Source organism: Capnocytophaga sp. oral taxon 326 str. F0382 (assembly GCF_000318295.1).
Classification (GTDB): Bacteria; Bacteroidota; Bacteroidia; order Flavobacteriales; family Flavobacteriaceae; genus Capnocytophaga; species Capnocytophaga periodontitidis.
In genome coordinates, this window is the sequence record NZ_KB291433.1 from 56,885 (window position 1) to 104,172 (window position 47,288).

A 47,288-nucleotide genomic window follows, 5' to 3' on the forward strand; every position below is an offset into this window, starting at 1 on the left:
CCTTTTTGTCCAGTGGCACCAGTATCACCTTTTTCTCCCTTATCTCCTTGTATACCTTTTAGGCTGATAGGATTTCCCCAACCTTGTGCAGTTTTAGCTCCATAGAGATTGCTATTAGAAAGGTCTAGATAGTAATCACCTACATTTCCAAGAGTTTCTGTAGGCGCTCCTATTCCAGAAAGGATTTGATTGCCTTTTTGAACCTCTACTCTTTCGATAATTGTTTCAGTTTCTTTTCTACAACTGTTTATAGCTAATGCTCCCAGCACTGCTACTGCCATTAAAATTATTTTCTTCATTTGTTTTGATAAAAATTATTGATTGTTATTTACATTGCAAAAATACTATGAGTAGAGGACAAAGTGTGTCCTATTACAAGAAAAATTTATACTATTTTTTCTGGGGACAAAGTAACTATATTTTTTGCAAATATTTAGTATACTTTTCTTCTATGTTAGAAATATTTCGTACATTTGCAGAAAAAATATTTCTATATGTATAATTATCACGATAAAATAAGAAGAATTAGAGAAGCTAAAGACTACAAGCAAGAGTTTATGGCAATGAAACTAAATATTTCTCAGCGCGCTTATAGTAGTATTGAGAATGGACAAACACAACTTACTGTAGAACGTTTGTTTGAAATTATAAAGATATTAGACACTTCTTTACCTGAAATTTTTGAATATGAAGGAGGTAGTGTACTTCATAATAACTTTAATGATACAGCTACAAAGAATAAGGGAGGAAATCTCATTTGTAATAACAAAGGATTTGAAGAAGAGAGGAAGTTGTATGAGCGTATTATCGCTATGAAAGAAGAGGAGATTGCTTTTTTGAGGAGTCAGCTTGCTAAATAAAAAAAGTCGTTACTTCCCAGCAACGACTTTTCCTCATTAAAACAAAAAATTATGAAAAAAACTAAATTACTTCTATTTTTCCATCTTGTCTTTCAACTCTTGTAATACTTCAAGGTCTCCAAGGGTTGATTTTTCAACAGTAGATGAATTGGTGCTTACAGCAGCTTCTTTAGCTATTTTTTCTTCTTCTTCTTTGAAGATAGCGGTGTGAGAAGCTACTACACGTTTAAATTCTTTGTTGAACTCAATTACTTTGAACTCAGCAGTATCTCCTTTGCCTAATTTTTTTCCGTCTTCTTTTTCTAAGTGACGTGAAGGAACAAAGGCTAAAATATCGTCGTTGAAAGGAACGGTAGCACCTTTATCTACCATTTTAGAAATGGTACCAGTGTGTATAGTACCTACGGCAAATTCAGCTTCGTATTTGTCCCAAGGGTTAGGAGTGGTTTGTTTGTGGCCTAATGACAATTTGTGACCTTCAGCATCCAATTCGAGTACTACTACTTCAATTTTATCACCAGAGTTTACAAATTCTGATGGGTGCTTGATTTTCTTAGTCCAAGAAAGGTCGGTGATGTGGATAAGACCATCAATACCTTCTTCGAGTTCTACGAATACACCAAAGTTAGTGAAGTTACGAACAGTACCTGTGTGTTTAGAACCTACTGGATATTTTTCAGTGATGTTGATCCAAGGGTCTGGGGTAAGTTGTTTGATACCCAAAGACATTTTGCGCTCGTTGCGGTCGAGAGTTAAGATAACAGCCTCTACTTCGTCACCGAGTTTTACGAAATCTTGAGCAGAACGCAAGTGAGTACTCCAAGACATTTCAGAAACGTGGATAAGACCTTCAACGCCATCAGCGATTTCTACAAAAGCACCATAATCGGCAATAACAACAACTTTACCTTTTACTTTATCACCCACTTTAAGATCGTCGGCTAAAGCATCCCAAGGATGTTTGCTAAGCTGTTTCAAGCCTAATTGGATACGAGATTTGTTGTCGTCGAAATCGAGGATTACTACGTTCAATTTTTGATCTACAGAAACCACTTCGCTTGGGTGGTTGATACGAGCCCAAGAAAGGTCGGTGATATGAATCAATCCATCTACGCCACCAAGGTCTACAAATACGCCATAAGAAGTGATGTTTTTCACAACACCTTCGAGTACTTGACCTTTTTCGAGTTGGCTGATGATTTCTTTCTTTTGTTCTTCGATATCTGCTTCGATGAGCGCTTTGTGAGAAACCACTACGTTTTTGAACTCGTGATTTACTTTCACAATCTTGAATTCCATTGTTTTGTTTACGAATTGCTCGTAATCGCGGATAGGTTTCACATCAATTTGTGAACCAGGGAGGAATGCCTCGATGCCAAATACATCTACAATCATACCGCCTTTGGTACGGCTTTTTACGAAACCATTTACGATTTCGCCGTTTTCGTGTGCTAAGTTGATTCTATCCCAAGCCTTAAGCGTACGTGCTTTGCGGTGTGAAAGTACTAACTGACCGTTTTTGTCCTCGCGGATATCAATAAGTACTTCTACTTTGTCACCTACTTTGAGATTAGGGTTGTAGCGAAACTCGTTGAGAGAGATAACGCCTTCAGATTTAGCGTTGATGTCGATAATTGCTTCTCTGTCGGTAATACGAGTTACAACACCTTCTACTACTTCATTGTCTTGAGTGTCAACGAAATTGTTTTTAACCAATTCTTCGAAGTTTTTTAATTGGTCTTCTTGTACGCTGTCAATACCTTCTTGGTATTTTTCCCAGTTGAAGTTTTGTAAAAATTCTTCTGGATTTTGAGTGTTTTCAGCCATTTGCTGATGATAAAATTTGTATTTCCTGATAGTAATTAGAGTATTATATAAGGGGATTACTATAGGAAAGAGTTAAACTTAATTGATAAAATAAATACTCTATTTCCCCTAAAATCGTGGCAAATGTAGTGATAATCTTCTAAATAGCCAAAAGTTTTTGTAAAAATATTTCTGTGTAACTTTTTATATATCTGATAATCAGTATGTTTTATTTTATAAGGTGTACATATTTTCTCCAATTTTCACTATTGCGATACAAACTTATATCACTTGTGGCAACATAAATAGCTTGTAGTTTTTCGTCGTTGTAGGAAAAGTCACCTTCTAATCGTGGGGGTATTTCACTTTCAATACTTATAGACTCAATACAATTTTTACCAAAGAGGAATTCACCTATAAAGCTCACACGGCTTGGGAGGCTAAGGTGGCGCAATTGGTCACAATCTTCAAAGGCGGCTTTTTGTATGGTAGTGAGCTGTCCATTGAAGTTTATTTTGCTGAGTTTGTTGCAATTGTAGAAAGCATCTCTGCCTATGGTTGTAACATTTCTCAAAATGGGATCGGCTTGCATATCTATAGCAGTAACTTGAGTATCAAACCATTTTAGTAAAGTTTTACCATCCTCACTGAGAAGATATTGTTGGGTGATTTTCTTCTCGGTATGAACAGATGGAGTTGCTTGTACAGGAGAAAATATAATGGGTGGAGGGGGAGTTGTAGAAGGATTGTTGAAAAATGTGTTATTTACACGTTTTTTAGGATCTTCACCATACACATTTTCTCCTGCACTTCCTTCTTTAAATAACAAAAGAAAAGGGTTATATAAAGGGATCAAAGATAGCCATCCACTTTCACCTATATCGTGACTACGCTTTGCTGATTGTGCAAAATAGAAGATGAAAAGAGGAATAAAAAAGATTAGCGAAAATGAACGATTAAAATTGAACACTTCATCTAAAAAATTAAAAATTATATAGAAAATGATAAGGGAGAGTCCAAATTCAGTACGCCTAATACGTCCATCGAAAGAAAAAGGGGTTTTAAACATAGGTTACAAATTACTATATGAAAAATTAAAACTTTGTCGGGGTCATTAGACTCTGACAAAGTTAGTGATTGTTATTTTTTATCTGCTGAAGGAGGATATTGTTCTAATATCTTGTTTACAAAATTTTTGATAGCCTCTTCCTTCTTATCCATCGATTGTGGCAAATAGCCTGTGCCTTTTCCTTGCCATACCAATTCACGCTTCTTCGCATCAATAATCTCAATGTAAAGAGTACCCTCAGTATTTCGGCTTACATTATAAGTGGCGCCTCCCCAAAATGGCCCCCAACCCATTCCCCAGCCCCAATAATAAGGACTGTTGTCATACACATCTACATTCTCTCGGTCACGAGTAAAGATATTTACTAAAAAATCAGGGTTCTCAGAAAGTGTTAGCCCTTTAGTAGTAAGATTTTGCTCTATAGCACGTAAAATACGTTTCTTATCCAAGTCGGATATTTGTACTTTATCAATACCTTCTTTAAAAAAAGCAAAAGATTTCATCGCTGAAAAATCGGCTTGACGATCATAATCAGTAGCTACATAAATGCTCGCACAAGAACTAAGCCCCAAAGCTACTGCTAACATTAGTAGAATAGTTATCTTTTTCATTTTGTTGTGATTTAGTGTTTCTTTCTTAACAGCAAAATCTATACCGAAATGAGGCTATCTAAAAAAGTGATGTTGTAGGAGTGATTTATAAATCCCCTCTACAACATCACTAAAAGCATCTGATTATCAGTATACCATAATCATATTTTCAAAAAGCTTTTTAGGCTACCCAAATTTTAAGGTAATCTTTCGTATAAACAGCAGTGGTGTAAGTTTTTGTACACTTCATCGTCAGCGCGTTCTTTGCCAGCATCGTGTCCTACTTTGGCAATAGCTTTCTGCACATCACTTTCATTGCATTTGCGCTCGTCAAAAATAAGGGTCATATTGCCACTCTTGATATTCCAATTAGCGCTCTTTACGCCCTTTACGCTATAAGCCGCTTTTTCTATACGCGCCTTACACTGTTCACAGTTGCCTCCTACAGCAAACTCTACTTTTTTACTTTTGTTAGGTGCTTGTTGTGCACTTGCGATAGTAAGCCCAAAAAAGCTCAAAGCTATCCATAATAAAATACGTGTTTTCATTTTATAATAATTTAAATCTTAATCCTGCATAATACATCTGTCCAAAGGCAGGAGCGTACTGCATTGTACTATCAAAATATGCGCCAAAAGGATTATTGGCTGCCAAAATACCATTCTCTTGTTTATAATTGGTGATGTTTTCCCCTCCTATATATACCTCGAATGTCTTAGAAAATACTTTGGTGATTTGAGCATTGAGTGTAGCAAATGATGGTGCATAATCGTCTAACCTATAGGCTATAGGGTTCGTAGCGGTTGTAGGCAAGCGTTGTTCTCCTAACCAGTTGAAGGTTACATCAAACTTCCATTGAGAATGCTTGTTCTCGTGGCGCTCAGGAGTCTCGTAAGCTACATTGGCAAACCAGCGATGCTTTGGGGTAAGGGTCTTCTCCATCTGTCCTTTAGTAAACTGTGTTTGCACATCATAATACTTATAGGCTGCCTTGAAGTCCAACCCTTTGGCAGGAGTAATACTAAATTCTGCTTGTAGAGAGTTCGCAAAACTATTCCCATTGAGGTTGTAAAACAAGGCTTGTTGGGCTGAGTTATCCAAATCTACTACTACTTGATTGTCAAAATTTGTGCGGTAGAAATCTACTGAAAACTCTGCACTTTTACCGAATACTTTAAACGCTTGCAAAAAGCTCACTCCGTAGTTCCAAGCAATTTCGGGATTCAAACCATAGAGCTTGCCTCCATCACCTCCTATAATGGCAAGCTGACGTGCAGATGCCAAGAGTTGTTGGTTCTCTGCTATCACATTAGCAGCGCGTTTGCCTCGCCCTGCCGATACTCTGAAAGTCGCTTGTTTCCAAGGATTATAACGCACGTGTAAACGTGGCGTAATGAAGTTTCCTAAATGATTATGACTATCAGCGCGTACTCCTGCCACAAAACTGAAGTTACTCAAATTGTCGTAAGTGTATTCAAAGAAAGCTCCTATTGAGCGATCTACACGCGAGAAATCTCCCGCAAGAGCCGAAGTAGTGAGTTCCTCATTATAGTCGTCATAAGTTCCGTTGAGTCCTGTGGCAAATTTGTGTTTGGTATTGGTGATAATGGAGTTGTATATCAAATTACCATACCAACTTTTTTGGTGTATATCATAGCGGTTCAACCCAAAATAAGAATCTTGGCGATGCGACTGAAAAGAGTTCTGCAACCCTATGCTCTTATAAGGTGTATCAGGGAATACATACCCTATTTTATTAGATGCACTAAAGCGTTCGGAGTTTACTTCACTGCCCCATGCATTGGTAGTTCCTTTGTCGGTTAGCGGATTAAAACGCAACTCTCCTGCTTGGCGCTCATCTTTCATATAGTGGAGATTCAAAAAACCTACCCAACCTTTTTCAGCATTCGCATACTGCCAACGATTCAACAAGTTGATTTGATTACCTATAGGGTTATCAATAAAACCATCGTGATTGTGGTCGGCTTTCTGTTGACGTACATTGCCGTGTGCAAAAAGGGTAGTCGCCCACTTATCAGATAATTTTTGATTGGTATGAGCATTGAGTTCATAACGATTATCTTCTGAAGCATACAAGTTTAAGAAAAAAGGACGACTACTGATAGGTTTCTCTATCTCATAGTTGATTTGCCCCGAAATACTCTCATACCCGTTAATCACACTTCCCGCTCCTTTGGTTATCTGGATGCTCTCAATCCACGTGCCAGGTACAAATGAGAGTCCGTAGGCTTGCGAAGCACCACGCATTGTAGGGATATTCTCCTCTGCCATTAGTATGTACGGACTGGTTAACCCCAGCATCTTTATCTGTTTGTTACCCGTAACAGCATCCGAGAAGTTTACATCAATTGATGGGTTGGTAGAAAAACTCTCCGATAGGTTGCAACAAGCTGCTTTCAGTAGTTCCCCACTACTCATTGTGTGCACATCAGCTACTTGCCATTGCGATTTCATCGTATTAGCACGCTTCTGGCTTACTACCACCTCTTCCAAAGTCGCTTCTGGTTCTAATTGAATATGTAAAGACGCATTACCGCTTACTTTTATAGTTTTCTTTTTATAACCAATATAGCTTACTGCCAAAGTATTAGAAGCATCTGTACGTTTCAGTGTGAAAGCTCCTTCATTATCAGTAGATACACCTATTTCAGTACCCTCCCAATTCACATCTGCCCCTATAAGAGGTGCGTTGTTTTCGTCTACCACTTTTCCTTTGCTAAAATGTTGAGCAAAGACAGACAGGGGCAACAACAGCCCTATTAAAAAAATATATTTTTTGTACATTATTTTTCTGTTTTATTCAGTTTAGAAATTAGATTTTAAGAATTAGAAAACAGAGGTGAACTCCTTTCTTATTACCTCTTATCTTTTATCTGAATAAAACACCCTCTGGCAGTACAATTCATACAGAGGAGGCGCATTCAACTGCGAAAAGAAATCTCTTGTGATGGCTTTCTTTACAGTCTGAGGAATACTTACCACTTCCAAAGTAGGAAAAACCAAAGAACTTACTACAAAAGGTTGTAGTTGCAGTTCCAACGCTTTTACTACTGAAGTACTATCAGAAATAGAAGATGATATAGCTGTATCATCACAGCATTTTTTATGTGAAGTTTCTGTTTTACTCTCATCACTATCGTCGTCCTCAGAAGCACAACAAGAGTCCATATCAGCACAATCACTTACTTCTTCATCTACAGAAGAAGTGATATATTCTAAAGAAACTGACGATAAGTGGTCTTGACAATAATGAAAAGAAATAGCCCATCCTGAATTAGAGAACAAGATGAGTACAGATAATAATATGTTGATAAATTTTCTTTTCATAGTTTGAAAACATTAACAGCAAAAACTATACCATTATATAGTTTTATATAAAAACTTTGCCAAAGATCGTAGTGCAATAGCAATAGAGAACTTTGGCAAAGTGTATTTGTTTTTTACTCGTTAATCTATTAGAGACTAACGTTTATTTTGTTGTGCTTTGCGTTGCGCTTCAGCTTGTTCCATCATCTCACGCATTTTAGCTTGGAATTTACTTTCTTTTTTAGGTTTTTTCTTGTTTTCTTGTATTTGAGCGTGAATCTTCTTCTCGTCTATAATCCAATACTTGATAGCTAACATAATGCCTATAGTCAATAAGTTAGATATAAAGTAGTATAAACTGAGTCCGCTGGCGTAGTTGTTGAAGAAGAACAACATCATTATAGGAGATAGATAGATGAGGAACTTCATATTAGGCATACCAGGTTGCTGAGGTTGTGCAGTCTGTGCCATTGTCATCATTGAGTAGATGAAAATAGCCACAGAAGCCAACAATGGAAACAAACTCACGTGACTTCCGTAGAACGGTATAGAGAAAGGAAGTTCAAAAATAGCATCGTATGACGATAGGTCGTGAGCCCATAAAAAACTCTTTTGTCTCAATCCAAATTCGGTAGGGAAGAAGTTAAAGAGCGCTAAAAACACAGGCAATTGTAGGAGAGCTGGAATACAACCACTGAGTGGGTTCACTCCTGCTTTGCTATACAGAGCCATAGTTTCTTGTTGGCGTTTCATAGGTTCGTCGTATTTTTTATTGATTTCGTCAATTTCAGGACGTAATACCTTCATTTTAGCTTGAGAAACATACGATTTATAAACGATAGGTGATAGCAATATACGCACGATAAAGGTCATCAAGATGATCACCAATCCTACGGAAAAATAATCAGCAAGGAAATTATAAAGAGGAATAAACAACCATTTGTTCAACCAACCGAAGATACCCCAACCTAACGGAATGAGCTCAGTAAGTTCGTATTTATTGTTATATTGTTTGAGTACGTTGTAATCACTGGGTCCGAAATAGAAGTGCAGTGATTCACTCAATTCTCCACTTTTAGCTTTTACAGGTAAAGAAGTAAGAAAGTTTTTAGTGTATTTCACTTCTTTTCCTTCGTTCATAGCAATATTGTGAGAAACGAAATCACCTTTCTCAAACGGATTGTCGGAGATAAGAACAGAAGTAAACAAGTGTTGTTTATAAGCCACCCAACTAACTTTTTCTTCTTTTTGTTCGTCGTTACCAGCTTGGCTCATACGATTGATACGGTCACCTTCATATTGTATAGCAACTTGAGTGTAACGGTTTTCATAGGTTACACTTTTCTCCATACGGCGAGCTTGCAATTTCCAATCGATGTTCATAGGTTTAGAAGTGTTTACAGCTCCAGCTAAACCTTGAGAACGCACTACTAAGTCGAGCATATATCCTTCTTTAGGCAAGGTGTATACGTATTCTAAATAAGTATTTTCGGAAGTTTTAAGCTTCATAGAAAGCACTTGGCTACCATTGTTTTCACTTAGGGTAGGCTCAAAATACAAATCTTTGGTGTTTAATTTTTTGTCCTGAGCAGTAGTAAAGTCAAGACTAAAAGTAGCATTCCAATCTTTTACTAAGTAAACAGGCAAAGAATCATAGGTTTTGAATTCTTTGAGCAACACCTCTTTAAGCTGTCCGCCACGGTTACTGATAGTGATTTTAAGGTCTTTATTTTCTAATACAGTTACCTCATTTTTAGCAGAAGGCAAGGTAGTTGAATAGGCAAAGTTTCCCAAATCAGTAGGTTGAACAGTAGAAGTGTTATTTTGAGTATTGGCAGCAGTTTTATTAGCTTGTTGTTCTTGTTGAGCTTTGTGCTTGGCTAATTCTTCTTGAGAAGGTTTATTATTGTTCATAAACCACATTAAGAGTACAAAGATTAAGGCAAAACCTATAATACTCTTTACATCGAATTTTCTTTCGTCCATATAATTGTTTTTATCTGTTGTTTAGTTCTTTTTAAGTTTATTGTTCAAAGCGGCTTTTACAAAAGCTACAAATAGTGGGTGAGGATTGGCAACAGTACTTTTGTATTCAGGGTGGTACTGTACCCCTACAAACCAAGGGTGATTAGGTAATTCTACTACCTCCACTAAACCTGTATCAGGATTGATACCGGTGCATTGTAAACCTGCTTTCTCAAGTTGTTCTTTGTAGTCGTTATTAAATTCATAGCGGTGACGGTGGCGTTCAGAAATATCTTTTTTACCATAGGCTTCGTATATCTTGCTACCTTTGGTAAGTTCACAATCCCAAGCGCCCAAGCGCATAGTGCCACCTTTATGAGTAATCTCCTTCTGACTTTCCATCAGACTAATCACAGGGTAAGGCGTTTGTTCGTTCATTTCGGTAGAGTTGGCGTCTTTAAGTCCTGCTACGTGGCGTGCAAATTCAATGACTGCCATTTGCATTCCAAGGCAAATACCCAAGAAAGGAATGTTATGCTTGCGTACATACTCAATAGCTTTTATTTTACCTTCAATACCACGACCGCCAAAACCGGGAGCGACGAGTACAGCATCTAAATGACCTAATTTAGCTTCAATATTCTCTTCGTTGAGATGTTCGGAATGAATACTCTCTACATCTACACGCACTTCGTTAGCAGCTCCAGCGTGTATAAAAGCTTCTAAAATAGATTTATAAGCATCTTGTAATTCTACATATTTACCTACTAACCCTACTTTTATGCGGTGTTTAGGATTCTTGTAACGTTGCAAAAAAGTGTTCCATTGGGTGAGGTCGGGTTCGTTTTTACAAGGGAGGTCTAACTTCTTGAGAGCTACTTTATCCAAGCCTTCTAAGAGCATTACATTTGGTACATCATAGATTGTAGGTACATCAATAGATTGGATTACAGCCTCACGTTTTACATTACAGAAGAGCGCTAACTTATAACGAAGGTCATCGGAGAGTTCGTGCTCAGTACGACAAACTAATATATCGGCTTGGATACCGCTTTCCATCAAGGTTTTTACACTGTGTTGCGTAGGTTTGGTTTTGAGTTCACCTGCAGCTGCGAGATAAGGTACTAAAGTGAGATGTATCACGATACCATTATGTTCTCCTAAATCCCATAAAAGTTGACGTACAGACTCTATATAAGGCAAAGATTCTATATCACCCACTGTGCCTCCAATTTCTGTAATCACAATATCATACTCACCCGTTTTGCCAAGTATCTGAATACGTTCTTTAATTTCGTTGGTAATGTGAGGAATTACTTGTACTGTTTTTCCTAAGAACTCACCACGGCGTTCTTTTTCAATTACACTTTGGTAAACGCGTCCAGTAGTTACATTGTTTGCTTGAGAAGTGTATACATTAAGGAAACGTTCGTAATGACCTAAGTCGAGGTCAGTTTCAGCTCCGTCTTCAGTCACAAAGCACTCGCCGTGTTCATAAGGGTTAAGAGTACCAGGATCGACATTGATATAAGGGTCGAACTTTTGTATGGTTACTCTATAGCCACGAGCTTGCAAGAGTTTGGCAAGTGAAGCTGCAATGATGCCTTTTCCTAAAGAAGAGGTTACCCCTCCAGTTACAAATATATATTTGGTATTTGCCATTTCTATTTAATTTGCGCGCAAAGGTACAAATTAATTAACAATTAGCAAGTAACAATGGACAAAAATTAGGGATTGGGAGATAGGGATAGGGAATAGAATAATTTACAATATTGTTAAATAATGTTAATCGGTGATTGTCAATTATTAAATTATTATTATCTTTGCCCTCAAATAAAATTTTATGAAGAAATTAATTTTAATTACATTACTTTTGATGATCTCTTCTTGTAAAACAAATCCTTTTACAGGGAAGAGTACCCTTAACTTTATGCCTAATAGCAAAGTTTTTCCAATCGCATTTAGTCAATATTCCACCTTTTTAAATTCAAATAAGGTGTTGAAAGGCACTAATGATGCTGCTATGGTAAAGCGAGTGGGGGAACGTATAGCCAAAGCAGCCAAATTATGGCTTGATACCAATGGTTATCAAGGTTATTTAGATGATTATCGCTGGGAGTACAACTTAGTAGATAGTCCTGAAGTAAACGCTTGGTGTATGCCAGGGGGCAAGATTGTAGTTTATACAGGGATTTTACCTGTAACAAAAACTGAAGCAGGTTTAGCCGTGGTTATGGGGCACGAGGTAGCACATGCTTTAGCTGATCACGGTGCACAACGTATGAGTGCCTCTACCTTGCAGCAGATAGGAGCTATAGCAGGTTCTATAGCTTTACAAAGCAGCAAATATGCCGCTTATACCGACCAGTTTATGCTGGCTTATGGCTTAGGCTCTAATTTAGGAGTGATGTTGCCTTTCAGCCGTTCCAATGAAACAGAGGCTGATGCTATAGGTATTCAAATTATGGCAATTGCGGGCTATGATCCTTCTGAAGCTCCTGAGTTATGGAAACGTATGGCAGCATTAAAAGGAGGTAAATCAACCAGTTCGTTACTTAGTACGCACCCTTCTGATGCTTCACGGATTAAAAATCTTACCGCCTTAGTGCCTAAAGCAAGAGCAGAAGCTGCTAAATTTGGTGTTACTAATTTTCAATAATTAGTAAATTTATCAATAGTTCCCATTCCTCCAAAGGCAGACAATCTACAAAATCGACAAAAAAATAAAGAAATATGCAACAAATTTACGACAAAATTAACGAGACGGCTCGCATCATACAGTCGTACATTACAGAACACACTCCAGAGTTTGCTATTATTTTAGGGTCTGGACTTCACAAATTAGAAGATGAAGTGGAAGTGATTTCGGAAATTAAATACAACAATATTCCTAACTTTCCTAAATCGACTGTAGCTGGACACAAAGGCAAACTTATCTATGGCAAAATAGAGAACCGTTATGTGTTGATGATGGCAGGGCGTGTGCACTATTACGAAGGCTATACAATGCAAGAGGTAACTTTTCCGATACGTGTGTTTGCACAATTAGGTATCAAGCGTCTCATCGTTTCTAATGCTTCAGGAGGTGTGAATCCTAATTTTTCTATAGGAGATGTAATGGTGATTCGCGATCATATCAATATGTTTCCAGAACACCCTTTACGAGGTAAGAACTTAGACCAGTTTGGGGCACGTTTTCCTGATATGAGCAAACCTTATAATCACGCTATGATAGCTGAATTAGAAAAAATAGCTAAAGAACACAATATCAAACTTCAAAAAGGTGTGTATGTAGGGTTGCAAGGACCTTCGTTTGAGACGCCAGCCGAATATGGTATGGTGCGTATTTTAGGAGGAGATGCAGTAGGGATGAGTACTGTACCTGAAGTGATTGTAGCACGTCATCAAAATATGGAGGTGTGTGCCCTTTCAGTCATCACCGATTTAGGAGGTCCAGAAATCTCACCGGATGTATCACACGAAGAAGTACTTAACGCAGCAAATATAGCTATGCCTAATGTAATTCTTTTAGTGAAAAATCTCATTAAAAACTACAGATAGTCTTTAGCTTTTTAGTCGTTAGTCGTTAGTAGTGAGATACTAATGACTAACGATTCATTATTAGCGACTAATTACTCATCTTCTCTTCAATTAATTTTAATACCTTTTCAGGACAGCGCACTGGTCTAAAAGTTTTTGCATCTACAAATACTAATATGGTGTTAGCTGTGGAAAGTAACTCTCCTCTTTCATTAAGAATCTCATAATCAAACTCAATTTTTGTAGAAGGCAATTCTTTTAGTTTGGTGCGAATGGTAATCAACTCATCATATAGGGCTGGTTTTTTATATTGAATTTGCAAAGAAACCACAGGCATCATAACCCCTTCTTCTTCCATTGCTTTATAGGTAAAACCAATAGAGCGCAACCACTCTACTCTTCCCAATTCGAGGTATTGAGGATAATTACCATAGTATACCACCCCCATTTGGTCGGTTTCTGCATAGCGAGTACGCAGTACATAATCGAAGTATAATCCTTTCATAATTAGATAGATATAAACATTAACAAAAGATTAACATCGTTCCCTTATAAAATAAATTCAGAAAAACAAATGTTAAATATTTTTTTTATTCAAAAATTATTCACAATTTTGCTGACTGAAAAAAGAACAGTTTTATCATCGGCAAAATTAGTAAAAAAATCTAATAATCAAATTTTTAGCTAAAAAGTAGCACCCTAAAAAATGAAAGAAGCAGCTGAAAAAGTTTGGAGTAAGTGTCTTGAATTTATAAAAGACAATATCACTGAGCAACAATTTAATACTTGGTTTGTTCCTATTGTCCCTGTTGAATTAGAGGGGAATGCTTTAAAAATCAAAGTTCCAAGTAGATTCTTTTATGAATGGTTAGAAGAAAATTTTATTTCTCTTCTCAAATCGGCAATGACATTTACTTTGGGAGTAAACTCCCGCCTTGTGTATATTGTTGATAATCCACTTACTAAAGAACAACTGCCAAGTACGAATCGTCCGGAATTAGCAAAACAGACTTTGACTTTAGCTACTGAGACCAAAGACCCTGGGCTTAAAAATCCTTTTGTAATACCTGGGATTCGTGAGATAACTGTTGATCCTCAACTCAATTTACATCAAAACTTCGATAATTTTGTAGAAGGTGCTTCTAATCGTTTGGCACGTTCTGCAGGTATGGCAGTAGCCAATAAACCTGGTGGAACGGCTTTTAATCCACTATTTATTTTTGGAGGAGTAGGCTTAGGAAAAACTCACTTAGCTCACGCTATAGGGGTGGATATTAAAGAAAAATACCCCAAGAAAAAAGTACTTTACGTTTCTGCTGAAAAGTTTACTCAACAGTTTATCAGTGCTTCTACAGCTAAAGACAAGGATAAAAATACCCTTAACGACTTCATTCACTTTTATCAGCTTATCGATGTACTTATCGTAGATGATATTCAATTCCTTTCGGGGAAGGTGAAAACTCAAGATGCTTTCTTTCATATCTTCAATCACCTACACCAAAACGGTAAACAGGTAATCCTCACTTCGGATAAAGCTCCTGTAGATTTATTTGATATAGAACAACGTCTTCTTTCGCGTTTTAAATGGGGGCTTTCGGCTGAATTACAAACTCCTGACTACGAAACACGTTACAAGATTTTAGAAAATAAATTCTATAATGATGGAGCCGAAATAGGAGAAGATATAATTGCTTATTTGGCTGAAAATATACGTACGAATGTACGTGAGTTAGAAGGAGTGAGCAACTCACTAATTGCACAAGCAGCGTTTAATCGCAAAGAATATTCTATAGAACTCGCACAAAGCATTATCGATAAATCGGTGAAAAATAATAAGAACGATTTGACTATTGACCACATTCAGCAAATTATAGCCGATTATTTCAATTTAGATATCGAATCACTACATTCCAAAACTCGTAAACGCAATGTAGTACAAGCCCGACAATTGGCGATGTTTTTCTCGAAGAAATACACTAAAAACTCACTTTCAACCATTGGAAGCCAGATAGGGCAACGCGATCACGCTACAGTGCTACACGCTTGCAAAACAGTGGAAAACTTAATAGAAACCGATCGCGCTTTCAAGAAATATGTGAGTGATTTAGAAACTAAATTCTCAGACTGATGCAAAACATATCTCAACTATTACCACAAGAAGAATGCTTAGCGGTGAGCAATGAGCAACAATCGTTGAAAATAGGACTTCCTAAAGAACGCACTTTTCAAGAGAAACGCATTTGCTTAACGCCTGATGAAGTGGCGGTATTAGTAACTAATGGTCACCAAATTCTCGTAGAGGCTGGGGCAGGTGAAGAAGCTCACTTTCCTGATGCTGATTACAGCGAGGCAGGTGCCGAAATTGTGTATGATACTGAAGCAGTTTTTACTTGTCCAATGGTACTGAAGGTTGAGCCTCCTACTACTGAAGAACTCGCTTACTTCAATCCTCAAACAGTATTGTTTTCAGTTTTACAACTCAATACACAAGATATATCCTATTTTGAGATGCTTACACAAAAGCAAATTACTGCTTTAGCTTTTGAATATATCAAAGATGAGGCTGAAAATTATCCCATACAACAATCGGTGGATGAGCTCACGGGTATAGCTGCTGTGCTTACCGCTTCAGAACTCATCACAGAAGAAAATCGACTTCTATTTGGGAATATTACAGGAGTACCTCCTATAGAGGTGGTACTTTTGGGAGCTAATAATATCACAGAAGCCGCTGCTAAAGCTGCCTTAGGATTAGGTGCTAATGTAAAGATATTTGCTTCCTCCCTTACCGATTTAAGGGAACTACGCACACATTTACCTTCCTCAGTATATACTGCAACCTTACAACCTCAATTACTTCGTGAATCTTTGAAGCGTTGTAACGTGCTTATAGGTGCTATGGCAGGAACTCATCGCTCACCTATAATTGTTACAGAAGATATGGTACAACAGATGCCACGAGGTGCTGTGATTGTAGATACAAGTATAGGCAATGGAGGTTGTGTGGAAACAAGCGGACTTACGACTTTAGAACAACTCACCTTTACTAAATACGAAGTTGTACATTGTGGGGTGCCTAACCTTTCTTCACGTTATGCCCGTACAGCTTCAACGTCGTTGAGTAATATTTTATTGCCTTACCTGCTGAAAATAGGGGAGGAGGGAGGAGTAGAAAACTTCTTACAAATAGATAAAGGCTTTAGAAACGGACTTTATTCTTACCACGGAATCCTTACCCATAGTACTGTTTCAGAATGGTTTGGATTGCCTTGTAAACCACTACATTTATTGTTTTTATAAGATATAAAAAAGAGGGTGTCCAAAAAGTTCTATTTATGTGGACGTTTACAAAACGCCCCATAACATACTACAAAAATTATTGATAATCAAATTAATGGGTTTTGCCAAAGGTGCGATTCGCACAGGGAATTTTAAACTTTGGCAAAGTGTAACGATAAAAAAGAGAATTAAGCATTTTTGCCTAATTCTCTTTTTTTATTTTATGTGTACTTCTGTTAATTTGCTACTTCACTGATAAACTTCAATCGGTAGATTCTTAGTTCATCATCTTCGTATTCACCGGCAAATTCTTTAGAAGCTAAAGATATTTTGTCACTTTCAGCTTCCATAAAGTATTCGTGAAGCTCTTCTTGTTGTTCTTCATCAAAGATTTCGTTTACCCAATAATCAATATTTAGCTTGGTACCGCTGTATACGATTTGCTCCATTTCTTTGAGAAATTCGTCCATCTCCAACCCTTTGGCTTGGGCGATGTCGGGCAATGGCAATTTGCGGTCTATATTCTGAATGATAAACAATTTTAAAGCTGAGTTAGACCCCGTAGTTTTTACTATTAAATCCTCAGCGCGTACAATATCATTTTCCTCTACATAACGCTCAATGAGTTTTACAAACTCACTACCATATTTCTTAGCTTTGCCTTCTCCTATTCCGTGTACATTGGTAAGTTCCTGAATGGTAATAGGATATTTGAGAGCCATATCTTCGAGTGAAGGGTCTTGGAATACCACAAACGGAGGCACCCCTTTCTGTTTGGCTACCTTTTTGCGCAAATCTTTTAGCATATCCAGCAATACAGGGTCGGCGGCTACAGCATTGGCACTGTTTATATCTTCGGGTTCCTCTTCATAACTGTGGTCTTCAGTCATCATAAATGAAGGCACTTCTTTTAAGAATTCCTTTCCTTTATCGGTGATAAACATTACTCCGTAAGTTTCTATATCCTTGCGTATGAGTCCGTTTACCATTACCTGACGAAGGAGAGCCATCCAATAAGCATCGTCTTTATCTTTACCAATGCCAAAGAAGTCTTGTTCATCAATACGATGCGCTTTGATAAGAGCGCTCACTTTACCGATAAGTGTATTTACAATTTCTTTAGCTTTGAACTTCTGTTTGGTAGCAATAATCACATTGAGCAATTTTACTACATCATCTTTGGCTTCCTTCTTCTCTTTAGGAAAACGCACATTGTCATCCATATTGGCACCTTCGCCATTTACCTCGTCAAACTCTTCGCCAAAGTAATGTAATATAAATTTACGGCGTGAACTAGAGGTTTCAGCGTAAGCTACGATGTCCTGCAAGAGTGCTTGTCCTATTTCCTGCTCGGCTATAGGCTTGCCTATCATAAATTTTTCGAGTTTTTCTACATCTTTATAAGAATAGAAAGCCAAGCAATGCCCTTCACCGCCATCACGACCAGCACGTCCTGTTTCTTGATAGTAACTTTCAATACTTTTTGGGATATCGTGGTGGATTACAAAACGTACATCGGGTTTATCGATACCCATACCAAAGGCGATGGTTGCTACCACCACATCTACCTCTTCCATCAAGAACATATCTTGGTGTTTGGCGCGTGTTTTGGCATCTAATCCCGCGTGGTAAGGTACCGCTGAAATGCCGTTTACTTGTAAGGTTTGCGCAAGGTCTTCTACCTTTTTACGGCTGAGACAGTATATAATTCCTGATTTTTTGCTGTTTTGTTTTACAAAACGGATGATATCGGCATCTACGTTTTTGGTTTTAGGGCGTACTTCATAATAGAGATTAGGACGGTTGAATGATGATTTAAATACATTGGCTTCGAGCATTCCCAAGTTTTTGAGGATATCCTCTTGCACTTTAGGGGTGGCTGTAGCTGTAAGCGCAACGATAGGGATATTGCTGCCCAGACGCTCGATAATGGTTTTGATATTGCGGTACTCAGGGCGGAAATCGTGTCCCCATTCAGAGATGCAATGCGCCTCGTCTACAGCGACAAAGGAGATAGGAACGGTTTTGAGAAAGTTAGCATATTCCTCTTTGATGAGGGACTCGGGGGCGACATATAGCAATTTGGTTTTGCCGGCACTGATATCCTCCATTACTTCGCGGATTTCGTTTTTGGTAAGAGAAGAGTTTAGTACGTGGGCAATACTATCGGTAGATGAAATACCACGCATCGCGTCTACTTGGTTTTTCATCAAGGCGATAAGGGGGGAAATCACAATAGCAGTTCCCTCCAGAACTAAGGCAGGCAATTGGTAGCACAATGATTTACCACCACCTGTGGGCATAATTACAAAGGTATTTTCTTTGTTGATCACGCTGGTAATAATTTCTTCTTGATGTCCTTTGAACGCTTCAAACCCAAAGTAGTGTTTCAGGGCATTGTGTAAATCATTTTTTGTCATTTTCATATTAAATATTCTCCTGTTTTAGTGTTGAGTTTTTCTGTTATCAGATATATTTTACAAATATACGACATTTTTCTAAACCACAAAAATTTTTAATAAAAAAAGTGTTGCCCGCCAATTTCATTGAAGGGAGACAATCTGTAAAGGAGATAACTTGTGATTTAATACAAGTTGCACGGGCAGGTGCGAGCCGAATGGGCAGGGATGGGAGGTACGAGCCGCACGGGCAGGTGATGGGAGCGGTGGGAGAAGTATAGTTTTTATCTCCCACAAAGCCAGCGAGGGCTCACAGCTGGGTATGTGAACACAAATTTGCACGAAATAAGGACTGCAAAAAACTATTTGCTTTACATTATCTCACGAATTTTTACCTGACGGTGAATTATTTTGTAAATAGATTATGTTGCAAAGCTGTAAATCAATGTTCTGTTATATCAAACTGACGTTAAATAAACTAGCTTATTGTATATAGAAAGTTGAATATTTTTGAGTTTGAGCCTCGCTAAGTTGAGTGAGTAATACTGCAAAAAGGGTAATTAAAAAGTGTTTCATATCTTTGTAAAGAGTTTAGATGAGAGTTGCAAATGTATTATAAAAAAGTCAAATGACCTAATAAAATCAGACACCATACTTACACAATCGTTCTTTTACAAAAGTACTTACTGTAAGCCTATGCACCCCAAGAATACGCCCAATAGCTGAATACGATACTTTTTTCTCTAAAAGCTCCTTAATTTTCTTTTCTTGCCCTGTGAGTTTTGTTTTAGCGGACTTACTACCTTTAGGGCGACCGAGAACTACTCCCTCTGCTTTCTTGCGTGCCAATGCCTCTTTTGTACGCTGACTGATAAGGTTACGTTCAATCTCAGCAGAAAGCCCAAAAGCAAATGCCAACACCTTACTATTAATGTCGCTCCCCAAGCGATAATTATCTTTAATTGTCCACACCTGAATATCGCGGTTCATACACTCATTGAGCACCCCCATAATCATCAAGAGGTTACGCCCCAACCGCGAGAGCTCTGAGCAAATAAGGATATCACCTTTTTTCATTCTTTTAAGGAGTTTACCGAGTTTTCTATTCTCTACTCTTGTCATACCTGAAATAGTTTCTTCTACCCAAACATCAATAGTTAGGTTGTTTTTCTCACAGAAATTACCAATTTCAAAACGTTGGTTTTCTACGGTTTGTTTATCGGAACTTACCCGAATATATCCATAAATCATTGTATAAATTAATTTGATTAAAGTAATAAATATAATCAAAAAGGATAAAACAATGATGGGCGTTTGTTTTTGACAAATCTATCAGAAGTAACTGGGAAAAGAATTGACCCTAAAGGTTATGATATTAAGACAAAATTACTAAAAAGTAGCATTGATAATATTGATTTGAAAAAGTTCATTGCACTGCCTTTGAAATCATTCATTATTCAAAGTATAACAGGTAATTGGGGAATTGATGAAAATGAAGAAGTTGAGGAGAATGAAGAGTATCAAAAGTGTTTAGTAATTAGAGCTACTGAATTTGATAATCAATACAATTTGAATTTAGATAATTCAAGAGTAAAATACCGCTTAATAAAGAAAAGTATTTTATCTAAAATAGATTTAAAAGAAAATGATTTATTAATAGAAAAATCAGGAGGAAGTCCAGACCAACCAGTGGGTAGAATAGCCATTATAACACAAAATATAATTAAAGATAATGTTTTGTGTTATAGTAATTTTATTCATAAAATAAGAGTTACTAATAAAAAAATCAATCCTGAATATTTGTTTTGCTTTTTAAAGATGATGCATAATATTAGACTCACAGAAGCAATGCAAAGCCAAACCAATGGGATTAGAAATCTCATTATGAATAGTTATCTTAATCAAAATATTGTTATTCCTGTTTCTGAAAATGGAAAAATAGATATCCAAAAGCAAACAGAAATAGCTAATAGAATAACAACAATTAGAGAAGAAGCTAAAAAACTACAATTAGAAGCAATTAATACATTAGAAACAGCAAAAAAGAATATTGAACAGATGATATTAGGGAACTAATTGCCTAATATCATTTGCTCTACTTCTTGCTTAGCTTGTTCCAAAATTTCTTTTCCTTCTTGCTTTAATGCGTTAGCTTTATTTCGTATTTGTGAGATATGGGCAGCTATTTCATTTTGTTTTTGTAAGGGAGGTAGGGGGATTTTTATACTTTCTACATCTTTGGGATAAATATGTGATGTTTGTCCTGTTTTTTCTCGATTAATTAATATTTTATAGTATTTAGTATTTAACAATGGAAACAGATAGTTTGATAATAATTTTTCTTGATTTACTCTAATACATAATAGTTCTCCAACAAAAGAAGTAGAACATTCGGGAGTTTCTTCTAAATATTTTATATGTTTTCCAACATATTCAGCTTGATGAGCTGCTGAAAGAATAAACATATCCCCTTTTAGTATACTAAAAGGTTGTTTGTTTACTGAAAAAGCAGCTTTTTCAACATCAATCTTGTAATCTGTATAACTACTTACTTTAATTATAGGATAAAGTGTGTTATCCTTAGAATATTCAGAACTTGAAGGAGTCTTACCTGAGAAAACATTTATACAATTATTACTAATTGTATCCATTGGATATTTACCTTTCTCTACCTTAGTCATTATTTTCTTATAATATATAGAATAATAATCAGGATCAATTCTTTTCCCAGTTACTTCTGATAGATTTGTCAAAAACAAACGCCCCTTTTTTACTAACGGGTTATCATTATCTAAGTTATAGCTACTGTTTTTATCAGTGTTTTGCGGTAAATACTCTTCTTCTTTGGGTAGTGTAATGCCTAACTCTCCTAAAAGATAATCATCAATACTATCCAACAACCTTTGAGCTTCAGCTTCTTTTTGTTGTTTTTTTAAGTATGCACTTTTTAGAATATTTATAATATTTTGTTGAACTTCTATTTTCAATAGAGGTATAGGTATTTTTCCTAATTGTTGATTATTTAGATATGCTTGTGTTGTAATAGTAGTATATCTTTGTATTAGCTTTTGTCCAATGTTACTATCTAAATAAATAGCTACAAATTCAGATAAGAATCTTTCATCATTAATTCTTATTCTTGCAATATTTTGATTAATATTGCCTTCTAATTCTTCTGAATAAACATATCCTACTTTTCCTAATGTTGCACCTACAACAGCAAGTAATATGTCTCCTTTCTTTATATAAGAACGAATAATTTTTGAGTTAAAAATTTCAGAAATATACTGATTTTTTGAGAAAGAATAAAGGGTAAAATCTTGTGAACGATAATAAGTTACTCCTGAATTTTCAAATTTACCATCAGAAGGAGTTGAACCATTTTTTATAGGTTCTGTAATATCAATTAATTTAAGAGCTCCTTTTGATTTAATCCTTTCAACAATTTTTCTTATTGAAAAAGAATTAAAATTAATATCTAGTCTCCCTTCCAATTCCGAACGATTAATGATAAAAACCTTATTAGGGTCTATATTTTCTGATAACTTAAATTTCTTCATTATTGATAGCATTTATAAATCGTTCTAACTCTTTCCCTATAACCTCCAATTCATTCACTGCAATTTTTTTGCCTGTAGCATCATAACCTATCTCTTCGGCAATCGCCATAAAAATAGGATAGTCTTTTAGCTTTTTCTGCTTCTCTGTTAAGAAAGCATCTTGCAATTCCTCTTTGAGGTTATTTACTTTTTCTGAAAACTCCTCTTGTATTTCTTTCTTCTCTTCAGCCATAAGAGGAGCTAATCCTTTTTTATCAAGAGAAGGGTGTTTTTCTTTATATTTTTTTCAAGGGCACTTATAGCTTGTTTTTTCTCACTTTCTAATTGTTTTACTTTTTCCTTGTACTGATATGAGGAAAGCAAACTGTGCTTTGTGTTTTGTTTTAAGTCTTTGATTTCTTTAGTTTCTGCTTCAGAATATTTTTTCAAGAACAGTACAGAGCTTTTTACTCCTGCTCCATTGGCAGCAAAAGCCGTTTGAGGCATAGAAACTACGGCAACTATTCTAAAAGTCTCTTCTATATGGTCGCGAACATATTGCAAAGAACTATTGGTTAAGATACCATCAGGAATAACAATAGCTAAATAACCTTCTGGTTTTAGGAATCTGTAACATTGCTCAATGAATAAGACTTCAGTACTTTGGTTTTCGCGTACAGTTTCAGGAGCTTGCTTTACAGCCAGCCAATCCTCTTCTTTTTTGCCCAACTTGTACTCTTTTAAATAGGCTTTTTCTGTTTGGCGCACGGTACTACCAAAAGGAGGATTGGTAATGATAAAATCGAAATGATTGTATTTAAAACCTTTGTTTTCTGTGTTTTTTTGAATTTCTTCAGCACTTAAAAGTCCGTCTGAAGTAATCACATTGGTATGCCCGTCATCGTGAATAATCATATTCATTTTGGCAGCTCTCGAAATCTGTTCATTAATTTCTATACCATATAGGTTCTTTTCAGCGAAATCGTGCCAAAAATTTAAATGTTTTTCCCATTCATCACGATCCTCTTTGTAATCAGGTATTTCTTTATTAGCAAGCTCTCTTACTTTATTCAAAGCATATAAGAGGAATCCTCCACTACCACACGAGGTATCCAAAACAAGAGATTCATTTGTAATAGGTAATACATCAACAATAAATTTTACAATTTCACGAGGAGTAAAATATTGACCAAAATTACCCCTAAAAAAAGAATTCATAAAGGTTTCAAAAGCCCGACCTTTCGCATCTAAATCTGTTTTTCCTATGTTAATACCTTGTAAATATCCTACTACAGTTCTAATTTTTTCAGGAGAGAGTCTGATATTATCGCGAAAAACTTCTGGGTCTTTCTTTCTACCTTCGTTATAAAGGTCGTTAATTCTATTTAAAAGGCGTCTGTTTTCCTCATCAGCAATAGCTTTAGGTTTTTGTTCTTTACTTAAACTGTTATAGTTTTTTATTTCAGAAGGGTCTACTTTTATAATCTGAAAATCATAAGGGTCTCCTTTTTTTCTAATTTTTCTTTCGTCCCATATTTTGCAGAAAATAAGTTTGTCCAACTCATCAAAGGCTTCTGACGGATTGAGGTGTCCTCCTCCCCAAAGAGCATCGTGTGCTTTTTTAAATCGGCTTGTTAAATCTTCTTGTTCAATAGTTTTTAAATCTTCAAACTTTTGTTCTCCTTCTTTATGAGAAATAAGTGCTGCTTTATATACAAATTTGTAATTAGCCAATTCTTTTACTCCATACGAAGGAATATCAGTTTCTTCAATTCTTGATTCTTTGGTTTTATCTACTTGAAAATAACTGTTTTTATTTGCACAAGTTACCCAAACATATTTTACATTGTTAGGCATTGCATAAGCATAACTATATGCTTGATTTACAGCTTCATTAAATGCAGGGTCTGTAATATCTGCTTTCTTACATTCTACTAAAATATGAGGTTCTGTACATTCATCATCATTATATACTACTATATCAGCCTCTTTTGTTTCTACGCCCATTTTTACAGGAACAAACATTTTAATTCGTTCAGGCTTATAATTATACTGAGTAACTAACAAAATAAAAGCCTCAGCTTGCACCTTTTCCTCTGGATTAGCAAAGTTTCTACTTTTATTTTGATGAATATATTTTATTGTTTTCTCATCTTCTGAAATAGAGATAAGACCTCTTTTTATACCTTCTTGGATAAGATTCATTATTATAATTAATTAGAAAAAATAACTCTTTATTTTATACAGTGCGGCAAATGTAGTGTAAAAAAGTTGAATAACCTAATGAAATAGGATTTTTTTAGGGAATTTTTGAAGAGGGGGAATGAGCCGCACGTGCAGGGATGGGAGCGGTGGGAGTAATGGGGTTATACTGCTTTGATGGCTTTTTCAAAGGGGATGCGATGGGAGATGCTGCGACCTAAGGTTACTTCATCGGTGTACTCGAGTTCACTGCCTACAGCTATGCCTCGTGCAATGGTGGAGATGGTGATGTGATAGGGCTCTACTTGTTTGTAGATGTAGAAATTGGTTGTATCACCTTCCATAGTGTTGCTGAGAGCTAAAATGAGTTCAGTTACTTTGCCTGCCTTTACTTTTTCTATCAGTGAGGCGATGTGTAGATTGGAGGGGGCAATCCCATCAATGGGGGATATTTTGCCTCCTAAAACGTGGTATTGTCCTTTGAATTGACCAGTGTTCTCTATTGCCATTACATCGCGGAAATCCTCTACAACACAGATGATGCCTGTGTCGCGAGTCGGGTTGGCACATATTTCACAAATATCTACATCGGAGATGTTGTGGCAGTTTTTGCAGTACTGTATGTGGGTGCGCAATGCTACAATGGCTTGTGCTAATTGCAAGGATTGTTCTTCGGGTTGTTTGAGCAAATGCAATGCTAAACGCAAGGCGGTGCGTTTGCCTATACTGGGCAATTGTGCTATTTCGTAGACAGCGTTTTCTAAGAGCTTAGATGAGAAATCCATTTTAGGAGATAGGGGTTAGGGGGTAGGGTTTAGTTTGTGAGCAACTTTGGTGCAAGCCTCGTCAATAAGTTGATAAACGTTTTCGAAATCAGCTTCTGTACCGTAATAAGGGTCGGGGATTTCACGTTGAGCCATTCCTCCTAAAGCATCGGCTAAAAAATGTACTTTAGCGCGTTCTTTTTCGTTCTTAGCCAAACGGAGCACGTTTTGGTAGTTACTTCTGTCCATTACGAAGATATAATTAAAGTGAGAGAAATCTTTGGCAGAAAATTGTCGTCCTCTAAGCATAGAGATGTCTATTCCGTGTTGTTTACCAGAAGCAATAGAACGATCATCAGGGGCATCACCAACGTGATAATTGGCAGTACCAGCTGAATCTACTTCAAAGTTATCGGAAGGGAGTTTGCTTCTCATCACACCTTCGGCTAAGGGTGAACGACAAATATTGCCTAAGCAAACCATTAGTATTTTTGTTTTTGGCATTTTGTTTTAATTTTATTGATGATCAAATTACTGAAAAATGGAGTTTTTGGAGTATCTCGGAGAGACATTGATAAATTTTTATCTGTAGAGTCCCAGTTTATCAATATACTGCCATACTTTTTCAGGGAGTAATGGACGTATATTGCGCCCTACTTTGAGTTCTTCACGTATAAAGGTGGCTGAGAGTTCAATAATAGGGGCATTTATACGAGTGATTTGTGGGTGATTGATTAAGGATCGGGGGATATCTCCCTCTGAAATACGAGGATATACATAAATAGGATAATTAGCTAAAATATGCTCGTAGTTTTTCCATTTGTGAAAGCTCTTTAGGTTGTCTTCCCCCATAATTAAGGCAAAGTTAGCTTGAGAGTGTTTTTCTTCCAAATAGGCTAAAGTGTTTACTGTATAATTGGGTTGAGGCAACTGAAATTCGATGTTTGAAGCTCTTAACTTGGGATATTCGTCTATTGCTAAATTTGTCATTTCTAACCTCAAGTGGTTGTCTAACAGTGATTGTTTTTCTTTAAATGGGTTTTGAGGAGTTACGACTAACCATAATTCGTCCATAGCACTGTGTTCTACCAGATGATTGGCAATGATGAGATGCCCTATATGGATAGGGTTGAACGATCCAAAGAATAAGCCTATTTGTTTTTTCATCGATTGATAAATTCGGTTACTATACGTTCAGCCTCTTGTAGGGCTTGTTGCAAATCATCATTTTTGATAATTACATCAAATTGATGAGCTGTAGCCATTTCTTGTTCGGCTTTGTTGAGGCGCATTTCTATTTTTTCTTCTGTTTCGGTTTTACGATTGCGCAAACGCTCTTCTAAGGCAACGAGGCTTGGTGGTTCTACAAAAATTGCCAAGGTTTGGTCAGGGTATTTTTTTTTCAAGCGAAGACCTCCAGCAACATCAAGGTCAAATACTACATTTTTACCATTTGCCCAAAGACGTTCTACTTCAGATTTTAGGGTGCCATAGTAACAGCCAGCATATACTTCTTCCCATTCCATAAAATCATCGTGCTGTATGCGATTTTTGAACTCATCGGCTGAAAGGAAATAGTATTCTTTGCCGTGTTGTTCCACACCGCGAGGTGCGCGAGAGGTAGCCGAAATAGAAAAGGCTAAGTTAAGATTTTCAAGAGATAACAAGTGTTTTACTATGGTAGTTTTGCCACTCCCTGAGGGGGCTGAGAAAATAATTAGTTTGTTCATTTTTAAGTGTCAGGTGGGTTATAATACGTTTAATACTTGTTCTTTAATTTTTTCGAGTTCATCTTTCATTTGGACAACTAACTGTTGCATAGGGGCAAAGTTAGCTTTAGATCCTAAGGTATTTACCTCTCGTCCAATTTCTTGTGCGATAAAACTCAGTTTTCGTCCGTTAGATTCTTCGCTATGGAGGGTTTCTAGAAAATAGTCTAAGTGCTTTTTGAGTCGGATTTTTTCTTCGGTAATATCCAATTTTTCTAAGTAGAAAATAAGTTCTTGTTCAAAGCGATTGGCATCTACATTTTGGATATCGGCAACTGCTTTTTCAAGTCGTTCGCGTATCAAAGCTAAGCGTTCTTCGTCAAGACCTTGTACTTCTTGTAATAGGCGGTTGATATTGTTAATTCGCAATACAAAATCTTTTTCTAATACTTTACCTTCTTGAGTGCGGAAGTTTTGCAAATCGGCAATGGCAAGGTTGATATGTTGAAAAATAACAGAAAGTTCTTCTTCAGAAATACTTTCGGAAGTGGTTTGCAAGGCATCAGGCATACGCACTGCCATTTTAAGCAACTCGGTAAGGTCGCCATCCACAATCGCACGCATTTGTTCGATGTACGATTTTACGATGTTAGGATTGATTTTAGAAGGAGTTTGAGTACCTGTATTTTCTATGAAGATGCTAAAATCTACTTTTCCGCGTTGCAATTGTTCAGCAATAAGTTTGCGAAAGTCGAGTTCTTTTTCGCGATATACCTGAGGAATACGCGTGTTGATATCAATACTCTTGCTATTTAAAGATTTGATTTCTATACTGATATGTTTATCGGCAAGAGATAACACGCTCTTTCCGAATCCTGTCATTGATTGTATCATACTATTTATTTTCTTTTCAGTACTTTTTGAACTGCTTTTAAAATACCCTCTTTATCTAACCCATATTTTTGTATAAGTTGAGTAGGTGTACCGCTTTCACCAAAGGTATCGTTTACGGCAACAAACTCTTGTGGAGTAGGGTAGTGTTGTGTAAGTACACGAGCTACACTTTCACCCAGACCTCCGTAGTAATTATGTTCTTCACAAGTAACGATTGCTTTGGTTTTCTTTACAGAATTGAGGATGATTTCTTCGTCTAAAGGTTTGATAGTATGGATATTAATCACTTCGGCAGAGATGCCTTGTTGTTCTAAGGCTTCACAAGCTAAAAGCGCTTCCCAAACCAGGTGACCTGTAGCAACGATGGTAACATCAGAACCTTCGTTTAGCAAGATTCCTTTGCCTATTTCAAAAGTTTGGTCTTCAGGAGTGAAGTTAGCCACGGTAGGGCGACCGAAGCGGAGGTATACGGGACCTACATAATCGGCAATAGCGAGGGTTGCTGCTTTAGTTTGATTGTAGTCACAAGGATTGATAACCACCATATTAGGCAACATTTTCATCAGTCCGATGTCCTCCAATATTTGGTGAGTAGCTCCGTCTTCGCCTAAGGTAAGTCCGGCGTGAGAGGCGCATATTTTTACATTTTTATTAGAATAGGCAATTGATTGACGTATTTGGTCATAAACACGACCTGTAGAGAAAGCTGCGAAAGTGCCTGTAAAGGGGATTTTACCACCGATAGTAAGACCAGCAGCAATGCCCATCATATTAGCTTCAGCAATACCTATTTGGAAGAAACGGGTAGGGTTTTCTTCGATAAATTTTTCCATTTTTAGGGAGCCAATCAAGTCGGCACAAAGGGCTACTACGTTAGGGTTTTTGCGACCTAATTCGGCAAGTCCAGCGCCGAAGCCACTTCGGGTATCTTTTTTTCCTGTATCAATATATTTTTTCATTGGAAAAATGAGTGTTAATGTTATTGAGCGACAAAGGTAATGCTTTTTATTAATTTCTCCTAATAAAAAGTTTAATTTACATATAAATTGATAAGACCGTCAGGGGTTTTTACAATGATTCTTTGGTTAGGGCGATCTACTTTTTCAATAAACTCATCGTTCATAGGGATGAGAATTTCTTTGCCTTCTTCATTTTCTATTTCGAATAAGGGTTGGAAAGTAGTGTCGTTGATACTCACAATTTTACCTACTTTTCCATAGTTTATATCTTCGACTTCAAATCCTATTACTTCGTGGTAATAGAACTTATTACCCGAAAGTTTAGGAAGAGCTGCTAAGGGCAAGTAGATTTTGTGTTTTAGCAAAGCATCGGCATCGGCTTCACTATTAACTTCTTCAAATTTTACACGGAGTAAATCGGATTTGTGCAAAGAGCTTTTTTCAACAAAAAAAGGAACCAGATTATTGCCTAAAGCAATAAAAACTGATTCCAATTCTTCGTACATTTCGGGGTCGTCAGAATCTAATTTGATGAGCACTTCCCCTTTAAAGCTAAACTTTGACACAATTGTTCCTACATAAAAACAATCTTTAATGGTCATATTATGAGTCTATGCTTCAGTTTCGTTGTTTTCTTCGGCAGGAGCTTCAGCTTCAGCTTGTTCAGCGGTAGCTTCGGCAGCAGCCTCAGCAGCTTTAGCAGCAGCGTCGTTTTTACGTTTTTCGTTAGCTTCTTTTTCAGCACTTAACGCTTTAGCTTTAGCATCTGCTTTTTCTTTAGCTAATTTTTGTTCTTTAGAAGATACTTTGTTAGCTTTTTCGTCTAACCAAGCTTTGAATTTAGCTTCAGCTTGTTCTTCGGTAAGGGCACCTTTGGCAACACCGCCTAACAAGTGATATTTAAGCAATACACCTTTGTAAGAAAGGATACGGCGAGCTGTATCACTTGGTTGAGCACCGTTTTTCAACCATTTTACTGCTGCATCTACATCAATTTCGATTTGAGCAGGGTTAGAAACTGGGTTGTAAGTTCCTAATTTTTCAAGGAATTTACCATCTCTTTTTGCACGTGAGTTGGCGGCTACAATCCAATAGAAAGGTTTGCCTTTTTTACCGTGACGTTGTAATCTGATTTTTACTGGCATAAAAAAATTTAATTAGTGAGGTTCACGACCTCGGTTATTAATTCGGGTGCAAAGATACAATCTTTTTTGATATGTACAAAACTAAATTGTAAGATTTTTACCAAGTGTAAGTTATACCACCTACAAAGTTACGTCCGACACCAGGGATAAAGTTTGTTTTATCGACAATGGTGGGGGTAGGTCGCAAGACTCTGTTGCCTACTTTTGCAGGAGGAGGAGGTTACTTGGTCTTGAATTAAATAGCTAGATGCATAAACTGTATCGGCTAAATTATTACCTTGGAAGAAGAACGTCCAGTTTCCTTTTTTAAATCCTATTTTAGCGCCTAACAGTTGATAGGCATCTTGGTAATAAGTATTTTTATGGTCGGTAGGGGTATCTTCAGGGAGTGCTTCAACATTGAACTCGGCAAAGAATCCAGAAGGGTGTTTATAGTCTAAAGCACCATAGATGTAATGTTTAGGGATACCTGCTATTTGGTTACCTTTTAGAGCGCCTCCATCAAAGAAGAAATCGCTGTAATTGTAGTTTACAAAAAGGGTAAAGGCATCACCTCTACTTGAAAATACACGTTTGGCAAAGGTAGATTGCAATGACGCCTCAACTCCTCGGTGGACGGTGATATAAGGAGCGTTTACAGTAATACCATTGATGCCAATTTCGCCATCGGTGAGGGTAAAAATCTCATCTTTTACCCAAGAGTGATAGGCACTTACATTCCACACGAAAGCATCTCCAATATTTCCTTTAGTTCCAATCTCAGCGGTTTGTGCTTTTTGAGCTTTCAATTCAAAGGCTGCAATATTTTTAGCACTGGAATTGGCATTGCTACTATTGGGGAAAATTACTTGTGTACCACTCATTGTAGCACCTCCTGTTAAGCGAATGATTTCAAGGAAGGTAGGAGGTTCATAACTGAAGCTATAATTACCATATACTTGGGCATTATCACTGAACTTATAAATTACACCTGCTTTGGGATTGACAGCATTGTAGGTATACTCATTATCAAGTTTTTTTATAGGAGAAGGGCTTTGAACACGGCGCAAATTTTGACCAGCAAAGAAGGATATAGGTCGGCTGCTACCCTCAAATTTATCTTCTATCTTTCGGGTGTCGTAACTACCTTGTACAGCTACATTCATAAGGAATTTATCGGTGATTTTGTATACATCGGAAATGTAGGCTACAGCGTGGTTTGATAAGAGGTCTTGTTTGGCAAATAATGCACCAAAACTTCCTCTTTCATTGATATTTCGCAATTGATGCATTTTGCCTTGGCTGAGTTGTACCCCTATTGACAAATCGTTTTTACGAGTATTATAATCATAAGTAAGACGCAAACCATAATCGTTGTTGTAATCGTGACGTATATTGGTGGCTATGGGATATACAAAGGCATCATCAGCATATTGGTAATACAAAGTAGCAGTGAGCAAACTATGGTTGTTAAATTTATAAGCCGACTTACTACCAAAACGTGCAATTTTGCTTGATCTATTAGGTTTATCGCGTTGTACATTAGGTCCAAAAGCATAAGGAACTGTGAGTTTAGGAGCTCCGTTTATTTGTTTGCTATCACTTTCGTATTGTTGTTTGGTAAGAGGACCTGGAATATCGAAATACAAATCGGTAAATGAGGCATATAGGCGAGTTTCAAACTTATTGGTAAACTGTCTGCCAATATTGAGCAATGCGTTGAAGCGTTTGGAAGAGTTGTAAGTGCGGTATCCATCGCTTTTGCTATAGGAGGTAGAAATAAAGCCATCGTTTTTGCCAGAAGAAAATCCTGAAGAAAGACTACTGTTGAAGTAATTGAAACTACCCGCTTCCATTTTTACACTAAGAGGAGAGGCGTTATAGCCATTTTTGGTCACGAAGTTCATAGCACCTCCTAAGGTAGCTCCGCCATATTCCATAGCATTAGCTCCGCGATATACTTCTACTAAATTAGATGCTTGAGGTTCTAAAACACCTATAATATAAGAGCCATCAGAAAAGTTTATAGGAATACCATCTTGATATAGGGCAACCCCACGTGATTGTGGATTGCTTTGTATTCCTGAACCTCTGATATTGAGGCGAGGCTGGTCGTTACCACCGAAAAACTCTTGAATAACTACCCCTGGTTGACGCACAAGAGCATCTTTGAGGGTTTGAGAACGCTTTTCGGACAAATCCTTTAAGTTGGCTATATTGGTACCCCCAGGAACTTTATCTAATTTTTTTCGCGATAAACTCTCGGAGTTAGCAATCAAGCTAGGGTTATCGCTCACTACTACTTCTTCCAAAGCAATAGCCTCCTTTGGGAGTGTGAAATCTACGTAAGTGACGCGGTTTTCGTTGTTTTGAAGCGTAACAACGACCGTTTGTTTTTCAAACCCTTCTTTGATAATTTCTAAGGTTACCTCTTTGCCATTAGGTGTAAAGCTGAGCGTATACAGCCCATTAACATCGGTTTGTGTGGCAATGTTAGGGTTCGTCTGCAATTGGATAGACACCCCAGCTACAGGGAACTTGTTTTCATCTAAAATAGTTCCTTTGATTTTGTGATGTTGTCCAAATAGTAGGGGACTTATCACGAGCATTACAAATAATATGATGTGTTTGAACATAAAATATAGTTATTAATTTAGAATGATGCAAAATTAGCAATTATATTTTACGTAGCAAATAAAATTTCGATAAAATTATCTTATTTTCTGTACGAGCTCCAATTCGTCCAAAGAAACAGAGGTAGTAAACGCCCCGTAATTTACTATGGCTTTGCCTTTTTCAATCTTATCGATACTTCCCACGCTCCGGCTGTCTTTAATGCGCACACGGTCGCCTACTGAAAGGGCGCGTTGTAGCTTTTCCTTTTCGGCGCGTTCTTGGGCAATGCGCTCTTTCTTCTCTTCTTTGCGTTGCTGGCGGATAGCCTCCATTTGCTTATGAACTTCTTTGGTAGTAGTTTTTTTCTCCTCTTTTTGCTTGGTACGTTCCTCTTTGCTCATTTGTTTGCGCTTGGCATTTTCCATTTCAATGAGTTTGAGAAATTCGGATACCAAAGGGCGACGCTTACCATCGTAGAAATAACGTTCGGCTATCTGGTCTACCTTACTACCTAAGGTAATCATACGTTGGCTTTGGTCATAGAGTTCTTGATAATTTACGAGCTTGCTTTTTACTTTATCATTGAGTTCCTCCAAACGTTTGGCTTCTTCGCGGGCTCTGGTTTCCTCATCTTTCAGGGTTTCGGCAGTTTTTTCCATTTTGGAGCGTTCTTTCTGCAATTTGGCGATAGTGGCATCAAAACGCACTTTTCCTTTCTCTATTTTTTTCTTAGCCCGATTGATGAGGCTAAACGGAATCCCATTTTTCTGCGCCACTTCAAAAGTGAAAGAACTTCCCGCTTCGCCTATTATCAGCTTATAGATGGGCTCTAAGGTTTTATCGTTGAAAAGCATATTGGCATTGCTGGCGTGGGGTAATTCATCTGCCAGCATTTTTAAATTGGTGTAATGGGTGGTAATCACCCCAAAAGCCTTTCGGTGGTAGAACTCTTCTAAGAATATTTCAGCCAAAGCACCTCCTAATTCGGGGTCACTACCTGTCCCGAACTCATCTATCAAAAACAAGGTGCGGTGATTGCACTTTTTGAGGAAGTAATTCATATTTTTGAGTCGGTAGCTGTATGTGCTAAGGTGGTTTTCAATAGATTGGTTATCGCCGATATCGGTAAGAATGCGTTCAAACAAACACATTTTAGAACGATGATGCACCGGAACGAGCATTCCACTTTGTAACATTAATTGCAATAAGCCAATGGTTTTAAGCGTAATACTCTTTCCGCCCGCATTAGGTCCCGAGATGACAATAATACGATTTTCATCATTCAGTTCTATGGTTTGAGGGAAGGTAGTAACACCTTTTTTGGCATTGTTTAGGTACAGCAAAGGGTGATATGCTTCACGGAGGAATAGTTCGCGCTCCTGAGTGATTTCTGGTAAAAGGGCGTTCATTTGGTGAGCGTACTTGGCTTTGGCGCAAATAATATCAACGGCTGTAATGTATCGCTGATAGTCTTTCAGCAAATCGGCAAACTGACTGATGAAGGCAGTAAGTTCTCTTAATATACGCTGGATTTCCTCTTTTTCGTCATAAAGCAAATTGGAGAGTTCGCGAGAGTAGATTTCGGTTTGTCGCGGTTCTATATACACTATGCTACCCGTTTTTGAGCTCCCCCATACGGTGCCTTGTACTTTTCGGCGGTACATCGCTTTCACTGCCAATACGCGGCGGTTTTCTACTACGGTTTCGCGGATATCATCAAGATAGTCGGCAGTGTTATACTCGGCGAGAGCACGGTTGAAACTTTCGTTGAGTTTTCCTTTCAAGGCGCTCAGCTCGCGACGTATATTGCCAAGTGTAGGAGAGGCTTCGTTTTTTATCTCGCCGTACTTGTCTAACACTTTATCGATAGCGTTCAGCAGTTCGGTAGTATACTCGATACTATCAGAGGTTTCGAAAAGGGTAGGGTATAGCGTTTTGAACTTCTTAAAGAAGAGAATTTGAGTGTTTACAACCTCGCTGATACGATGAATCTTCCTAATGCTCGACACTTCTAACAAGGCGTTTTCAATAGATAGAAGTTTAATTTCGGAAGTGATAGATTCGCAATAGTGTGAAGGGATTGTGTTGTTATTATCAAAAGACGATAGGTATTCATTGGTTTGATTCAGTGCCAATAACAGCGTCTCCTGATTGTCGAAAGGCTTGATACGTAAGGCGTATTTCTTGCCGAGTTCAGTAAAGCAAAGGTCAGACAAATGAGAGAGTACCATAGGGAACTCTAAGTCTTCAAGTGTTTTTGTATTCATTTAGTTTTTAGGAAATATCTTTTTGTGATATAAAATCATCAGCCCCACTGCTATACATATTGCAGAGTCTGCCACATTGAACACGGGCTCGAAGAAACGAAAGCGTTCGCCTCCCCAAAAGGGTACCCAGCTGGGAAGTGTAGTATCGATAATAGGGAAGTAGAACATATCCACCACTTTGCCGTGCAAGAGGGTTCCGTAAGGATTTTCGGCAAATAGGGTAGCAATGTTACCATAACTATGGTCGAAAATTATGCCATAAAACACCGAATCGATGATATTGCCCAGTGCTCCTGCCAATATCAAAGAAATGCAAATGATAAGTATCTTAGGTTGTTGCTTTCTCACTGCCGATACCAGCCAATAGCCGATACCTATTACCGCTACAATGCGGAAGAGGGTAAGAATGAGTTTGCCGTATTCGCCGGGAATTTTAGTACCCCAAGCTGCGCCTTCGTTTTCTACAAAGTAGATTTGAAACCAACTGAAAACGGTTACGGCTTCGTTGAGGATAAAGTGTGTTTTGATGTATATTTTGCTCCATTGGTCGATGATAAGTACCAACAGAATAATAAGGAATGCGTGTTTTAATTTCATATTTTTTTCTTAATGATATTCTTTTACAGCTTCTACAAAGGCGATAGCGTTTTCAACGGGGACATTAGGCAGGATGCCGTGTCCTAAGTTAGCGATGTAGTGGTCTTTGCCAAAAGCATCGATCATTTCTTTTACTTTTTTCTTAATTTGAGCAGGAGGAGCGAGCAACTGTGAAGGGTCGAAGTTACCTTGTAGTACTTTATTGCCACCCGTGAGCTGACGTGCTGTTTTTGGAGCACAAGTCCAATCGACACCTAAAGCAGCGGCTTTAGAAGTAGCCATTTCGGGGAGGGCATACCAACAACCTTTAGCAAACACTATCACTTTGGTAAGCGGAGCAAGTGCTTCTACTATTTGGTTAAGGTATTGCCAAGAAAAAGTACGATAGTCGTCAGGGGCTAAAACGCCCCCCCAGCTATCGAACAATTGTACGGCATCGACACCTGTTTTTACTTTTTCTTTGAGGTAGAGAATGGTAGTATCGGTAATTTTTTGCAATAGTTGATGCGCTAACTCAGGTTGCGTGAAGCAAAACTCTTTGGCAGTAGCATAGTCGCGTGAACCAGCCCCTTCGACGGCATAACAGAGTATCGTCCAAGGAGATCCAGCAAAACCGATGAGAGGTACACGATTGTTGAGCATTTGTTTGGTAAGTTTGACAGCTTCTATCACATACCCCAAACGCTCTTGGATATTAGGAATTGTTACTTGCACTACATCCTTAGCAGTACGAATAGGGTTAGGCAACCAAGGTCCGACACCTTTCTTCATTTCAAAAGGTATGTTCATTGCTTGGGGTACTACCAATATATCGGAAAATAAGATAGCGGCATCTACACCTACTATATCGACAGGTTGTACGGTAATTTCGGCTGCCAACTCAGGGGTTTGGCAACGCGTGAAGAAGTCGTATTTGTCGCGTAAAGCTCTAAATTCAGGTAGATATCTGCCTGCTTGTCGCATCATCCATACGGGAGGACGCTGGGTAGTTTCGCCGTTGAGTACTCTAAGGAATAAGTCGTTTTGTAACATTTTTTAGATTGAAAGCAGTAAACTTTGTCAAAGTCCCAGAGAACTTTGACAAAGTTTGTGTATTAACAATAACAATTAAATACTTTTGATGATAGTAACAAAATCATCGGCTTTGAGGGCAGCGCCTCCGATGAGACCGCCATCAACGTCTTCTTTAGCGAAGATTTCTTTAGCATTATCAGGTTTTACGCTACCACCATACAAGATAGATACTTTATCAGCTACTTCTTTACCATATTTATCAGCGATAGTTTTGCGGATGAAGTGGTGGATTTCTTGCGCTTGTTCTGGAGTTGCAGTTTCGCCTGTACCAATTGCCCATACGGGTTCATAAGCCAATACGATGTGTTGCCAAGCCTCAGCAGGCAAGTGGAACAAGCCGTTTTTGATTTGGCTACCTACAACGTCGAAGTGTTTGTTAGCTTTACGATCGGCTAATTCTTCACCGATGCAGAATACTACACGCATATTGTGTTTGAGAGCAGTATCTACTTTTTTAGCCAAACTTTCGTCGGTTTCGTTGAAGTAAGCACGGCGTTCGGAGTGACCTAAAATAGTGGTTTTTACGCCAATACTATTCAACATTTCAGCTGAAATCTCACCAGTATAAGCACCGCTTTCGGCAAAGTGCATATTTTGGGCAATCACTTCGATTTTACTACCTTTAGCAGCGTCTACTGCTGGGATAAGGTTTACAAAGGTAGGGGCAATCATTACCTCGGCATCAGTTTGAGGTACTTTTTTCAATAGGTCGGAAATGAGGGCTAACGATTTGTTGAGGTCGTTGTTCATTTTCCAGTTACCTGCTACAATTTTTTTTCTCATATAATGAAATATTTATAATTAGCAATTTTGGTTATACGTTGAAGCGGAAGTGCATAATGTCACCGTCTTTTACAATATATTCTTTACCTTCGACGCGCATTTTTCCAGCTTCTTTGACTTTAGCTTCACTACCATAGGTGATGAAATCATCATAAGCAATTACTTCGGCGCGGATGAATCCTTTTTCGAAATCAGTATGGATAACGCCAGCAGCTTGAGGAGCCGTATCTCCTTTGTGGATTGTCCAAGCGCGAACTTCTTTTACTCCTGCGGTGAAGTAAGTTTGCAAGTTTAGCAAATGATAAGCAGCTCGAATCAATTTAGAAGCACCAGGCTCGTCTAATCCTATATCTTCCAAGAACATTTGGCGTTCCTCATAGCTTTCTAATTCGGTGATATCAGCTTCAGTAGCTACAGCTAAAACGATGATTTCGGCTTCTTCATTTTTCACCACTTCTCTTACACGTTCTACATAAGCATTACCATTTTTAGCTGATTTTTCATCGACATTACACACGTATAACACAGGTTTAGCAGTGAGCAATTGAAAGCTCTCTAATAATTCTTTTTCGTCGTCGGCTACTTGTACAGCGCGGGCAGAAACGCCAGTGAGCAAAGCGTCTTTCACACGATTGAGCAAGTCCATTTCCTTAGCGGCTTTTTTATCGCCAGCTTTGGCAGCACGGGTTACTTTTTCGAGGCGTTTTTCGACAGTTTCGAGGTCTTTTAGTTGTAGTTCTATATCAATAGTTTCTTTATCGCGGATGGGGTCTACACTGCCATCGACGTGTACGATATTGTCGTTTTCAAAGCAGCGCAACACGTGGATAATAGCATTACACTCACGTATATTTCCTAAAAATTGGTTGCCTAAACCTTCACCTTTGCTCGCACCTTTTACAAGACCTGCGATGTCTACAATTTCTACGGTTGCAGGTAATACACGTTCAGGTTTTACAAGAGTTTCGAGTTTTTCTAAACGGGGATCGGGTACATTTACTACCCCTAAATTAGGTTCTATAGTGCAAAACGGGAAGTTGGCACTTTGAGCTTTAGCATTTGATAAACAATTAAATAGAGTAGACTTTCCCACGTTGGGCAGTCCAACAATTCCTGCTTTCATATTCGTTTTTTAAATTAAAGAGCGTGCAAAGGTAATAATAATTTGTCAATTAGGCAATTTGTTAATTGGGTAATTTATGACCGTTGGCGATGAGTCGCAAGCTGATATGGTTGAACCTATACAAGAGGCATATAGCAGCAGCAGTGAGTCCTGTGAGTAATCCTATCCAAATACCCATAGTACCTAAAGAAGTGTGAAGTCCTAAAAAACAAAGAATAGGGAAGGCAATGAGCCAATAGGCTATAAAGGTAATGACCATAGGAATTTTGGCATCTTGGACTCCACGCAATGCCCCAAGTGCTGTAACTTGTAATCCATCGGAGATTTGGAAAATAGCAGCAATCAATAATAGATTAGCAGCTTCGCTTATTACAGCTGCATTGGTAGCTGCTTTTTCGATATTGTCCATTTCCAAATACAATGAGGGTAACCAATCGCGTAATAAGGCTAAGAGTCCTGCAAAAAAGACTTGGGTACACAACACTAATAAGAATACAGAAAAGGCTACCCGACGTAAATTGACATAGTTTTTAGCTCCTAACTGATTGCCGACACGTATCATAGCTGTGATACCTAAGCCGTTAGCAACCATAAAAGTCATACTTGATAGGTTGAGAGCTATTTGGTTAGCTGAGAGTTGGTTTTCGCCCAATACACCGCTTATCCATATAGCAGCAGAGAAAATACCTGTTTCAAAAATCATCTGTAATCCTGTAGGTAGCCCGATGTTGCTTATTTTTCTTATCATTGGTTCAGTTATGTTTTTGAAACTGATATGAGTAACGTATTCTTTAGTTTTAGGTAAATACTTGAGCATATAATAGAGCATTATAGGCATTGCTATACGCGAAATGAGCGTTCCTACTCCAGCACCTAATACTCCTAATTTTGGGCAACCCCAATTGCCATAGATGAAGAGATAATTACCAAATATATTGATAAGGTTTGCCAATAAGGTAACATACATTGCATATTTGGTCATAGAAAGACCATCGGCGAATTGTTTGAAAGTGCTGAATACGCCTAAAGGTATCAATGAAAAGGCAACCAAATGAGTGTAGGGGACTGCTAAAGCGATTACATTTTCACTTTGTCCTGTGATTCTCATCACCGGTTCAACAAAGAACATCAGCAAGAAAAGTACTGTGCTGAGTATGATATTGAGCAGCATACTATGGTTGAGAATGGATTGCACGGTTTGTTTATCGCCAGCTTCATCATTCATTGCTACTAAGGAAGTAGTAGCCACCGAGAAGCCTATAACGAAGGACATAGCGATAAAGATAGCGGTATTTCCCAAAGCAGCGGCACCGAGCTCGGTAATGCCTACTTTGCCTACCATTACATTATCGACAAAACCTACAAAGGTGTGCCCCAACATTCCTAAAATGACGGGGTAAGCAATCTTGAAGTTGTATTTAAATTCTTTTGTGTAGTTTGATAAGTTAGGCATAAGGGGTCAGGGATCAGGTATCAGGTGTCAGGGGATAGGGATTAACCTATCCTCTAACTCCTAATTTCTAATTTCTACTCTTTATTGTACTGTTTCAATTTCGTTGATGATGTTTTTAGCATTGGCATAAATATCAATTACCCAAAGTACATAGCGGATATCGACATTGATGGTGCGCTGTAGTTGTTTATCAAAAATTACATCGCCTGCCATTGCTTCGATATTACCATCGAAAGCGAGACCTATGAGTTCTCCTTTGCCATTCATCACGGGTGATCCAGAGTTACCGCCAGTAATGTCGTTGTTGGTAAGGAAGTTTACGTGCATAGAGCCATCTTTGTCTATATATCTACCAAACTCTTTCTTTTTATAAAGGTCGAGCATACGTTGAGACATATCGAACTCAGGGTCGCCTTTTTTGTATTTAGCCATTAAAGATTTGAAAGTGGTATAGTAGTTCTTTTTTACATCGGGGTTGCGTTTATCGGCAGCCAACGGACTTACTGTACCATAGGTAAGGCGCAAGGTGGAATTAGCATCAGGGTACAAGATTGTGCTAATTTTAGAATCACGCATTCCTTTTACGAACTTGCGGTAGGCTTTGGCATAGCTATCTTCTAAGTCTATAATCTCTTGAGAAGGTGAACGGAAGTCTTCGACAAGGGCTTCAGCGAGTTGCAATAAAGGGTCTTTTAAGAGTTCTTCTACATCGCGTTGTGTATTAGCTTGTAAGGCTTCTTTACTGCGGTAAATGCTACCTGCTAAGAGTTCATTGACATACTTGAGGAAGTTACCTTTGTATTTGGTTTTAACATCTTTTAGCAAAGCAGGTACATTATTCCCCTTGTTGGCATAGAGTTGCAACATATCAGCAAGGATTTCTTTTTCGACATTAGCGTTTATCTTATCGTAATTAGCAAGGATGTTGTCAATTCTGTTTTGCAAGTCGGTTTCGGGCATACCACCACGTTGGGCGGCAGCGACAGTGTTGATGTATAGGGAAGGTATTTTGATAAAGAAAGAAGCGCGGGACAAGATACTCACGTAGTTCTCATCGGCAGAGCGCAAGTTTGTCTTCTCAAAATATTTAGCCAAAGTGTTGAGCACTTCGCCGTATTCGGCTTTATTTTCGGTTTTGTTAGCCCATTTTCCAAAAATAGCTTCGGTTTTGCGTTTTTCAGCGGCTGTTTTATGGGCTGTAAGGGCATCAATCATACCTTGGCGGTTTTTCCAATAGTTGGCTAATTGAGAGTATAAAGAGGCGTATTGCAAGCGTACGGCATCGTCTTTATCCATATAGCGTTTCATTGCATCCATTGCTGTTTTAGAGGCTTCGACCCAAGCAGGATAAGCATATTTTACTTTTTGATCTACCCAATAAGAGCTTTCCCAACGATTGGTGCGTCCAGGGTATCCCATAATCATCGCAAAGTCCTTATCTTGTACGCCTTTGAGGCTCACTTTAAGGTAACGTTTGGCTTTAAGAGGAATGTTGTTAGGAGAATAGTCGGCGGCATTTCCATCTTTATCAGTGTATACACGGAAGAGAGAGAAATCACCTGTTTGGCGAGGCCATTCCCAGTTGTCGGTATCACCACCGAATTTTCCGATGTTTTCAGGAGGGGTACCTACGAGGCGTACATCTTTGAAATCTTGATATACAAAGTAATAATATTCATTACCTTGGAAGAATGAACGCACAGAAACTACATATTTACCACCTTCGCTGTTTTCTTTTTGTATTTTAGACATTTCTTGGTTGAGAGCGGCTTCGCGTTCTTTTTCGCTCATTGAGGGAGTAACAGCTGCTAACATACGATCGGTTACATTGTCCATACGGACGAAGAAACGGACGAATGATTGTTTAGGGGAGAGTTCTTCGGCGTGAGAACGCGCCCAGAATCCGTTCTTTAAGTGGTTGCTTTCGGGGGTAGAAAGCTGGGCAATATTGCCATAACCACAGTGGTGGTTAGTGAGTACCAATCCATCTTTGGAGATGATACTCGCTGTACAACCTCCATTAAATTGTACGATAGCATCTTTGAGACTGTTGTTATTGATGCTATAAATTTCTTGCGCAGTGAGTTGTAATCCTAACTTCTGCATATCTCTCTGGTTGAGACGTTCGATGAACATCAAAAACCACATTCCTTCATCAGCTCTTGCTACGGGAGTGAGCAATAAGAAAGCTAATATTACAAGTGTTATTTTCTTCATAAAAAAGTGATATAATGATTTATTAGGGGGCAAAGGTACAAAATAATTAACAATTAACAATTGATAATTAACAATTAATATGGGAGCGGTGGGAGGTGCGATCCGCACGGGCAGGTGGTGGGAGTAGTGGGAGTGGTGGGAGTAGTGGGAGTGGTGGGAGTGGTGTGAGTGGTGGGAGGAATTAAAATATATTTAGAAATAATTTGTTAGAATAAAGAAATATTGTACTTTTGAGCCCAAAATAAAATGAAATGTCAGTAACAGTCAATCAATTAACAAAGATATATGGACAGCAAACGGCTGTAAATGCTATTAGCTTTGAGCTCCAGAAGGGAGAAATTACCGGTTTTTTAGGTCCTAATGGAGCAGGGAAATCTACAACAATGAAGATGATCACGGGGGCTTTGATCCCTACCAGTGGCTCGGTTACTATTAACGGTATTGATATACTTCAGCATCCTATTGAGGCACAGAAGACTATTGGCTATTTGCCTGAACATAATCCTCTGTATACCGAAATGTATGTGAGGGAATATTTGCGCTTCACCGCTGACTTATATTCCAACGTGCCTAAGAGTAGAGTGGAGGAGGTGATTGCCCTTACGGGACTCACTCCAGAGAGCAATAAAAAGATAGAGGCACTCTCGAAAGGTTATCGCCAACGTGTGGGACTCGCTTCAGCTCTTATTCACGATCCTGAGATACTCATTCTCGATGAGCCAACAACAGGACTCGACCCAAATCAGTTGGTTGAGATACGGCATATTATTAAGGAGCTTGGCAAAGAGAAGACAGTTTTGCTTTCGTCGCATATTATGCAGGAAATTCAGGCGGTTGCCGATAGGGTAATCGTACTGCACCAAGGCAATATAGTGCTTGATAAGAAGATGAGTGAGCTGCAAGGCAAGGAACAAGTGATAGAAGTAGCGTTCGATTTCCGTGTAGAGGAACGCCTTTTACGTGCTTTGCCAAATGTGTCGGCAGCGCAGAATGTATATGATTTCTTATATCAAATCACCTTTGACACAGAGGAAGATATGCGCCCTGTTGTGTTTGACTTTGCTAAGGAGAACGGATTGAAAATCCTCCAAATCAACCATAAACATAGAGACTTGGAGGAAACGTTTATTCAGGTAACAGGGGGTAGGTAATAGGTGTCAGGGGACAGGTGTCAAGGGTTAGTACTCGGATGTGAAGTGTAGCTTCAGGTTCGGGTATTTTTGTTTTACCATCTCGATAGAGAATGCGGAGTCGGCAAGGAAGACTAATTGATTCTGTTTGTCGCGTGCTAAGAACTTCTGTTTTACACGTAGGAAATCGAGATATTCGGGGTCTTTAGGGTTTTCGGGCGCTTCTACCCAGCAGGCTTTGTAGATAGGGAAGTTTTCATAACTACACTTCGCTCCATATTCGTGTTCCAATCGGTATTGAATGACCTCATATTGAAGCGCTCCTACTGTTCCAATGACCTTGCGACCATTGAAATCTAATTTGAAGAGCTGTGCTACGCCTTCGTCCATTAGCTGGTCGATGCCCTTTTCTAATTGTTTGGATTTCAGTGGATCGGCGTTATTGATGTAACGGAAATGTTCAGGAGAGAAACTCGGTATTCCCTTGAAGTGTAGCATTTCGCCTTCGGTGAGTGTATCTCCGATTTTAAAATTCCCTGTGTCGTGCAAGCCTACAATATCCCCTGCATAAGATATATCCACTACTTCTTTTTTTTCGGCAAAGAAAGCATTCGGGCTGGAGAACTTCAGCTTCTTGCCAAGGCGTGTGTGCAAATAGGGTTTATTGCGTTCAAAAGTGCCTGAAACAATCTTCACGAATGCTAAACGATCGCGGTGGTTAGGGTCCATATTGGCGTGAATCTTGAAGACGAAACCTGTGAAGGAGGGTTCATCGGGGTTTACGATGCGCTCTTCGCTGGCTTTGGGACGTGGTGAAGGGGCGATTTCGACAAAGCAATCGAGTAACTCACGTACGCCAAAATTGTTGAGTGCCGAGCCAAAGAAAACGGGTTGCTGCTCTCCATTGAGGTAGGCTTCACGATCGAATTTTGGGTATACTTCATATACTAATTCTAAATCGGAACGAAGGTTTGCCGCAGAACGTTCGGATATTATCTTCTCTAATTCAGGGCTATTGATGTCGTTGAAGGCGATAGTTTCTTCTATATTCTTTCGGCTGTCGCTAGAAAATAGGTTGATATTCTTCTCCCAAATGTTATAAATTCCTTTGAAATCATAGCCTATTCCGATGGGAAAACTCAGTGGTGTTACCTTTAAGCCGAGTTTTTGTTCCACTTCATCTAAGAGGTCGAAGGCGTCTTTCCCTTCACGGTCTAACTTGTTGATGAAGACAATCATAGGGATGTTACGCATACGGCATACTTCGACGAGCTTTTCGGTTTGTTCTTCTATCCCTTTGGCGACGTCGATGACTACGATGACGCTATCGACGGCGGTGAGAGTGCGGAAGGTGTCTTCGGCGAAATCCTTGTGACCAGGGGTGTCTAAGATGTTTATTTTATGTTCTTTATAATTGAAAGCGAGTACTGAAGTGGCAACGGAAATTCCGCGTTGGCGTTCAATTTCCATAAAGTCGGAGGTAGCTCCTTTTTTTATTTTATTTGATTTTACGGCGCCGGCTTCTTGTATAGCCCCTCCGAAGAGTAGAAGTTTTTCGGTGAGGGTAGTTTTTCCGGCATCGGGGTGAGATATAATGCCAAAGGTACGGCGCTTTTGTATTTCTTGTTGTAAAGACATAGTGTTTATTTGTCGATTTGTATATTAGCTGATTTGTAAATTGGGGGCAAAGGTACAAAATATTTATAAATAGAAAATAAGAAAAAGAGTGAATTTATTGGTAATTTAAGGGTAAAATTTTGTAATTGAAGATTTTATTATATTTTTGTGCACTCTTTTTTAAGTAATAAGTTACATTATGAATAAGGTAAAGATTTTGCTATTATTATGTATTGGTGGTCTTTTTGGCTGTCAATGGTTTGGTAGTCAGAAGGCTAAGGAAGCTACACCTGCTGTTGATTCACTTGTTGTGAAAGATACTTCGGCTTATATCAGTTTAGAAGAAGCAGAGGATAGAGTGCTTGCTTTGCCTTTGGCTAAACGAGTGGCTAAGTATATAGAGACGATTTCGGAGGGGAAGAGGGGTATTAGTTATTTTTCGGATACTGCTACTATTGACGGTGAAGAGTTTTATGAGATAAGGATAGGATATGATAGTTCTATTCGGTTTGAAACGTATTATTCTTTATGTAAATAGGAACAATGGCGATGATATCCGGATTATACAGCCTGTTTCGGGGGATATTATTCCGATTTCAGCCTTTAATGATGAAGTACCTGAAGAACATAGAGCTTTGTAGGAAGAATCACACTTTGGATGGTTGATTGATATTAGATAGAGTTCAAAAGAGTAATACTTGCTTTTTAGATTGTTTTTAGTATCTTTGCGCTTTAAAGTATATAAAAATCACAATATAAAATATGATAGAAGTAACACAACAGAAGATTGAAGAGCTTGCCCCCAATGCTGAGGCGGCTAAAAAAGGGCGTGAGTTGGTGAAGAAAAACAAATTCAGCAACTTAAAAATCAACGCAGAAAAGAACCTTATATGGGGTGAATGCGCAGGGAGTGGGAAGAATCCTTACTACTGCTCTGCCGATTATGTAGACCCTAATAACCCTGTATTCCGCTGTAACTGTCCGAGTCGTCAGTTTCCGTGTAAACACTCTGTGGGTTTGCTTTACTGTTTTGAAGCGAATGCAGGTCAGTTTACCGAAGGAGAAGTACCTGAGGACATTCTCTCTAAACGTGAGAAGATAGAGAAGAAACAAGAGAAAAAAGCCCAAGAAAAGGAATCTATCAAAGAGAAAGCCGAGAAGCCTAAGAAGGTGAATAAGGCGGCTTTCACTAAGAAGGTTGATGCCCAGCTCACTGGTATCGAAACTGCCCAAAAGCTGTTGCGCGATATGGTGAATACGGGGCTTTCATCAGTGGATGCTAAAATGCGTGCGACTCTCAAAACACAGATAAAAGACTTAGGAAACTACTACATAGGAGGTATTCAAACGGCTTTCAACAATCTGTTGCTTTCTATTGAGGAAGTAAAGAATGAGGAATATACTGCGGTGGTAGACAACTTAAACTATCTTTCGGCTTTGCTTAAAAAAGCTACTGACTACCTTAAGGCGCGCAAGGAAGATCCAGAAGGAACGCCTGAACTGTCTTCAGCAATTGAAGAGCAAATAGGCTATGTGTGGAAACTTGTTGAGTTGATGCAGTATGGGCAATATGAGGAGAATGCTTCTTTGGTGCAATTGTCGTTCAACAGTTATGACAACGAGGCACGCAAAGAGTATGTAGATGAGGGGGTATGGCTCAATCTCAAAACGGGTAAAATCTATAAAACGTTGAACTATCGTCCTTATAAAGCTGCGAAGTATATTAAAGAAGACAACAGTGTGTTCAGTGTGTTGCAACTAAAAGACCTTTACATCTATCCTGGAGATACCAATCCGCGTATTCGTTGGGAGGCTGATGGAGCTTCAGAGCGTCCGCTATCACAAGCTGACCTTGCAACAGTGAAAGGTTTTGCTTCGGGGCAATTTGCCGAGACGATAAAGGCTGTAAAGAACACTATTAAGAATCCGCTAATGGATAAACACCCTGTAGTGCTTTTGGCGTTGCATAAGGCTTATAGAGTAGGGGAGGACTTGGTAGTAGAAGATGCTAATGGTTTTGCTATCACCCTAAGAGATATTGAGGAAGGCGCTGTATCACCAACGGGCAATCTGAAGTCGTTTTTGCCAGCAAATGCCGAGGGGCTTTCCCTTGTGGTAATGATGCACAACGATGTAGCCAGCGGATTGCTATCAGCGCAACCACTTTCACTTATCACAGCAGAGAAAGTAATTAGACTACTCTACTAATACTAAATTATACAATAGCTAAAAAGCCCCCGTTCCCCCGAAGGGGAACAATCCGCAAAAGCAAGAATTTATTAGCAAATAATTATTTTAATGCGGACTTTGGGTTAATTGTTAATTATCAATTGTCAATTATTATGAAGCCTTTATACGATTTACAACAAGAACTGAACCGCTTGT

Annotated in this window: 40 protein-coding genes and 1 pseudogene; 9 read left to right on the top strand and 32 right to left on the bottom strand. The window is 38.3% G+C overall.

Annotated elements, in window-relative coordinates; translation table 11 throughout:
* Positions 1–299, bottom strand: a pseudogene (locus HMPREF9073_RS16355) (collagen-like protein); the annotation flags it as partial.
* Between the two features lie 195 nt (positions 300–494).
* On the opposite strand from HMPREF9073_RS16355, the gene HMPREF9073_RS10035 reads away from it, so the two are divergent.
* Entirely contained in the window at positions 495–860 is a 366-nt protein-coding gene (locus tag HMPREF9073_RS10035; RefSeq protein WP_009413630.1) for a helix-turn-helix transcriptional regulator, read from the top strand.
* Positions 861–932: 72 nt separating this feature from the next.
* On the opposite strand, the gene rpsA is transcribed toward HMPREF9073_RS10035, so the two are convergent.
* The 8 genes from rpsA to HMPREF9073_RS10075 all read right to left on the bottom strand — a co-directional run bounded on the left by rpsA (position 933) and on the right by HMPREF9073_RS10075 (position 11,279).
* Positions 933–2,687: a 30S ribosomal protein S1 gene (gene rpsA / locus HMPREF9073_RS10040; RefSeq protein WP_009413631.1), complete on the bottom strand. Its 1,755-nt coding sequence runs from the start codon at positions 2,685–2,687 to the stop codon at positions 933–935.
* Between the two features lie 208 nt (positions 2,688–2,895).
* Positions 2,896–3,735: a DUF805 domain-containing protein gene (locus tag HMPREF9073_RS10045; protein ID WP_009413632.1), complete on the bottom strand. Its 840-nt coding sequence runs from the start codon at positions 3,733–3,735 to the stop codon at positions 2,896–2,898.
* 71 nt (positions 3,736–3,806) lie between these two features.
* Positions 3,807–4,346, bottom strand: a complete 540-nt coding sequence (locus HMPREF9073_RS10050; protein ID WP_009413633.1) for a DUF4136 domain-containing protein — start codon at positions 4,344–4,346, stop codon at positions 3,807–3,809.
* 176 nt (positions 4,347–4,522) lie between these two features.
* Positions 4,523–4,873 (bottom strand): heavy-metal-associated domain-containing protein, encoded by a 351-nt coding sequence (locus tag HMPREF9073_RS10055; RefSeq protein WP_009413634.1) that lies wholly within the window; start codon positions 4,871–4,873, stop codon positions 4,523–4,525.
* Position 4,874: 1 nt separating this feature from the next.
* Positions 4,875–7,130, bottom strand: coding sequence for a TonB-dependent receptor (locus tag HMPREF9073_RS10060; protein ID WP_009413635.1), 2,256 nt, complete (start codon positions 7,128–7,130; stop codon positions 4,875–4,877).
* A gap of 78 nt (positions 7,131–7,208) precedes the next feature.
* The gene (locus tag HMPREF9073_RS10065) at positions 7,209–7,673 is read right to left on the bottom strand and encodes a hypothetical protein (RefSeq protein WP_009413636.1); all 465 of its coding nucleotides are present in this window, start codon (positions 7,671–7,673) and stop codon (positions 7,209–7,211) included.
* A 135-nt stretch (positions 7,674–7,808) separates the two neighbouring features.
* Entirely contained in the window at positions 7,809–9,638 is a 1,830-nt protein-coding gene (gene yidC / locus HMPREF9073_RS10070) for a membrane protein insertase YidC (RefSeq protein WP_009413637.1), read from the bottom strand.
* 21 nt (positions 9,639–9,659) lie between these two features.
* Complete coding sequence (locus HMPREF9073_RS10075; RefSeq protein ID WP_009413638.1) at positions 9,660–11,279, bottom strand: CTP synthase; 1,620 nt, start codon at positions 11,277–11,279, stop codon at positions 9,660–9,662.
* 181 nt (positions 11,280–11,460) lie between these two features.
* Between HMPREF9073_RS10075 and HMPREF9073_RS10080 the strand changes: the two genes are divergently transcribed.
* The gene (locus HMPREF9073_RS10080) at positions 11,461–12,276 is read left to right on the top strand and encodes a M48 family metallopeptidase (RefSeq protein WP_009413639.1); all 816 of its coding nucleotides are present in this window, start codon (positions 11,461–11,463) and stop codon (positions 12,274–12,276) included.
* Between the two features lie 74 nt (positions 12,277–12,350).
* Positions 12,351–13,178, top strand: a complete 828-nt coding sequence (locus HMPREF9073_RS10085; protein WP_009413640.1) for a purine-nucleoside phosphorylase — start codon at positions 12,351–12,353, stop codon at positions 13,176–13,178.
* A 67-nt stretch (positions 13,179–13,245) separates the two neighbouring features.
* On the opposite strand, the gene HMPREF9073_RS10090 is transcribed toward HMPREF9073_RS10085, so the two are convergent.
* Positions 13,246–13,662: a thioesterase family protein gene (locus HMPREF9073_RS10090; protein ID WP_009413641.1), complete on the bottom strand. Its 417-nt coding sequence runs from the start codon at positions 13,660–13,662 to the stop codon at positions 13,246–13,248.
* 201 nt (positions 13,663–13,863) lie between these two features.
* Here HMPREF9073_RS10090 and dnaA point away from each other — a divergent pair, with 201 nt between their 5' ends.
* Together dnaA and HMPREF9073_RS10100 are read left to right on the top strand one after the other, a co-directional pair.
* The gene (gene dnaA / locus HMPREF9073_RS10095; protein WP_002678805.1) at positions 13,864–15,285 is read left to right on the top strand and encodes a chromosomal replication initiator protein DnaA; all 1,422 of its coding nucleotides are present in this window, start codon (positions 13,864–13,866) and stop codon (positions 15,283–15,285) included.
* Positions 15,285–16,457, top strand: a complete 1,173-nt coding sequence (locus HMPREF9073_RS10100) for an alanine dehydrogenase (protein ID WP_009413642.1) — start codon at positions 15,285–15,287, stop codon at positions 16,455–16,457. Before dnaA ends, HMPREF9073_RS10100 begins: the two co-directional genes overlap by 1 nt.
* Positions 16,458–16,672: 215 nt before the next feature.
* Here the strand turns inward: HMPREF9073_RS10100 and recQ are convergent, their stop codons facing one another.
* Positions 16,673–18,862, bottom strand: a complete 2,190-nt coding sequence (recQ, locus tag HMPREF9073_RS10105) for a DNA helicase RecQ (RefSeq protein ID WP_009413644.1) — start codon at positions 18,860–18,862, stop codon at positions 16,673–16,675.
* 615 nt (positions 18,863–19,477) lie between these two features.
* Positions 19,478–20,086: a master DNA invertase Mpi family serine-type recombinase gene (locus tag HMPREF9073_RS10110; RefSeq protein ID WP_009413646.1), complete on the bottom strand. Its 609-nt coding sequence runs from the start codon at positions 20,084–20,086 to the stop codon at positions 19,478–19,480.
* 69 nt (positions 20,087–20,155) lie between these two features.
* On the opposite strand from HMPREF9073_RS10110, the gene HMPREF9073_RS10115 reads away from it, so the two are divergent.
* The gene (locus tag HMPREF9073_RS10115; protein ID WP_009413647.1) at positions 20,156–20,911 is read left to right on the top strand and encodes a restriction endonuclease subunit S; all 756 of its coding nucleotides are present in this window, start codon (positions 20,156–20,158) and stop codon (positions 20,909–20,911) included.
* Here HMPREF9073_RS10115 and HMPREF9073_RS10120 read toward each other — a convergent pair.
* From HMPREF9073_RS10120 to HMPREF9073_RS10210, 19 genes are all read right to left on the bottom strand, one after another.
* Positions 20,908–22,395 (bottom strand): restriction endonuclease subunit S, encoded by a 1,488-nt coding sequence (locus HMPREF9073_RS10120; protein WP_009413648.1) that lies wholly within the window; start codon positions 22,393–22,395, stop codon positions 20,908–20,910. The two genes, HMPREF9073_RS10115 and HMPREF9073_RS10120, sit on opposite strands and share 4 nt — an antisense overlap.
* Entirely contained in the window at positions 22,382–22,627 is a 246-nt protein-coding gene (locus HMPREF9073_RS15995) for a hypothetical protein (RefSeq protein ID WP_009413649.1), read from the bottom strand. The genes HMPREF9073_RS10120 and HMPREF9073_RS15995 overlap by 14 nt, the downstream gene beginning before the upstream one ends.
* Before the next feature lie 8 nt (positions 22,628–22,635).
* A complete protein-coding gene (locus HMPREF9073_RS10130) occupies positions 22,636–24,579 on the bottom strand; it encodes an N-6 DNA methylase (RefSeq protein WP_009413650.1) in 1,944 nt (647 codons plus the stop codon).
* 161 nt (positions 24,580–24,740) lie between these two features.
* Positions 24,741–25,361 (bottom strand): recombination mediator RecR, encoded by a 621-nt coding sequence (recR, locus tag HMPREF9073_RS10135; RefSeq protein ID WP_009413651.1) that lies wholly within the window; start codon positions 25,359–25,361, stop codon positions 24,741–24,743.
* A 15-nt stretch (positions 25,362–25,376) separates the two neighbouring features.
* Positions 25,377–25,844, bottom strand: coding sequence for a low molecular weight protein-tyrosine-phosphatase (locus HMPREF9073_RS10140; RefSeq protein ID WP_009413652.1), 468 nt, complete (start codon positions 25,842–25,844; stop codon positions 25,377–25,379).
* A gap of 78 nt (positions 25,845–25,922) precedes the next feature.
* Positions 25,923–26,507, bottom strand: coding sequence for a nicotinate (nicotinamide) nucleotide adenylyltransferase (nadD, locus tag HMPREF9073_RS10145; protein WP_009413653.1), 585 nt, complete (start codon positions 26,505–26,507; stop codon positions 25,923–25,925).
* Entirely contained in the window at positions 26,504–27,070 is a 567-nt protein-coding gene (gmk, locus tag HMPREF9073_RS10150; protein WP_009413654.1) for a guanylate kinase, read from the bottom strand. Before gmk ends, nadD begins: the two co-directional genes overlap by 4 nt.
* A gap of 18 nt (positions 27,071–27,088) precedes the next feature.
* Positions 27,089–27,943, bottom strand: coding sequence for a YicC/YloC family endoribonuclease (locus tag HMPREF9073_RS10155; protein ID WP_009413655.1), 855 nt, complete (start codon positions 27,941–27,943; stop codon positions 27,089–27,091).
* Between the two features lie 5 nt (positions 27,944–27,948).
* Positions 27,949–28,902, bottom strand: coding sequence for a transketolase family protein (locus HMPREF9073_RS10160; RefSeq protein ID WP_009413656.1), 954 nt, complete (start codon positions 28,900–28,902; stop codon positions 27,949–27,951).
* Between the two features lie 71 nt (positions 28,903–28,973).
* Positions 28,974–29,504 (bottom strand): ribosome maturation factor RimM, encoded by a 531-nt coding sequence (rimM, locus tag HMPREF9073_RS10165; protein WP_009413657.1) that lies wholly within the window; start codon positions 29,502–29,504, stop codon positions 28,974–28,976.
* Positions 29,505–29,513: 9 nt separating this feature from the next.
* A complete protein-coding gene (locus tag HMPREF9073_RS10170; RefSeq protein WP_002678283.1) occupies positions 29,514–30,047 on the bottom strand; it encodes a 30S ribosomal protein S16 in 534 nt (177 codons plus the stop codon).
* 158 nt (positions 30,048–30,205) lie between these two features.
* Positions 30,206–32,662: a TonB-dependent receptor gene (locus tag HMPREF9073_RS10175; RefSeq protein WP_009413658.1), complete on the bottom strand. Its 2,457-nt coding sequence runs from the start codon at positions 32,660–32,662 to the stop codon at positions 30,206–30,208.
* Between the two features lie 75 nt (positions 32,663–32,737).
* Positions 32,738–34,909, bottom strand: coding sequence for a MutS domain V protein (locus HMPREF9073_RS10180; protein ID WP_009413659.1), 2,172 nt, complete (start codon positions 34,907–34,909; stop codon positions 32,738–32,740).
* A complete protein-coding gene (locus tag HMPREF9073_RS15725; RefSeq protein ID WP_009413660.1) occupies positions 34,910–35,506 on the bottom strand; it encodes a lipoprotein signal peptidase in 597 nt (198 codons plus the stop codon).
* Between the two features lie 9 nt (positions 35,507–35,515).
* A complete protein-coding gene (hemE, locus tag HMPREF9073_RS10190; protein ID WP_009413661.1) occupies positions 35,516–36,538 on the bottom strand; it encodes a uroporphyrinogen decarboxylase in 1,023 nt (340 codons plus the stop codon).
* 75 nt (positions 36,539–36,613) lie between these two features.
* Entirely contained in the window at positions 36,614–37,363 is a 750-nt protein-coding gene (gene tpiA, locus HMPREF9073_RS10195) for a triose-phosphate isomerase (RefSeq protein WP_009413662.1), read from the bottom strand.
* 31 nt (positions 37,364–37,394) lie between these two features.
* Positions 37,395–38,486 carry a redox-regulated ATPase YchF gene (gene ychF / locus HMPREF9073_RS10200; protein WP_009413663.1) on the bottom strand — a complete coding sequence of 364 codons (1,092 nt, stop codon included), beginning with the start codon at positions 38,484–38,486 and terminating at the stop codon, positions 37,395–37,397.
* Between the two features lie 61 nt (positions 38,487–38,547).
* Positions 38,548–39,939: an MATE family efflux transporter gene (locus HMPREF9073_RS10205; RefSeq protein ID WP_009413664.1), complete on the bottom strand. Its 1,392-nt coding sequence runs from the start codon at positions 39,937–39,939 to the stop codon at positions 38,548–38,550.
* 81 nt (positions 39,940–40,020) lie between these two features.
* A complete protein-coding gene (locus tag HMPREF9073_RS10210; RefSeq protein ID WP_009413665.1) occupies positions 40,021–42,156 on the bottom strand; it encodes a S46 family peptidase in 2,136 nt (711 codons plus the stop codon).
* 251 nt (positions 42,157–42,407) lie between these two features.
* Between HMPREF9073_RS10210 and gldA the strand changes: the two genes are divergently transcribed.
* On the top strand, positions 42,408–43,307 hold the full coding sequence (gene gldA, locus HMPREF9073_RS10215) for a gliding motility-associated ABC transporter ATP-binding subunit GldA (protein ID WP_009413666.1): 900 nt from the start codon (positions 42,408–42,410) through the stop codon (positions 43,305–43,307).
* A 27-nt stretch (positions 43,308–43,334) separates the two neighbouring features.
* Here gldA and HMPREF9073_RS10220 read toward each other — a convergent pair whose 3' ends face one another.
* Positions 43,335–44,924 carry a peptide chain release factor 3 gene (locus HMPREF9073_RS10220; RefSeq protein ID WP_009413667.1) on the bottom strand — a complete coding sequence of 530 codons (1,590 nt, stop codon included), beginning with the start codon at positions 44,922–44,924 and terminating at the stop codon, positions 43,335–43,337.
* Positions 44,925–45,102: 178 nt separating this feature from the next.
* On the opposite strand from HMPREF9073_RS10220, the gene HMPREF9073_RS10225 reads away from it, so the two are divergent.
* Both HMPREF9073_RS10225 and HMPREF9073_RS10230 read left to right on the top strand, forming a co-directional pair.
* Positions 45,103–45,441 carry a hypothetical protein gene (locus HMPREF9073_RS10225; protein WP_009413668.1) on the top strand — a complete coding sequence of 113 codons (339 nt, stop codon included), beginning with the start codon at positions 45,103–45,105 and terminating at the stop codon, positions 45,439–45,441.
* A gap of 224 nt (positions 45,442–45,665) precedes the next feature.
* A complete protein-coding gene (locus HMPREF9073_RS10230; RefSeq protein ID WP_009413669.1) occupies positions 45,666–47,111 on the top strand; it encodes an SWIM zinc finger domain-containing protein in 1,446 nt (481 codons plus the stop codon).
* Positions 47,112–47,288: the final 177 nt, after the last annotated feature.

Bases quoted from the DNA above. Each gene is read 5' to 3' on its own strand.
- tpiA (WP_009413662.1), bottom strand. From the start codon at position 37,363: ATGAGAAAAAAAATTGTAGCAGGTAACTGGAAAATGAACAACGACCTC.
- HMPREF9073_RS10075 (WP_009413638.1), bottom strand. From the start codon at position 11,279: ATGGCAAATACCAAATATATATTTGTAACTGGAGGGGTAACCTCTTCT.
- HMPREF9073_RS10155 (WP_009413655.1), bottom strand. From the start codon at position 27,943: ATGATACAATCAATGACAGGATTCGGAAAGAGCGTGTTATCTCTTGCC.
- HMPREF9073_RS10110 (WP_009413646.1), bottom strand. From the start codon at position 20,086: ATGATTTATGGATATATTCGGGTAAGTTCCGATAAACAAACCGTAGAA.
- HMPREF9073_RS10210 (WP_009413665.1), bottom strand. From the start codon at position 42,156: ATGAAGAAAATAACACTTGTAATATTAGCTTTCTTATTGCTCACTCCC.
- HMPREF9073_RS10230 (WP_009413669.1), top strand. From the start codon at position 45,666: ATGATAGAAGTAACACAACAGAAGATTGAAGAGCTTGCCCCCAATGCT.
- ychF (WP_009413663.1), bottom strand. From the start codon at position 38,486: ATGAAAGCAGGAATTGTTGGACTGCCCAACGTGGGAAAGTCTACTCTA.
- HMPREF9073_RS10080 (WP_009413639.1), top strand. From the start codon at position 11,461: ATGAAGAAATTAATTTTAATTACATTACTTTTGATGATCTCTTCTTGT.
- hemE (WP_009413661.1), bottom strand. From the start codon at position 36,538: ATGTTACAAAACGACTTATTCCTTAGAGTACTCAACGGCGAAACTACC.
- HMPREF9073_RS10065 (WP_009413636.1), bottom strand. From the start codon at position 7,673: ATGAAAAGAAAATTTATCAACATATTATTATCTGTACTCATCTTGTTC.
- HMPREF9073_RS10050 (WP_009413633.1), bottom strand. From the start codon at position 4,346: ATGAAAAAGATAACTATTCTACTAATGTTAGCAGTAGCTTTGGGGCTT.
- yidC (WP_009413637.1), bottom strand. From the start codon at position 9,638: ATGGACGAAAGAAAATTCGATGTAAAGAGTATTATAGGTTTTGCCTTA.
- recQ (WP_009413644.1), bottom strand. From the start codon at position 18,862: ATGAAAATGACAAAAAATGATTTACACAATGCCCTGAAACACTACTTT.
- HMPREF9073_RS10225 (WP_009413668.1), top strand. From the start codon at position 45,103: ATGAATAAGGTAAAGATTTTGCTATTATTATGTATTGGTGGTCTTTTT.
- HMPREF9073_RS15725 (WP_009413660.1), bottom strand. From the start codon at position 35,506: ATGAAATTAAAACACGCATTCCTTATTATTCTGTTGGTACTTATCATC.
- HMPREF9073_RS10175 (WP_009413658.1), bottom strand. From the start codon at position 32,662: ATGTTCAAACACATCATATTATTTGTAATGCTCGTGATAAGTCCCCTA.
- HMPREF9073_RS10130 (WP_009413650.1), bottom strand. From the start codon at position 24,579: ATGAATCTTATCCAAGAAGGTATAAAAAGAGGTCTTATCTCTATTTCA.
- HMPREF9073_RS10100 (WP_009413642.1), top strand. From the start codon at position 15,285: ATGCAAAACATATCTCAACTATTACCACAAGAAGAATGCTTAGCGGTG.
- HMPREF9073_RS10220 (WP_009413667.1), bottom strand. From the start codon at position 44,924: ATGTCTTTACAACAAGAAATACAAAAGCGCCGTACCTTTGGCATTATA.
- recR (WP_009413651.1), bottom strand. From the start codon at position 25,361: ATGGATTTCTCATCTAAGCTCTTAGAAAACGCTGTCTACGAAATAGCA.
- HMPREF9073_RS15995 (WP_009413649.1), bottom strand. From the start codon at position 22,627: ATGGCTGAAGAGAAGAAAGAAATACAAGAGGAGTTTTCAGAAAAAGTA.
- rimM (WP_009413657.1), bottom strand. From the start codon at position 29,504: ATGACCATTAAAGATTGTTTTTATGTAGGAACAATTGTGTCAAAGTTT.
- HMPREF9073_RS10055 (WP_009413634.1), bottom strand. From the start codon at position 4,873: ATGAAAACACGTATTTTATTATGGATAGCTTTGAGCTTTTTTGGGCTT.
- nadD (WP_009413653.1), bottom strand. From the start codon at position 26,507: ATGAAAAAACAAATAGGCTTATTCTTTGGATCGTTCAACCCTATCCAT.
- dnaA (WP_002678805.1), top strand. From the start codon at position 13,864: ATGAAAGAAGCAGCTGAAAAAGTTTGGAGTAAGTGTCTTGAATTTATA.
- HMPREF9073_RS10060 (WP_009413635.1), bottom strand. From the start codon at position 7,130: ATGTACAAAAAATATATTTTTTTAATAGGGCTGTTGTTGCCCCTGTCT.
- rpsA (WP_009413631.1), bottom strand. From the start codon at position 2,687: ATGGCTGAAAACACTCAAAATCCAGAAGAATTTTTACAAAACTTCAAC.
- HMPREF9073_RS10180 (WP_009413659.1), bottom strand. From the start codon at position 34,909: ATGAATACAAAAACACTTGAAGACTTAGAGTTCCCTATGGTACTCTCT.
- gldA (WP_009413666.1), top strand. From the start codon at position 42,408: ATGTCAGTAACAGTCAATCAATTAACAAAGATATATGGACAGCAAACG.
- HMPREF9073_RS10090 (WP_009413641.1), bottom strand. From the start codon at position 13,662: ATGAAAGGATTATACTTCGATTATGTACTGCGTACTCGCTATGCAGAA.
- HMPREF9073_RS10160 (WP_009413656.1), bottom strand. From the start codon at position 28,902: ATGAAAAAATATATTGATACAGGAAAAAAAGATACCCGAAGTGGCTTC.
- HMPREF9073_RS10085 (WP_009413640.1), top strand. From the start codon at position 12,351: ATGCAACAAATTTACGACAAAATTAACGAGACGGCTCGCATCATACAG.
- HMPREF9073_RS10140 (WP_009413652.1), bottom strand. From the start codon at position 25,844: ATGCCAAAAACAAAAATACTAATGGTTTGCTTAGGCAATATTTGTCGT.
- HMPREF9073_RS10170 (WP_002678283.1), bottom strand. From the start codon at position 30,047: ATGCCAGTAAAAATCAGATTACAACGTCACGGTAAAAAAGGCAAACCT.
- HMPREF9073_RS10120 (WP_009413648.1), bottom strand. From the start codon at position 22,395: ATGAAGAAATTTAAGTTATCAGAAAATATAGACCCTAATAAGGTTTTT.
- HMPREF9073_RS10205 (WP_009413664.1), bottom strand. From the start codon at position 39,939: ATGCCTAACTTATCAAACTACACAAAAGAATTTAAATACAACTTCAAG.
- HMPREF9073_RS10035 (WP_009413630.1), top strand. From the start codon at position 495: ATGTATAATTATCACGATAAAATAAGAAGAATTAGAGAAGCTAAAGAC.
- gmk (WP_009413654.1), bottom strand. From the start codon at position 27,070: ATGAACAAACTAATTATTTTCTCAGCCCCCTCAGGGAGTGGCAAAACT.
- HMPREF9073_RS10045 (WP_009413632.1), bottom strand. From the start codon at position 3,735: ATGTTTAAAACCCCTTTTTCTTTCGATGGACGTATTAGGCGTACTGAA.